Annotated in this window: 39 protein-coding genes, 4 CRISPR repeat arrays and 1 riboswitch (1 of these 44 cut by a window edge); of the genes, 10 read left to right on the forward strand and 29 right to left on the reverse strand. The window is 44.5% G+C overall.

What is annotated here, in order from left to right:
* Window positions 1-2 precede the first annotated feature (2 nt).
* From A7985_RS12310 to A7985_RS12330, 5 genes are all read left to right on the forward strand, one after another.
* Window positions 3-386 carry a hypothetical protein gene (locus tag A7985_RS12310; protein WP_065790758.1) on the forward strand — a complete coding sequence of 128 codons (384 nt, stop codon included), beginning with the start codon at window positions 3-5 and terminating at the stop codon, window positions 384-386.
* 394 nt (window positions 387-780) lie between these two features.
* Window positions 781-1,422 carry a response regulator gene (locus A7985_RS12315; protein ID WP_065790759.1) on the forward strand — a complete coding sequence of 214 codons (642 nt, stop codon included), beginning with the start codon at window positions 781-783 and terminating at the stop codon, window positions 1,420-1,422.
* 209 nt (window positions 1,423-1,631) lie between these two features.
* Entirely contained in the window at window positions 1,632-3,734 is a 2,103-nt protein-coding gene (locus A7985_RS12320) for a dockerin type I domain-containing protein (protein ID WP_065790760.1), read from the forward strand.
* Between the two features lie 68 nt (window positions 3,735-3,802).
* Window positions 3,803-5,929, forward strand: a complete 2,127-nt coding sequence (locus tag A7985_RS12325; protein WP_065790761.1) for a dockerin type I domain-containing protein — start codon at window positions 3,803-3,805, stop codon at window positions 5,927-5,929.
* 67 nt (window positions 5,930-5,996) lie between these two features.
* Complete coding sequence (locus A7985_RS12330) at window positions 5,997-6,644, forward strand: cohesin domain-containing protein (RefSeq protein WP_065790762.1); 648 nt, start codon at window positions 5,997-5,999, stop codon at window positions 6,642-6,644.
* Window positions 6,645-6,681: 37 nt separating this feature from the next.
* Here the strand turns inward: A7985_RS12330 and A7985_RS25785 are convergent, their stop codons facing one another.
* The 7 genes from A7985_RS25785 to A7985_RS12360 form a co-directional block, all read right to left on the reverse strand.
* Window positions 6,682-7,152, reverse strand: coding sequence for an outer membrane protein assembly factor BamB family protein (locus A7985_RS25785; RefSeq protein ID WP_176716737.1), 471 nt, complete (start codon window positions 7,150-7,152; stop codon window positions 6,682-6,684).
* Entirely contained in the window at window positions 7,152-7,835 is a 684-nt protein-coding gene (locus A7985_RS25790; protein WP_081310544.1) for an outer membrane protein assembly factor BamB family protein, read from the reverse strand. Before A7985_RS25790 ends, A7985_RS25785 begins: the two co-directional genes overlap by 1 nt.
* 92 nt (window positions 7,836-7,927) lie before the next feature.
* Complete coding sequence (locus A7985_RS12340) at window positions 7,928-9,304, reverse strand: winged helix family transcriptional regulator (RefSeq protein ID WP_065790763.1); 1,377 nt, start codon at window positions 9,302-9,304, stop codon at window positions 7,928-7,930.
* Window positions 9,305-9,483: 179 nt separating this feature from the next.
* Window positions 9,484-10,230: a hypothetical protein gene (locus A7985_RS12345; protein WP_065790764.1), complete on the reverse strand. Its 747-nt coding sequence runs from the start codon at window positions 10,228-10,230 to the stop codon at window positions 9,484-9,486.
* A 506-nt stretch (window positions 10,231-10,736) separates the two neighbouring features.
* Window positions 10,737-11,342 carry a glutathione S-transferase family protein gene (locus A7985_RS12350; RefSeq protein WP_065790765.1) on the reverse strand — a complete coding sequence of 202 codons (606 nt, stop codon included), beginning with the start codon at window positions 11,340-11,342 and terminating at the stop codon, window positions 10,737-10,739.
* 129 nt (window positions 11,343-11,471) lie between these two features.
* Window positions 11,472-11,885: a VOC family protein gene (locus A7985_RS12355; RefSeq protein WP_065790766.1), complete on the reverse strand. Its 414-nt coding sequence runs from the start codon at window positions 11,883-11,885 to the stop codon at window positions 11,472-11,474.
* 72 nt (window positions 11,886-11,957) lie between these two features.
* Complete coding sequence (locus A7985_RS12360; RefSeq protein WP_065790767.1) at window positions 11,958-12,863, reverse strand: LysR family transcriptional regulator; 906 nt, start codon at window positions 12,861-12,863, stop codon at window positions 11,958-11,960.
* A 122-nt stretch (window positions 12,864-12,985) separates the two neighbouring features.
* Between A7985_RS12360 and A7985_RS12365 the strand changes: the two genes are divergently transcribed.
* A complete protein-coding gene (locus A7985_RS12365) occupies window positions 12,986-13,672 on the forward strand; it encodes a pirin family protein (RefSeq protein ID WP_065790768.1) in 687 nt (228 codons plus the stop codon).
* A gap of 25 nt (window positions 13,673-13,697) precedes the next feature.
* Window positions 13,698-13,910, forward strand: a complete 213-nt coding sequence (locus A7985_RS12370; protein WP_065790769.1) for a hypothetical protein — start codon at window positions 13,698-13,700, stop codon at window positions 13,908-13,910.
* Window positions 13,911-13,972: 62 nt separating this feature from the next.
* Here the strand turns inward: A7985_RS12370 and A7985_RS12375 are convergent, their stop codons facing one another.
* From A7985_RS12375 to A7985_RS12385, 3 genes are all read right to left on the reverse strand, one after another.
* Window positions 13,973-15,523 (reverse strand): hypothetical protein, encoded by a 1,551-nt coding sequence (locus A7985_RS12375; protein WP_065790770.1) that lies wholly within the window; start codon window positions 15,521-15,523, stop codon window positions 13,973-13,975.
* A 271-nt stretch (window positions 15,524-15,794) separates the two neighbouring features.
* A complete protein-coding gene (locus A7985_RS12380; RefSeq protein WP_081310545.1) occupies window positions 15,795-17,735 on the reverse strand; it encodes a M4 family metallopeptidase in 1,941 nt (646 codons plus the stop codon).
* 90 nt (window positions 17,736-17,825) lie between these two features.
* Complete coding sequence (locus A7985_RS12385) at window positions 17,826-19,448, reverse strand: S8 family serine peptidase (RefSeq protein ID WP_065790772.1); 1,623 nt, start codon at window positions 19,446-19,448, stop codon at window positions 17,826-17,828.
* A gap of 100 nt (window positions 19,449-19,548) precedes the next feature.
* Here A7985_RS12385 and A7985_RS12390 point away from each other — a divergent pair, with 100 nt between their 5' ends.
* The gene (locus tag A7985_RS12390; RefSeq protein ID WP_141685350.1) at window positions 19,549-19,770 is read left to right on the forward strand and encodes a hypothetical protein; all 222 of its coding nucleotides are present in this window, start codon (window positions 19,549-19,551) and stop codon (window positions 19,768-19,770) included.
* A 28-nt stretch (window positions 19,771-19,798) separates the two neighbouring features.
* Here A7985_RS12390 and A7985_RS12395 read toward each other — a convergent pair whose 3' ends face one another.
* The 19 genes from A7985_RS12395 to A7985_RS12485 form a co-directional block, all read right to left on the reverse strand.
* On the reverse strand, window positions 19,799-21,889 hold the full coding sequence (locus A7985_RS12395; protein WP_065790774.1) for a S8 family serine peptidase: 2,091 nt from the start codon (window positions 21,887-21,889) through the stop codon (window positions 19,799-19,801).
* A gap of 501 nt (window positions 21,890-22,390) precedes the next feature.
* Window positions 22,391-23,245 carry a cobalamin-binding protein gene (locus A7985_RS12400; protein ID WP_081310546.1) on the reverse strand — a complete coding sequence of 285 codons (855 nt, stop codon included), beginning with the start codon at window positions 23,243-23,245 and terminating at the stop codon, window positions 22,391-22,393.
* Window positions 23,229-24,581 carry a cobyrinate a,c-diamide synthase gene (locus A7985_RS12405; RefSeq protein WP_065790775.1) on the reverse strand — a complete coding sequence of 451 codons (1,353 nt, stop codon included), beginning with the start codon at window positions 24,579-24,581 and terminating at the stop codon, window positions 23,229-23,231. The genes A7985_RS12400 and A7985_RS12405 overlap by 17 nt, the downstream gene beginning before the upstream one ends.
* Complete coding sequence (locus A7985_RS12410) at window positions 24,574-25,200, reverse strand: hypothetical protein (RefSeq protein ID WP_065790776.1); 627 nt, start codon at window positions 25,198-25,200, stop codon at window positions 24,574-24,576. Before A7985_RS12410 ends, A7985_RS12405 begins: the two co-directional genes overlap by 8 nt.
* A gap of 98 nt (window positions 25,201-25,298) precedes the next feature.
* Window positions 25,299-25,482, reverse strand: a riboswitch (cobalamin riboswitch).
* 101 nt (window positions 25,483-25,583) lie between these two features.
* Window positions 25,584-26,600, reverse strand: coding sequence for a serine hydrolase domain-containing protein (locus A7985_RS12415; protein ID WP_065790777.1), 1,017 nt, complete (start codon window positions 26,598-26,600; stop codon window positions 25,584-25,586).
* A gap of 121 nt (window positions 26,601-26,721) precedes the next feature.
* Complete coding sequence (locus A7985_RS12420) at window positions 26,722-27,720, reverse strand: AraC family transcriptional regulator (protein ID WP_065790778.1); 999 nt, start codon at window positions 27,718-27,720, stop codon at window positions 26,722-26,724.
* A 6-nt stretch (window positions 27,721-27,726) separates the two neighbouring features.
* Window positions 27,727-28,500: an SDR family NAD(P)-dependent oxidoreductase gene (locus A7985_RS12425; protein ID WP_065790779.1), complete on the reverse strand. Its 774-nt coding sequence runs from the start codon at window positions 28,498-28,500 to the stop codon at window positions 27,727-27,729.
* A gap of 455 nt (window positions 28,501-28,955) precedes the next feature.
* The gene (locus A7985_RS12430) at window positions 28,956-30,386 is read right to left on the reverse strand and encodes a hypothetical protein (protein WP_065790780.1); all 1,431 of its coding nucleotides are present in this window, start codon (window positions 30,384-30,386) and stop codon (window positions 28,956-28,958) included.
* Between the two features lie 381 nt (window positions 30,387-30,767).
* Window positions 30,768-31,285: direct repeats of the CRISPR family, unit length 29 nt; unit sequence CGGTTTAGCCCCGTGTGTACGGGGAACAC.
* Window positions 31,286-31,366: 81 nt separating this feature from the next.
* A CRISPR array of direct repeats spans window positions 31,367-32,069; the repeat unit is 29 nt; unit sequence CGGTTTAGCCCCGTGTGTACGGGGAACAC.
* 93 nt (window positions 32,070-32,162) lie between these two features.
* A CRISPR array of direct repeats spans window positions 32,163-33,108; the repeat unit is 29 nt; unit sequence CGGTTTAGCCCCGTGTGTACGGGGAACAC.
* A 112-nt stretch (window positions 33,109-33,220) separates the two neighbouring features.
* Window positions 33,221-33,529 carry a type I-E CRISPR-associated endoribonuclease Cas2e gene (gene cas2e / locus A7985_RS12435; protein ID WP_063364440.1) on the reverse strand — a complete coding sequence of 103 codons (309 nt, stop codon included), beginning with the start codon at window positions 33,527-33,529 and terminating at the stop codon, window positions 33,221-33,223.
* Complete coding sequence (cas1e, locus tag A7985_RS12440; RefSeq protein ID WP_065790781.1) at window positions 33,526-34,455, reverse strand: type I-E CRISPR-associated endonuclease Cas1e; 930 nt, start codon at window positions 34,453-34,455, stop codon at window positions 33,526-33,528. Before cas1e ends, cas2e begins: the two co-directional genes overlap by 4 nt.
* Before the next feature lie 44 nt (window positions 34,456-34,499).
* Window positions 34,500-35,180, reverse strand: a complete 681-nt coding sequence (cas6e, locus tag A7985_RS12445; RefSeq protein WP_065790782.1) for a type I-E CRISPR-associated protein Cas6/Cse3/CasE — start codon at window positions 35,178-35,180, stop codon at window positions 34,500-34,502.
* The gene (gene cas5e, locus A7985_RS12450) at window positions 35,173-35,844 is read right to left on the reverse strand and encodes a type I-E CRISPR-associated protein Cas5/CasD (RefSeq protein WP_065790783.1); all 672 of its coding nucleotides are present in this window, start codon (window positions 35,842-35,844) and stop codon (window positions 35,173-35,175) included. Before cas5e ends, cas6e begins: the two co-directional genes overlap by 8 nt.
* Window positions 35,841-36,986 carry a type I-E CRISPR-associated protein Cas7/Cse4/CasC gene (gene cas7e / locus A7985_RS12455; RefSeq protein WP_065790784.1) on the reverse strand — a complete coding sequence of 382 codons (1,146 nt, stop codon included), beginning with the start codon at window positions 36,984-36,986 and terminating at the stop codon, window positions 35,841-35,843. Before cas7e ends, cas5e begins: the two co-directional genes overlap by 4 nt.
* Window positions 36,987-36,999: 13 nt before the next feature.
* Complete coding sequence (gene casA / locus A7985_RS12460) at window positions 37,000-39,078, reverse strand: type I-E CRISPR-associated protein Cse1/CasA (protein ID WP_065790785.1); 2,079 nt, start codon at window positions 39,076-39,078, stop codon at window positions 37,000-37,002.
* Between the two features lie 420 nt (window positions 39,079-39,498).
* Window positions 39,499-42,393 carry a CRISPR-associated helicase/endonuclease Cas3 gene (locus A7985_RS12465; protein WP_065790786.1) on the reverse strand — a complete coding sequence of 965 codons (2,895 nt, stop codon included), beginning with the start codon at window positions 42,391-42,393 and terminating at the stop codon, window positions 39,499-39,501.
* A 102-nt stretch (window positions 42,394-42,495) separates the two neighbouring features.
* A complete protein-coding gene (locus tag A7985_RS12470; RefSeq protein ID WP_065790787.1) occupies window positions 42,496-43,329 on the reverse strand; it encodes a helix-turn-helix transcriptional regulator in 834 nt (277 codons plus the stop codon).
* A gap of 254 nt (window positions 43,330-43,583) precedes the next feature.
* Window positions 43,584-44,894: direct repeats of the CRISPR family, unit length 29 nt; unit sequence CGGTTTAGCCCCGTGCTTACGGGGAACAC.
* Between the two features lie 274 nt (window positions 44,895-45,168).
* Entirely contained in the window at window positions 45,169-46,248 is a 1,080-nt protein-coding gene (locus A7985_RS12475; protein WP_065790788.1) for an amidohydrolase, read from the reverse strand.
* A gap of 160 nt (window positions 46,249-46,408) precedes the next feature.
* Entirely contained in the window at window positions 46,409-48,160 is a 1,752-nt protein-coding gene (locus A7985_RS12480; protein ID WP_065790789.1) for an ABC transporter ATP-binding protein, read from the reverse strand.
* On the reverse strand, window positions 48,161-49,975 hold the full coding sequence (locus A7985_RS12485) for an ABC transporter ATP-binding protein (RefSeq protein ID WP_081310547.1): 1,815 nt from the start codon (window positions 49,973-49,975) through the stop codon (window positions 48,161-48,163).
* Window positions 49,976-50,579: 604 nt separating this feature from the next.
* Between A7985_RS12485 and A7985_RS12490 the strand changes: the two genes are divergently transcribed.
* The gene (locus A7985_RS12490) at window positions 50,580-53,576 is read left to right on the forward strand and encodes a salicylate synthase (RefSeq protein WP_065790790.1); all 2,997 of its coding nucleotides are present in this window, start codon (window positions 50,580-50,582) and stop codon (window positions 53,574-53,576) included.
* A gap of 3 nt (window positions 53,577-53,579) precedes the next feature.
* On the forward strand, window positions 53,580-57,671 hold the 5' end (the start) of the coding sequence (locus A7985_RS12495; RefSeq protein ID WP_065790791.1) for a non-ribosomal peptide synthetase. 5,667 nt of this gene lie beyond the right edge of the window; the window shows 4,092 of its 9,759 coding nt (coding positions 1-4,092); its start codon is at window positions 53,580-53,582; its stop codon lies beyond the right edge, outside the window.

Genomic DNA, 57,671 nt, shown 5'->3' on the forward strand with positions numbered 1-57,671 from the left:
CTATGAAAACTGGCGTATTATTCTCACTGATTGCTACAGCTGCCATTGCGAACGTTTCAGCTCAAGAGCTGCCTTCTCAAGACGGTTACGCAAGTGTTCAAGAAGTGTTGGAATATGGTCGTAAGTATCAAACTATTAGGGCACATTTAAAAGATGCAGGCTATCGATTCCATAGCTGCAACCAGCAAATGATTTATTATTTTGTGACGCCTATGCAAGCTGAATATCTTTATGCGCAAGCTGAATGCACTTACTCAACGCCAAGTGGTGGTAACTTCTCGCTACAAACAGACTATGCAACCGTAAAAATTGACGTAAACTTTAACCAAGAACATGGTGTTTACAGAGAAGGCAATGTGACTGTTAACTACACGACTGTTTACTAAACATTGTACACACAGCAAATATTCACACCGGTTAAGAATATAAAGCTGTGATTAAACTCCCCAAGTAGGAGTATCTTGCGATGCTCCTATTTAGCTAACCTCTCTAATCATATCTATTGTGTATAAAGCACACCAAATTACGCCAACTCACAACCCCTAATATGGAATTAATCATAAAAGCTCAAATTTGTATGGTGAAATAGCTGATAATATTTAACTGTGAATCAATAACATATATGATACACCTCATATTCCAAACTGACATTTAGTCAATTCAAACGTGAAAACATACGGACTTAAAAATCCACATTACATCCGCTTGTCTGAAATAAAACACCAATGTACCGAGTGCTAAGGCAATTTGCATTTACTCAAAAATGCCGAAGGAATGAATATGGATCACAAACAAAATAACGGCCTACATTTATTGATCGCTGATGATCATCAATTAGTCAGGCAAGGGCTGTGTGCATTGATAGTACAAGCCAGCCTTGGCTACACAATCACTGATGTCGCAAACGGTGAACAAGCATTTCACATTATAAAATCTCGCACCCCAGATATCGCAATTCTAGATATTACGATGGGGAAACTGAGTGGATTAGAGGTATGCGAACTAGTTAAGCAACACCAGCTAAAAACACGCATTATTTTTCTCAGCATGCATGACAACATAAAAATAGTAGATAGGGCGCTAAACCTTGGCGCATATGGCTACATACCAAAAAGTGAAGCATTTGGCACCTTGATAAAAGCGATACAAAATGTCTCTACAGGGGAATACTTCATTAGTCCTAGTCTGCAACAACAGTTGCATGATTTTCGAAAGTCCAAACGAGACTTTATGCTTACCACACGAGAACAAGAGATAGTGACCTATATTTCAACGGGACATACTAACCGTGAAATCGCCGATGCTCTCTGTATTTCCATCAAGACCGTCGATAACCACAGGACCAAGGCTATGAAAAAGCTCGGCCTCAATAAAGCAGCAGAATTGGTTAAATTTGCCTTTAACGAAGGCCTCGTCGTTTAACAAAAAACGTTTCAAATTAGGGTGTATACCCTATTTCTATATTGGGAACGTGAGGTTATGCTACGCAAGTTTACGCTAAGCACAATACGCTTAAATTGACTCTGAGTAGCTCTTGGGTTATCAGCCATAGGGTTTTGCATACGTCTCTAATTCGATGGCTGACCAGTTTAAAACGTATGTATTGCTTGGCTCAATTAAAAAGGACATTTATGAGCATTGATAGTAATCGTTTTTTGTCGGCAGCAACTCAGCTGAAAAAAGCACTGGCCTGCATTTTATACACTACATTTTTACTCGGCGGGCTTCAGCCTAGTTTTGCTGCGAGTCCCACTAAAGTCGGAGATAGATTTACACTGCATCCGCAATCTGAGCAATGGCACACCTATTATTCTATGGCGACGCTCAGTAATGGCGACGCGATAATTACAAGAGCTCGTAGCCTGCCGGGTAGCGGCTTTGAAATTCTGGCACAACGATATAGTCAAAATGGGCAACCTGTCGGAGAAGCAATCACAGTCACGCCTTTGAAAGGACCTAATATAGGCGCAATGCAAGTCGCGGGGCTCAAAGATGGTGGGTTTGTCGTTATATGGAGAGATAACAAACCTCACCCTCAATTAGATGGAACTTTTGGCCAAATATTCAATTCTGACGGCTCAAAAAGGGGAGGCATTTTTGATGTTAACGCAGACAAAAAAGTGTTCCATGTTGGAGCCAGCATTCTAGGATTAAGAGATGGTGGGTTTGCTATCGCTTATTACCCTGCAACCCCGCTGCCCGACGGTAAAAAAGGGATCTTTCTTCAACGTTTTAATGCTGACGGTAGCTTAAACGGCGCGGAGCAACAACTAAGCAGTACTACCACAGATACAAGTTATTTGTTCACAACAATGGCATCTCTCAACAATGGCGGTTTCGTTGTTGCTTGGACCCAATCTAAAGCGCAAAACAGTGATATATACGTTCAAAGGTTTGATGAGGCGGGCAACTTTGTTGGCGCTCCTTTTATCGCAGATAACCATGCAAATGGGATTCAAACAAGCCCAAGCCTAGACACCCTCCACGACGGTAGCTTAATTTTGGCTTACACTCACTATGAGGAAGGCATCCCTTATACATACTTCCAAAGATTCAACGCCGATGGCACTTTACTAAATAATGCGAAAAAGGTAAAAAATCTCGCTTTGGGCTCTTCACGTTCCCCATCAGTTTCCGTTATTAGTAATGATGCATTTGTGATCTCTTGGGCTGGTCGTTCGTTACACAATAGTGAAAACGGCATCTTCGCACGTGCTTTTGCTTCAGATGGCACGGAAATTGGGGAGGAGTTTAAAGTAAGTGGCTCTGCTAAAGGCTTTAAACATGGCCCTTTGACAGGTTCGTTGGGTAATAACAATTTTTTGATTATCTGGACTAACTCTGATTCATACAATCACGCTTATAGCATGAATGCGCAACAATACTCGCTCATTTCCCCATCGAAAAATGAACTGGCAGCTTTTTTACCATCTTACCCAGTGTATGAAGGCAATCAAATTTCACTACCATTAACAGTAAAAGGAGAGGATGTTTATGGCATAGACGCGACTATTTCCCTTGATGCTCCTTCAGTCGCAAGCTTCACTGGCGGCAGTTACGGCGAGTTTCTGCCTTCACATGAACGTTTAACAATCCCTTTAGATTATATTGATGACCAATGGCAAAGTGCCGTAAGTATCAAAGCACCTCACAGCGCAAAAAGTGGTGAAGGCAAATACGCAACAGCTGAGTTAATAGCGCATCAACCTGGTACTCTAAATTTGACTGTCAACGCGCAATTTACAGCTCAGAACGGCACATACATATATCAATCTCAAGAAAACTATACATTAACCGTATTAGAGTCGGTTTTCTTGTCGGGCAATGTCGCTGATTTAGCTATCAATGGCGATTACACGCAAATCACACTCTTCATTAATGGTTCGCCTGTGCACATACAAAGTGACGGTACCTTTAAATATCAGTCTGCTCTTGGCCCGGTTACCTTGAGTATTTCGGCACCGGGCTTTCTGACAGGTGAGAAAAAGTTAGCGCTATCTCCAAATCAAGCGGATATAGACTTCGGCGCAATTGCGCTCGTTGCAGGTGATCAAAATGGTGACAACAGCATAGATATTGCTGATTTAACCCAATTAATGAGCGCATACCGTTCAACCAGCCTTGATCCCGAATACCACCCAGCAGCAGACTTGAATCGAGACAACAAAATCAATCTGCAAGATTTAACTTTGTTGGGCAAAAACTTTGGTAAACAAGGACCCTTTTCGCTGTAACCAACACGGAATGAACACAAGAAAATAAAATGGTTTAATTTTTAAAAGTTAAACAGAAAGAGGAACCTATGTGTATAAAAATAAAAAAATTTTTAAGTTCGATAAATCTACCTAATAAAATTAATCGAAATATAGTTGCAGCAGGTGCTATAGCAGCTTCTCTATCAGTAAATGCAGAGATCCTGAACGCTGTTGGAGAGGAATTTCAAGTAAATACGTACTCGCAATTAAGCCAAAACGAATCGAACATGGCACAACTCAACAATGGTGATTTCGTCGTTACTTGGACAAGCCATGAAGAAGTAACTTTTGGTACAGGTATATTTGCAAAACTGTATTCGGCAGCAGGGACACCCATAGGGCAAGAGTTTCTAGTAAACACCTTCACTACGGGTTATCAAAGGTACTCGTCAGTAGCCGCCTTGCATGATGGGGGCTTTGTCGTTGTTTGGGTTAATTTAATGAGTGATCCAGCAAATCCTCAGGGAATTTACGCCCAAAGGTTCCATGCTGATGGCACAAAAAATGGCGAAGAGATTCAAATTGATGCAGGTTCAGATTATAGACAAGAGTATCCAAATGTAAGTACCGTCGATACGGGAGGATACGTCATTACCTGGTACTCTGAACAGAACATTCCAGATGACGAACAACGCATCATATTAACACAGCGCTTTAATGCCGATGGCGGTGCGGCCACGGAAAAAATTAGAGTGAATACGTCCGCAGACGAGGTTTTAAATAAGCCGCAAGTGACAGTTCAAAGAGATGGTTCCATTTTAGTTACTTGGCAATATTCTAAACTTGGTGAATATAGAAGCAATATCGCGATAAAAAAGTTTAATGCTAACGGCACGCCAATCGGTCAAGAGGAATTGGTAAACACAATAAACACACGCCAGACGCGAAGAGCTGACAGCCAAATAGCGAGTTTTGATAACGGTAGTTTTGTTGTCACTTGGGTTGATAATATTGGGTCTGGTAAGCCTTCTGCAATTCATGGTCAAATTTTCGGTCCAAATGGCGTACCAATTGGTACTCACTTTACAGTAGAACACGCTGAGCACATCGAGCAACGACAGCCGAGAGTCCGTATTATTAGCTCTGAGGTATTCCTGATTGCATGGCACGAAGCCGCAACAGATTCACAAACCGGTTCAGATATTTTCGTACAAGCTTTTTATAAAAATGGGTTATCTGTGGGCCCTAAATTAAAAGCTAATATTAGCGCACCTAATGACCAAGTTGAACCCGCGATTATCGGCTTATCAGATAAGCGTTTTATGGTTAGCTGGACAAGTAAAGAGCAAGATGGATCTCTGGATGGCATTTTTGCACAACGATTCGGAATAAACCTACCACCTATCTTTTCTCTTACAGCCTCTACCCCGCTCACACCAATCTATGAAGGCAATCAAATTTCGTTGCCATTAACAGTAAAAGGACAGAGTGTTTATGGCATAGACGCGACTATTTCCCTTGACGCTCCTTCAGTCGCAAGCTTCACTGGCGGCAGTTATGGCGAGTTTCTACCTTCACATGAACGTTTAGCTATCCCTATAGATTATATTGATGACCAATGGCAAAGTGCCGTAAGTATCAAAGCACCGCATAGCGCAAAAAGTGGTGAAGGAAAATACGCAACAGCTGAGTTAATAGCGCATCTACCTGGTACTCTAAATTTGACTGTCAACGCGCAATTTACAGATCAGAACGGCGCATACATATATCAATCTCAAGAAAACTATACATTAACCGTATTAGAGTCGGTTTTCTTGTCGGGTAATGTCGCTGATTTAGCTATCAATGGCGATTACACGCAAATCACACTCTTCATTAATGGTTCGCCTGTGCACATACAAAGTGACGGTACCTTTAAATATCAGTCTGCTCTTGGCTCGGTTACCTTGAGTATTTCGGCACCGGGCTTTCTGACAGGTGAGAAAAAGTTAACGCTATCTCCAAATCAAGCGGATATAGACTTCGGCGCAATTGAGCTCGTTGCAGGTGATCAAAATGGTGACAACAGCATAGATATTGCTGATTTAACCCAATTAATGAGCGCATACCGTTCAACCAGCCTTGATCCCGAATACCACCCAGCAGCAGACTTGAATCGAGACAACAAAATCAACCTGCAAGATTTAACTTTGTTGGGCAAAAACTTTGGTAAACAAGGCCCACAATCTTTTTAACTCAAAGTAGCAGTAGAGCACGTCCCGCGTGAACTACTGCTTGGTTACCAAGATAAAAAGGAACAATATGAGATATCTATTTTTAACCCTATTAGTCATTCTTAATACTGGTGTTTTGGCAAATGAAGGGCAAGTGCACCTGTCTACCCCCGCACAGCAAGCTAAATCAGGCAGTGAATTTTATATTGACGTACGAGCGAGTGAACTTCCAGAAGTCTATGGCATGCACTTAGTCATTAAGTTTGATCCAAACCAACTTAATGTTGTTTACAAAGATGCTGAAAACCCCTCTTTGCCGATAGAACATGGCAACTTTTTTGATAGTGGCAGGCTGTATGTATTAACTAATTCAGCCAATGCGCAAACAGGTATCGTCGAATATATTGTTAGCCAAGTCAAACCCGCTCAAAGCGCTTCAGGTATTGGCCGTTTGGCTAGAATCTTCTTCGAATCAAAAGAAAGTGTCACAGCGGCAACAGTATCAATTGATAAGATAGAATTTGGCACCCAGAATGGCGAGAAATTTAGTTATGAAGCAAGCTCTGAATTGAACTTTGCATTTGATGATAATTATCAAGTGCCAGCGGTTCCCCCAACAGACCACTCATTCACGTCGGTAGTCACTGTATTGGGAGTCATATTAGTCAGTTTAGTGCTGGGTTTATTACTTAAATCTAGAGGAAAAACAAACGCACATACCGCTATTAATGGATAAGGCGCATCATTTGATGCACCTCGAATTCTTACTTAGTTCATTTTTCAAATATATGGATATAACCATCGAGATCTGGCACCAATACCTTAGTGTTGCTCACAGCAGGAGAAGCGTACACCCCCCCATGAACAAATCCCGCGATTTTGTTTGGTTGATATTCCCAAACAATCTCACCTGATTCGACATCAGCAGCTAAGAAACCGCGTTGAGTAATGTACCAACCTGGCTCATCATGGCCAGTGGAGCCAATATAAACATGGTTTTTATGGACCACTGGCTGCCCCCAACTCCAACCTGGTGTTGATGTTTGCCAGACGATTTCACCGCTTTGTGTGGCCATTTTGAATAGTAACTTAGCATCTGAACTGCCAATATAGAAGTAATCGTTATCTTTCCCTGCCACTGCGCTAGACTCAACCCAAGAGCCACCAGGCAAGGCTTTTTTCCATATGATATTTCCGCTTAGCGGCTCAAAGCCATATAAATTGGTGTCTCTTGAACCAACCACTAAAATATCACCAACCATGGTTGACTTGAAGGCACAGCACCTTGCGTCTGATATTGCCATACCACGTTGCCAGTCAATTTATCGAGCGCGTATACAGTCCCTCCCCAAGTAGTGACATATACGAATCCTTGATACAGTGAAGCAGTAGAGCGAATTTTACCGTCCGCTTTAAACTTCCAACGTAATGCGCCTGTGCGTTTCACAAACGCATAGAAATGGCCATCGGCGCTACCTACATAAACGCTTGTTCTATCAGATATTGGGCTCGATTTAGTGTAATCAAATTCCCATGGCGCATGATTTGCTGGCAACACGCGTGCATAGTCAGCATCGTTTAAATTTGCCTGCCAAATCGGCTTTCCCGTCCAACGATTAAGCGCGTACAGGTAACCATCGTCACTGGTAAAGTACACGCGATATTGATCGATTAATGGTTTTGAACGAACTTTGTCTCCACTCGAAAATGACCAACGTAATTTTGCTCTGTCGATATCTAGCGAGTACAGCTTGCCATTGTCGCTGCCAAAGTATGCGAGATGACCCTTAAGCGAAATACTCCCCCAGTTTTCACTACCCGTTTGAAAGCTATATAAATAGTCACCACTTTTGGCATATAACTGACAGGACATGCCCCATAAAAAAGCCATCATTAGAAGTAAATAAAGTGATTTTTGTCGTTGCATTGTGTGCTCCTTATTAGAATTAGAGGCACACTAGCGAGCTGGAAATAATATGTCCTGAATCAACTCTAAAACATTCTTAAGAATTATTAAGCTTATGATTTATCTGATTTTAAAATGTATTTACCGACCATTTTATTAAATGATTCGTCTTTTCTTAGTGATAGGAAATGCGGATCTGCCCCTACCCACATAAAAGCGTATTGGCCTGCAAGTCGAGACTGCTCTAAATAATGCAGTGCTAACTGATTATCACCAATGGCAGCTGCATATCGCGCCAGTGACATTGGGGCAGCATAGTGTCCAACATCGGCTTTACGCGTATCTTGAAATAGCAGCCACTGATAAACCCCCTGCATACCATGACGACTAAACTGATTACGCACAGCTGCGAGCTCCTCGTCACTATACCCTTCATAATTCATGACCCACATGAGCTCATTAAGTGCCAACTCGTACTCACCTAATTGCTCATAAATCGCTCTCAAGCATACATGGTAAAAACGATTACTCTCTGAGTATGGTCTTAATTTTTCGAGTGCGGCATGCGCCTGCTCAAATTCAGAGCTCATCATGTAAACCCACGCTACGCTCTCACTTGAAAAGCCATTTGGGTCAAGTGACTGATATATTTTGATATGTTTCAAAGCCTCTTGAATTTTGCCCTGTGCTAGCAAATACTGACCGTACATATGATGGCCTTCACTACTAGGCAAAGATTTTTGAAAATAAGGCTCTGCATTCGCCACATCCATACCTCCCATAAAGACCAATTTAGCAAACAGTAGGTTTGCGGCTTTATGCGCGGGCTGCGCTTTCAAAATGCGCTGTAAAATCACTTCCAGGTGTAACTTGTCACGATCATAATGACTGGTTTGTGGGTTAAGAAGCATAAAATGCGCTTTAGCCAACCAGTACAAGGGCTCAATTAAATCTGGACTATCTACCGTTATGGCTTGCAGTAAATCTATTGCGGTATCCAATTCCTCTGGGTGATTACCAATAATAAAACGTGCTTGATTGTATGACTCAGCCAAATGCGCTGGGATCTGCTCTGAAACAGGTTCGCGGGGTAGCTGCCAAAATAGTATCAATGCGATGATTAGCAAGCCAAACACCGCTTTCAATAAGTAACTATCGAGTATGGAAGGAAGGGCTTCTGTGATTGGCGGTCCAACCCAACGATAACCGACACCTGAAATGGTTTTAATATATTTGGGAGATTTAGCATCATCACCAAGGAGCTTTCTCAATCCATTCACAGCAACATATATAGCATCTTCGCTAACTACTCGTTGGCCCCATACTTCTGAAAGGATTTGTGTTTTACTCACATCTTGATGCTTAAACTTTAAAAGCAACACCAGCAAGGCGTATTGCTTGGAGTCAAGCTCAACCACTTTAATGCCATTTTCTAGGCTTAGCTGCCGATGATTAATTACCCACTGTCCTTTATTGGCGGTCTTCAGCATAATTCCTACCTGAGAATAAAAATTTATCGTTAATTAATTTAAGAATTTCTAGGATGAGATATCGCCAATAGCATAATGGACTTGAAGTGACTTGTTAAGTTTTTGTTTACATTAATTACAAGTTGAAACATTTAACCATAATGGAAGGTGGCTAAATAACCACCTTGGGAAAGTATACATTAATAGTAAGAAGTACTGACCTGACCCGATTGATTTAATTCTGTCACGCGCCACTCATCTACTAATAAGGTTGTGCCACCCGCATTACTGCATTTAATACCGTAAACTAATGTTGAACTATAAGCGTCATAACCGGTTTTAGCTCGTTGGCTAAAAAAGTTACTGTGAATGTTGTTCACCTGAGCTTCGCCATTAAACAGCTTTGGCCCAGCCGCATTAAATTCAACAATGTTGCAAAGGCCATCTGCAGCATACGTATTGATTGCCAATTGCGGCGATATTGTAACATCTGCAAAATATCCTGGCGTGCGATCGCCCGCCGCGACCCAATTGGCTACATCTAGAGTTCGCTCATAACTGATACTTGGCGCAGCGGGGACTTTATGATGAACAAGATAACTGCCATTGTGGTCATGACATGTCAGTTTTAAAACCTTTGATAGCGCTTCATAACCGGCGTCAATCGCGCCATAGACCGCTTTATTATCAGAAACCTGCAACTGAGAAACTAAGTTGGCTCCCCCTTCATCGTAAATGGCTGCTGAAGTACAAGTGGCCTGATCACGCGTTGTTATGTACGCCGCTAAATAATGTGATGAGCTCGTCTGCACACTTACAGAACTCACAGGGCCATAATTGAATTGAGTTGTTCTACCTGCGTTGCTATCCGCGTCATAAATAGATTCTAACGCATTTGCGTGACCCATGACTAAGACACTTGCTGCCATGATATAGACCAATTTCATTACTATCTCCTTTGAAAATACACGATCTTATAAGTCAATTTGTTTTACTAATTATTAAAAGCGCAGCGATAAACACCAACTACGCTAAGTTGGAGTCCAAGATCTCAAACTACGAGTCAAAACCAACCACTAAAGATATTTCACAGCGTGATTTCGATTGACCAATTTTGCTACTTCACAGCATGGATAAGATGCCATGCTGGTTTGCTGTGCGCTTTTCAATAATGACGACAAAAAACAATAAGTCAAATAATTTTACTTATTATCTTTGGCAATCTTCAATAGGTAATGAATTCACCCATCAAACCTAATACATTGAAATTTATAGTTATATTTAAATATTCTGATCTTTACTTATAAAAAAAGCAAAACTTTGAGTGTTTTAGCGTGATGAAAGCAGATTTAATCTACAAGGTTTTGCAATGGTAAGTTAGCCACACAAGGCCAAAAAAATTGGCAGTTTACTGAGCAGAGTACGGTATCTATACTCTGCAAAAATAATAAAATTACTTTTCTGGCTCAACTACAAAGTGCTTACCCGACTCAATGCGCGCAAACCATGCTGAGATAGATGGAAAGTCGCTCAAGCTAACACCTGCTTTTGCAGCAAGCTTGGGATAAGTGTATAGAGCAATGTCAGCAATTGTCGGTGCGTCTCCGACTACGTAGCGCCTGTCACTCAGCAGGTTATTGAGATACGTAAAAAAGTTAATCGTCCTATCATACGCCAATTCAAGGTCGCCAGGTTTACCAATATGCTTAATTCCGCGATAAAGGTTGGGCCCATTCAATACTTCCCCTGCGGACATGGATAAAAACTTTTGTACTTCAGCTCTTAACTTTGCACCTGCTGGGTACCAACAGCCTGTTTTATCATAGTGTTCTGCGAGGTAAACTAAAATCGCATTTGAGTCACAGATCACTGCATCGTTATCAATAAGTACGGGAACTTGGCCAAGTGGATTAAGCGCCATAAACTCTGCCGATTTATGCTCTTTTTGGTGTGCATCCAGCAGCTTTGACTCATACTCCAAACCTAGAATAGACAAAAAGTGTCTGATTTTATGGCTGTTACCAGAAAGTGTAAAACTATATAGTGTAATGCCTGACATACCAAAAGGATCCTTTTCCTGTTGTTAAACATATATGCTGACTGCACTACACGCACTCAGCAGCGCGGTTAGTTTTTCATACTCCTCAACATGAGTAAATTAAGTATTTTTGAACATTCAAGCGCATGCTTAATCACTATTGCGCTGAGCGGGCAAATCACTCAGATACTCTACAAACTCGACCTCAAAGCCATCAGGGTCTATAAAGTAAACATTTTTTCTGTGCGGGTGTGCTTGGCCGTCTTTATCGACCTTAAAACCCGCCTGAGACAGCCGAGAAATAACACTGTCGATACAATTTACCACAAAAGCGAAATGCGCAAAGCCCACTTGATGGCCTGATAAATCTCTGTTTTCACCTTCACCATGGTCACTAAACGCCAAATAGTGGTAATCGTCGCCAAAATGCAGCCAGTGTCTTGGTTTGCCATACCACTCGCTATGGCCTTCACTTCTTACCTTCCAATGAGGAAATGCTGCGCGATAAAACTTTAAAGACGCTTCGAGATTTTTTACCACTAAATTGACATGTTCTAAATACATAGTCTGCTCCTTCTACAAATTGAGTTGCACTTTAAAAACTCAACTTAACTTGAGGTAAAGCATTTTTTACTATTAAATCATGCCCAATCGTTCGGTAAAAATCGTTTGGATAAAACTGACAAATGCACGTACCTTAGGGATATTCAGTCGGTTTTTAGGGTAAAGCGCGTACACGTCAACCTCAGGTAATTGCCAATCGGCCAGCACGCTAGTTAATGCGCCTTGTTGAAGTGCCTGCTGGCACATGTAGTCTGGTAATATCGCGATGCCAATACCTTCAATGACCATTTGCTTAAGCACTAAGTAATCATCTACACGCATTCTTGGCTGAAAAGCGATTTCACACGCCAAATCACCATTTTTAAGGGTCATAGACTCAGCCTTTTGAATACTGCTCATCAACAGTACATCCAACTGCGAAATGGCCTCAGGCTTTGTAATGGATGGACGCTTTTTTAAGTAGTTGGGACTCGCGTATAAGTGCCTGGTGACCTTACCCAATCGCTTTGCAACGAGTCGAGAGTCTTCAAGCTCACCAATGCGGATCACCAAATCGAAGCCTTCTTCAATGACATCGACACGACGATTGAGTAAATTAAGCGACAAACTGATTTGCGGGTACTCATGCATAAACTCACTGAGCACAGGTTTTAAAATCTCATGGCCCATGCCCACTGACACGCCGACTTTTAGCTCACCAGATACGCTATCCAATGCTTTCGCAACCGCAGCATTGGCGAGCTCCACTTGAGACTTTATCTCTTTGCAATGTGCCAAGTAAGTGTGGCCTGCTTCGGTTAAATGCTGTGAACGCGTTGTCCTCTCAAGTAACGTGATCCCAAGCGATGCCTCCAATTGAGAGATTTTACGACTTAAGTTCGCTTTCGGCATGTTGAGTCGTTCCGCGGCCAAAGTAAAGCTGCCTGCTTCAACCACAGCCAAAAATAACAGCATAGTATTCACATCATGCTTTTGCATAGCGCACCAATTGTTGTTGAAAATGGAAAAGAAATTCTAATTTATAGGTATATATAAAACAACCAGCTTTTCTTAGACTGATTCCATCAAGTAAAACATTGAGCAAATTTGAGGAATTCAACATGAACATACTTTCAAGAAACACACTTAAACTAGGCGGCTTTGCAGGTATTACTGAACATCGGCTCGTCACCGACAGCCGCGTGTTTGCCGGGCGTAAAAAACCTGAGACCTTTGAGGGCATCGGTAACATGGTGTACCTAGCTGACGCGCGCTACTTACCCAAAGGTGAATCGGGTATGCACCCACACAACGAAATCGATGTGATATCCATCGTGCTTGAAGGCAGAGTCAGCCATGAGGGATCTTTGGAGCATGGCAAAGATCTTGTTGCGGGCGATGTACAAGTACAACGTGCAGGCGGGGAAGGTTTTAGCCACAACGAAATTAATCCAGACGACCAGCCAAACCGCATGCTACAAGTTTGGGCATTGCCAGAAGTGGCAGGTGAACCAGCTGGGTATAAGTCATACACACCAAAAACTAAGGGGACAACACGTATTTATGGTGGCAGTCGAACGCAATCAGACACTTTTGCCAGTAAAACGACCATGGATATAGTGCATCTAGATACTGATGAGCATATTGCGCTAGAGCATGAGGCTTTAGTTTATGTCATTGCAGGCGATGCGCAGCTTCATCACAACAGTAATGCAGTGACTATTACTGAGGGCGACTTATTCAGAAATAAGCAGCAAAAAGTGGTCGCCAGCACACATTTACAGTTACTCGTTATCTCTCACGTTTAATACAGTGGTATAGGAGAAAAGTACAATGAACAGATCAGCGCCTAATGCACATATCATGGCAGCCATAAACTACTTTGCTTTACTGCCTCTGGTGTATTTTATACCCGACTTGGTCGCACCTTTTACTGGCTCAAATAAACTGGTACATGTCGCGGTTGTATTGGCGCTGATAGTGCCAGTCATTTCGTATATTGTCATCCCTTTCGCCATCAAAATACTTACGAGAATTACGAAGTGATACAGCAAAATAAACCACCCACATTGCGGGTGGTTTACGCTTACAATAGCAGCATTGTTGCTTTACTTAGCAAGTATGTGCAGTGCTAAATCATCAAGTAATACAGTCAAATCTTGTTGGTTTTGCTGATAAATGAACTTTAGGTTCACCAATTTGATTTTTCTGTTTTCATCTAATGGTAGAAGAACATTAAATGGCGTTACCGCGCTGCCATTGCCAGAAAGTGTCACACGCTCATAGATGTAAGGATAGTTACCATCGTTATGATAAGTGACATGGGCCTCTGCAATAAGAGACTCGGTCTCAAAACCTGCTAGCATTTTTACTAAACCACTAAAGTTCAAGCTTTTTAGCTGCGTGTTTTCAGGGAAAACATAAGTATGGTAGTAAGGGCTATACACGCTAAAGTCAGTAAAATGTACTTGCGCACTTTGCTCACCACTGATCGGGGCTTGGTTAGTTAAGTAAGCAACACCCTCACTGTTTGAAGGGAAAATAAATAAATTTTCATTTTCAAAGTCACCATGCGGGATCAAGTTACCATACCCTTTAGGGACGACATGCAAGGCTAAGTCATCAAGCAACACCGTTAAGTCTTGTTGATTTGGCTGATAAATGAACTTTAGGTTCACCAATTTGATTTTTCTGTTTTCATCTAATGGTAGAAGAACATTAAATGGCGTTACCGCGCTGCCATTGCCAGAGAGCGTCACGCGCTCATAAGTGTAAGGGTAGTTACCATCGTTATGATAAGTCACGTGGGCTTCTGCAATAAGTGACTCGGTCTCAAAACCTGCTAGCATTTTCACTAAGCCACTAAAGTTCAGACTTTTTAGCTGCGTGTTTTCTGGGAAAACATAAGTATGGTAGTAAGGGCTATAAACACTAAAGTCCTTAAAGTGTACCTGCGCACTTTGCTCACCACTGATCGGGGCTTGGTTAGTCAAATAAGCAACACCATCACTATTTGAAGGGAAAATAAATAAATTTTCATTTTCAAAGTCACCATGCGGGATCAAATTACCATACCCTTTAGGGACCGCGTGCAAGGCTAAGTCATCAAGCAACACCGTTAAGTCTTGTTGATTTGGCTGATAAATGAACTTTAAGTTCACCAATTTGATTTTTCTGTTTTCATCTAAGGGTAGATGAACATTAAATGGCGTTACCGCGCTGCCATTGCCAGAAAGTGTCACACGCTCATAGGTGTAAGGATAGTTGCCATCGTTATGATAAGTCACGTGGGCTTCTGCAATAAGAGACTCGGTCTCAAAACCTGCAAGCATTTTCACTAAACCACTAAAGTTCAGGCTTTTTAGCTGCGTGTTTTCTGGGAAAACATAAGTATGGTAGTAAGGGCTATAAACACTAAAGTCCTTAAAATGCACCTGCGCACTTTGCTCACCACTGATCGGGGCTTGATGAGTTAAATAAGCAACACCATCACTATTTGAAGGGAAAACAAATAAATTTTCATTCTCGAAGTCACCATGCGAAATTAGATTCCCCAAGTTTGGAGCACTAAATACTTCGCTCGTATTCTTATTCTCGTTTGCAAACGAAGAAACAACGAAAACAGCACAAATGAATGTTAGCAATCTAACATATATCATTGATAATATTCCTTTTATATTATTATTAATCAAATGTTTTTGATATTTTAAATCCCAATGCAAACACGACGCTCGCTTTGGTTCTCATAAATGAGGTGTACAGAACTCACATCCCGTCATCCCACACAAAGAGAATATCCGACAAGTGTGTATCTGTAATGAAGAAGTAAAAATAAATTAATGTTTATCAGAACCAAGTTTAAGATCACGCACCAACCACTACGCCAATAGCTTTGAGTCACCCATACAGTGGGCGATTCAAAGTCTTACATTATCCCTCACAGGGCTTTACAAAACGCCAAACGCCAAAAGTGCCTGAATTAAGGTCGGGCCTTTCACCTTGGGTCCACCACCGTGCTCTGTAGATTTTATTTTCATAGGCTGAGTATGCGCCGAGTACAAAGACTTTTTCTGCGCCCCATTGTTCATGGCGACAGCCCTGCTCTTTAAGTGATAAATAAGCAACTTTTAAGTGTATTTCGCCGTGTGCATCTTCGACACGTAATGTGACTTTGTGCTGTCCCGGTTTATCAAAAGTATGCGATGGATTGGATTGCGTCGACGTATTTCCATCGCCAAAGTCCCATAAATAAGCAGTAATACCTTGATCATCAACCGACGTATCGCTAAACGAAACGACAAGATCTTGCGCCGTATAGGTAAAGTTAGCTTTAGGTCCAATATTGCCATCAGGTACGCAGCCACTGTCATCTTTTACACCCCCACTAAAAATACCAGCGGCTTCGAGCGCAAAGATCACATCATTGACACAGTATCCAAAATCTTTTGCAGCACGATACATACCTTGCCCAGCACTATCAAAGTCGCTATCAACATGCCAATAAAGTCGGTTTGCCTGCGTCATCACGTCAAATGCCTTTTTGATATTCCATCCGTCAGATGACGCGATACGATAAAATATTAGGCTGAAAATCCCACCATTTGCGTGCTGCCCTGCGCTGTCACTGTATTCATCTATATGCTTGATTTTGGGGTTTTTCATATCGCGCGTAAAACCGCCATTTTTACTGAGCTGGTCGCCAATTTTCCAGTTAAACTCACCATTGAGAAAATCATGCATGGCCGCAGCGGTCATATCGGAATAGGCTTCGTCCAATGCGCCTGAAATGCCAAAATATCCAAGCCCAGCGTTTGCATTGGTGAAGCCATGGGCAAGCTCATGGGCGACCACATCGAGTGTCGTGAACGGATAATAATCTTGATTGCCATCGCCAAAAGAAGCGCGATTGTAATTCCAAAATCCCCCTACCAAGTTCACTTCTCTATGAACTTGTATTTGGATTTTTTCAGGATACAGATCCGTGCTAAACCGCTCTTTATACAAGCGAATGGTTTGCTGTGTAAAACCGTGGGCGTCATTGAGGGGTGAATACGCCCCATTTTTTGCACGCTGGTCATTTTCGTAACAGCCAAAGCGATGGATCTGGGGTTCGCCTTGACTATTTTTTAAATCCCAAGTGGCAAATTGTGCAGTCTCCAATCGACATACTCCGTTTTCTTCTGTCACATCCAAAGCTGGGTAGCGCGCTTGTGGACCAAATCGATAGAGGCCTGTCACCTCATTTCCACCTGGCCCCGTCGCTTTTGCAGTGACTGCTGATTGAAAGCGACGCAGATCATCCCAACTTTTCAGTACCTTACCGCTATGAGCATGCACAATAAAATGGGGGCTGGCAGGCAGCTTATCTTGCCATTCAAAAAACCCAATTCGCCAAACTAGGTGTGCTCGGTTATCACTATCGAGCCAGACATATAGGGTTCCGTGTGTATTTTCAAGCGCATTTTTGTCTAAATGACGGCCAACAGACTTGACGGCAATCTGTAGTGCCGTGTCGTAACTCACACTCGGCTCAACACTGGCTAAGTCGTCATCAATCTTGGCGACAAATTGGCCAACAAAATCATACCGTTGCCCTTGCTCGTCCGTGCTCGCCACTACCGTTGCGCCATGGACGGGCACGCCTTGAAAATATTGCTGATACTTGGCGCGTTTATGGCCTGTTTTAACCAATGACAAGGCCTTTTCTTGATAAGTATTTGCACGATTTTGTCGTGCAGTACCCTGATTAAATAACTGCTGTGACAGTTGATGATGCGTACTGAGCTCAATTTTTTCTGCCGCATTGAGCTGTGCAGTCATCGCTGCGCATATTACACACAATGTCCATAGAACAGGTTTCGTTGTTCGCATGAGATGGTCCTTATTTTAATTTGTGACTTGGGTGTTTGTCGGCACGCTCAACAATCTTTGCGAAACGCACCTGTGCGAATGAATCCGTGTTTATGAGGCGTAACAACGCCCCAACTTCAGCCATAAATGGGGGTAGAGATCAGGCCGAATACCTGCGCCCCAATGCAGTGCTCGATATTTGAAGTTTTGATAAAATACCACGTCCCCGATTTGATAACTTATGTGAGATAACCACGGTTCATGACCTTCACATTGCGGTGGCAACCCACTTTCAATGGCTATATTTGTGACCTTAATACGGGTTTGATTATCTGAGTCTGTAACCATGAGGCTTACACGATACTCACCATCATTGCGATATTCATGTATCGGATTGGGTTGTGTCGATTGTTGTCCATCTCCAAAATCCCAAAGGAAGGCCGTCACTTGCTTGTCATCGTCACTTTGTTCTATGAAAGAGACACTGCGTAATGAAATGGCATAGTCAAATGCAGCAATAGGCAGTGACGCATCCGCGTGACCACAACCCATTTTCTGCAAATAGAGGTCGGCATCATAGGCTTGAACCACACCAAAACCATACTCACGGTCCCGCCCGCCTTCGCCTTTGTCTGCTGCACTAAACTGCATTGCGTCACGTACTTGGGCATTGTTGCATTCAGGGTGTTTGTTCCATAAGAGTGTCGCGATCCCCGCTACATGGGGACTGGCCATGGAGGTACCACTCATCAATTTGTAGCTTAAATCATTGCTGGTTGACTTAACTTGTACACCGGGTGCTGCGAGCTCTACGGCGTCGTTGAACTGTGAAAATCTAGCTTTATTACCTGCACTATCCACGGCAGCCACCGACACAACATGAGGGTATGACGCCGGATAGCTTTTGATGCTAGTACCATTGTTACCCGCCGCGGCAACATGGAGCATGCCTTGTTGATAGGTTCTTTCAAACGCAAGGTGCTCTGTTTGTGAATAATGAGGTCCGCCTAAACTCATGTTGGTAACACGACCGCCTTGGGCTAAGCAATCCTCTATTGCGGCAATAATGTCTGAGCCATAGGCACCATGCCCTGCATCATTAAATACCTTGGCAATATGCAGCTTCAGCGGTGCATTACTATGAATGCCAACAACGCCAATGCCGTTGTTGCCAAGCGCAGCAATAGTGCCCGCAACATGCGTACCATGACCCAGCCCATCTTTGCGCCAATCACCGGTTTCCAACGTGCCAAAATTACTTGCACCAGTTACATTCTGGGTCGGTAAATCCGGGTGTTGATAACTATATCCGCTGTCGAGTACACAGATTTTTTGGGTGCTAGTTTGCGGTGGACTTACAAGGTTTGCTTGGGTCATCACAATGCCATATGGCAGCTCTTCAGCAAACGCGGTTCGGATAGGATCGGGTTCAATGAATTCGATGCTTGGATGACTTGCAAGCTCATTGAGCTGCTGCTCTGTCAACTTAACGCTCATAGCACTAACTAGGGTTAGCTTTTTTTGAATGTGTAAGTTGGTGTCTGCTGCGACATGCTCTAATCGCTCAGATGTAAAGGCCGCAACACGCGCAGGGTCAAAAGGCGCGTACGCTGCTGTCGACCAAGATCCGTCTTTAACTTTCACGATATATTGTTGAGGCTCAGCGTGAGCCAAGCTAATTAAGCTGGGCAGCATAAAAGCTGCGATCAGTGGGGAATATTTAAATGTGGTCATGCGTTGTTCCCTTTTCACGACAATAAACAGCTTGTCCGATAGTGTGACGTCTGCGCCCCAGTCTTATCCTTGGCGCACTCGCCCAGCCAAAGTGAGCAATTTGCTGTTTATCATTAACATTAATGAATACCTAGGCCTCACCATGTGTGACCTAGGTATTTGGAATAAAAAGGTGGGCGAACCCACCCTAGGTTGGTTAGCTAATACCAAACGGCAAGCACAGTTACACAAAGTTGAAAGCGACATCATGCCAATCATTGGAGAGACAACTATCTCGACCTATTTAAGACAACGTGTCACGTCCGATTTTGTGCGCCTGTAAATGCTGATTGATAAGTAATGAAACTGCTTTAATCGCACAAACCATTGTTGATCCATACGTCCCAACGACCTGAGTTTTGCGCTGGATTTTTACGTGTGGACCACTTCGCCGTGTACTTGATGTTATTGAGATGCACCTGATCGTCCTTCACATAGGTTTTATCAGCTTGCCACGCAGGCAACCCGCCACATGTTTGTACATCCTGATCAACAGTCACCGTGACCTCTTTGGTGCTTGAAAGCTGAGCCTGATCTTTTACGGTTAGCGTGATGGTGTATTCGCCTTTGTGAGCATAAGTATGACTTGGTGACGCCGCAGATGAAGTGTGACCATCACCAAAGTCCCATTGATGGCTCTCGATGCCATTGTCATCCCATGAATTATTAATAAAAGTCACACTTAAGCCATTTGCCTGTGCGCTAAAATCAGCCGTAGGTGCAACATTCTCAGCATAGCAGCGCCCCTGCTTACGCCAAATATCAGGATAGCGTGTCGGGTAAGTCGCAAAGGTTTCCTGCTTAGCAATGTACTTATAGTTTTGGAAAAATACTCGGTCACCTGCGTTATACGACTGGTGCACTGAAAAAGCAGGTAACCCTTCACACTCATCGGGTAAACCACTGTCTACAATCACTTCTTGCTGGCTAATACTGGCTTTACCTTGGGCATCTGTTGCAAGCAAAGTGACGAGGTAGCGCCCATCATTTACATAGGTATACGTTGGGTTTTGCTCGGTTGAGGTATCATTTTTGGGGTTATTAATATCATTAAACTGCCACAAATGGCTTATTACAGCGCTGTCATCTGAGGACTGATCAAAAAACGATACGGTTTGTGCTTGCGCTGAATGACTAAAGCTGGCAACGGGCTGTTGATTTAACTGGCCTTCACATCCATGGGCGGTTAGATAATCACTGGCGGCTTTCGCTTGCACAATACCATAGCCATAATACTGATCTCTCCCCTGCGTGCCTCTATCCTGTGCACTTAACACTAGCGCGTTGCGAATATGTTCATTTGAGCAACCTCGATGATTACTCCAGACCAATGCTACCACACCTGTCACATGGGGCGTCGCCATTGACGTGCCACTCCAAGCCGCATAGCGATTATCTGGTAATGTTGAATTCACATCAACACCGGGTGCCGCCAGCTCGACCTGTCCATGGTACTGAGAAAAGCTCGCTCTATTACTCTCTTTGTCCACCGCCGCGACCGAAATCACGTTGTCGTAGGATGCTGGAAAGTGCTCCATCGATGAACCGTTATTACCGGCCGCTGCCACATGCAAAATCCCTTCGGCGTAAGTTTCATTAAACACATCATTTTCCACCGCAGAAAAAGAGGTACCACCTAGACTCATATTAATAATGTCCGCGCCAGCATCAGCGCATTGCGCTACGGCATAGGCAATTTCCGAACCATAAGTCCACTCGCCCTTGTCATCAAATACTTTAACAATATGCAACCCCAGCGTACCGGATGGGTTAACACCCACAACGCCGAGTCCATTGCCCCCTAACGCCGCAATCGTACCTGCAACGTGGGTGCCGTGCCCGTGGCCATCATGAAACCAGTCGCCGGTGTCATACTCTCCATGACCATCGTCCCCTGTTACACCATTTTGAGGTAGATCAGGGTGCTCAGGCGTGTACCCTGTGTCCATAACACACACTTTGACATTACTCGCTTGGGCATCTGACAGCAGCTTTGCTTGCACCATATCAATGCCATAAGGTGTTGTTTCACCAGCGAGATATCGCTTAGGATCAACCTCTATATAAGCCGTGTTCGGGCTTTTAAGTAATGCGTGATACTGGCTAGCTGATAAATTAGCAGCAAACGCATTTTGTTTGGGTAACGCTCGTATCACTTGGCTATTTAGGTCACTGGCGATGTGCTCCATCAATTGACTTTTAGCCTGCTCAGCGTCCTTACCTTTTAGCCCTTGAAGGGCGATAGATTGCGAAAGAACGGCATCATTCAATTTTACAATATAGCGCTGTGTACTCTCGCCTGCGAATGCTTGACTAGATACCAAAGCACTCAATAACCCCAGCTTGATCAGCGATAATTTACCGCTTTCATGGTCTTTTTTACCAACATACTCTTTGTTCATGATGACTGTCCTTTATGCTCATAATTATGTGGTTTGCATGCACTTGTGCTGCATGTGCTACAAAACACACCTCAATTGAACTCAATGTTGAGCGCGGCAATTTTGCTCGTTAGCACCTGCAACTTGCCACAAGCTTCGGCGTTAAAATTTACCCAATCAGCTTTTGCGCATAACGAAGTTCAAAAAATCGTCTTAATATCTGATTAATACGTCTTTAGAAATCACAAGCTGAATACAATGTATACAATAAACAATTTATTGTATACATATTTTTAACCTAGAGTTTACACATCAATGTGGTTACATCGGTTTGGTAGACACTTACGAGGGTGCAGTAAATGGGGCTGAGAATGGATTTACGCGGTGTTTTAACCAGACGTACCATGGACTAAGCGTGGCTATAAAACTTCCAAGACAAAATACGTGCTGGCAATTTAAACCACGCATGAGTCACCATTTATGTGGGTGGTTACGCTCATTAATGCAACGACTTTAGACTCGCTAAGCTTGTTTTTGAGCCCAGTTTGCAATGATTTCATGAATGGCCTTCACCCCATCGGTGAGTGCCGCGGGCCCGGGCTGAAGAATATCGGTAGAGTTAATCTCATATACATCATCAGTTATGATTGCCGGAATTTTATCCCAGCCAGCGCGGTTTACTAGCTTATCCTTGTTGAAACGCCGGCCACACCAAGAAGCAATAATGATATCTGGCTGCTTGTCTATCACCTCATCGGTGTTCGCGATGATACGGTTTTTAGCCAACGATTCACAGGCAAACTCTTTATAACAGTCTATGCCGCCTGCAAGTTCAACTAGCTCACTCACCCATGTGATCCCAGTAATTAAAGGGTCAAACCACTCTTCAAAGTAAACCCGAGGTTTTACCTTTAGCTGAGCGGCACTGCTATGAATGTGCGTCAAGGAGTCATTTAATTGGGCTACGAGTTTTTCGCCTTTTTGCGGCTCACCTATCAGTGCAGAGAGGGTGCGGATCATTTGCATGATCCCCGCGATACTGCGGTGATTGAAACAGTGCACATCGACACCTTGTTTTACCAAATCACGGACAATATCTCCTTGAATGTCGGAAAATGCCAATACCAGATCGGGGTCTAAATCGAGGATTTTTTCAATACGTGCGTCAACAAATGCCGACACCTTAGGCTTTTCTTTTTTAACCCTCTCAGGTCGCATTGCGTAAGCCGACACCCCAACGATACGCGCATCCTCCCCCATTAAATACAATGCCTCGGTGGTTTCTTCGGTGAGGCAAATAATACGCGTTGGCCATTTGGGCTGCGAAAAGTCATTTGGCTGATCTGTGTGAGCATGTGGGTTAATTGGCTTGGTCATGGTGTTCCAACTGTAAGGTTTGATTGAAAAAGTGAATAAAGAATGCAGGGCAACTATCAAAATACCAGTGCATGTATGAAGCCAAAACGGAGCCGCCGTGATAAATATACTCGCCTTCGCGCAAGCTTGGGTGGTATAAACTCCGCGCGATGGGTTCCAGGGCAATATTAGCACTCGAATAGTGAAAGCTATGACCGCGCAGAGCAAAATGCGCCTTGTTTGCTGCAATGGTTACACCTTGCTGACCCACCGCACTGAGGCGTGTATGCATCTTTGCTGTGCCAGTGAGTACACCACACATACTAAAGTGAGTGCTTTCAGCCTCAAGGTCGTCCAACAAATACAGCATGCCGCCGCATTCCGCTAACACAGGTTTGCCCGAGTCAGCGAACCGTTTAACAGACGCAATATAGTGTTTGTTTTGACTTAGTCGCTCAGCATACACCTCAGGGTAGCCACCCGGTAAGTACAACGCATCCCCGTCTGGCAATGCCTTATCACACAGCGGTGAGGTATAAATCACGATTGCGCCAGCACGGATGAGCATATTGACGTTAGCGTGGTACAAAAAGCCAAAAGCCGCATCTTTGGCGATGATGATTCGCTTGTTAAGCAGCGCATTTGCAGTTTCATCCCTTTCAGAAGCGGCCCATTTGGGCGCATGAAACTTCACAGCAGGTGGCAAGGCTGCAAATTCACTCTGTGCCACTTGGTTTGCAGCGAGATCCAACCGCTCGGTGATATCTGTCAGCTCGCTAGGTTGCATCAACCCAAGGTGTCGCTCAGGCAGGCTTTGCGCCATATCTCTACTGAAAAAGTGGTTTTTTAATGCGCACTCTTGGATGCTGTCGAGCACTAACTTGGCGTGATATTCTCCCGCTATTTTGTTCGCGATTACCCCATAAAATGACAATTCAGGGCTGTAGTTCACCATGCCGTGAACCAACGCACCAAAAGTTTGCGCCATGGCGCTACCGTCAATCACGGCGAGAATGGGGATGCCAAACTCTTTACTTAAGTCCGCACTGTTGGGGCTACCATCAAACAACCCCATTACCCCTTCAATTAAAATCAAATCGGCGGCACTCGCAGCATCAAACAGCATTTTTTGACACTGTTTTTTGCCCACCATCCATAAATCTAACTGGTATACAGGCTGCCCAGACGCAACCTCTAAAATCATCGGGTCAATGAAATCAGGCCCAACTTTAAACACCTGAACCACTTTGCCTTGGCGAACAAAATGACGAGCAAGCGCAGCCGTCACTGTGGTTTTACCCGAGCCAGAACTGGGGGCTGTCACCATCAATGCTGGGCAACTGTTAGCACTACTCATCGCTTTGCGCTCGGCGTTGCCATGTAGGCAATAAATAATGGCAACCTGATGCGATCAGCATGGCTAAAATCACATAAGCAAACGGGCTTTGTACATACGGCATGTAGTACTGGGCAACCCTATCGACATACTGCCCCAAAGATAACTCAGCAAACTTACCCGATAGCCAATAATAACTGCCATTAGAAGTTAAAAATGCAACCGAAGACGCGCTCCACAGCATAAACAATGAAAATGCATATTGGCGTGTCCAGTCGGTTATTGTCATCGCTTGAGTAACATGAAAACACCTCAAGCCAGCCCACCACATAGCGTAATAGCCGACTACCAAAAATGGGTAAGAGGGCGTAATGCAATCCCCAAACGCGCCTCTGGCGTAACTACTCGCTAAATCAATCAGGACACTCAAAACAAAAAAGGCCGCAAACATACGGTGGGAGCTACGCAGTAAACCACATATGAAGAACACCGCTAGGCTAGCGCTGGGCAGGTTGAGTGCCGAAGCAAAGTGATAGGGGCGTGTTGCAATCATTAACAGTGCGAGTAATGCGAACACCCCAACAGTCAGTGGGCGAGAGCCCGCCAACCGAGAAGTTGGTATTGATATAATTTTCGACATGATTTTATCCGTGAATCAGTTTCAACGGATGGGGGACCCCAAGCGCCATAACGCCACAGCATGCAGGCATGAACATCTCGGAACTCACCGCCCACCGCAGTATTCGAGTTATTCAGGCCGGTCTCCGGGCTCCTGATCATCGCTTTGGCATAGCCTTCCCGTTTTCACAGTGGATATACCGCTCACAGTTACCGTTGCGGGGGCAGCACCAGATTTACACTGGTTTCCCGTTTAAATTGCACCGCTTTACAACGTGCAATCACCTAAACAAAGGTCTAAACCGCTAATTTAAATGAAAATAGGGGCCTAGTACAAGCCTGACCTGTTGATTGAATAGTCTGATAAGCACACATCAATTGGCAGGGGGTAAATCAAACGACTCACTAAAACCCTTTAAGTGAGCGCATCAGCTCAAAGCCTAATTTTGTCACTTTTTGGCCTTTAAGTTTATGTAATCCAGAAATGTTAGATAAAATGATATACCCCGATTGCGAGTCCATATCCAGTAACATGACTGAGCTGTAGCCACCTGTGCCACCATCGTGAAAATACAAGAGATCGCCCTGTTCTTTGCTGCCTAACACAAACCAGCCCAACGCCACTTTTTCTAACCTCTTTTCAACCAAGATCTGTTGTTGCAACGTAACCCAAGGTTCAGCTTGCGCAAACTGCACTTTTGCATACTGCGCAAGATCTTTAACACATGACAGCACCGCCCCTGCACCTTGCAAAACGCCTAAATCCCAATTGTTCGTTGGTTCGCCATTTTTGCCAATTCCAATGACGAGCTCACCCGCAACATCTCGCCAGTTTGTAAATGAATGACGCATATTGAGCGGTTTAAAAAGGCGGTTTTGTAGCAGCTGCGCATAATTGCGCCCCTCTAATTCTGAAAGCACATACCCCAGTAAACCAGCGCCAAGATTGGAGTAATTCACTTTATTTTGCGATCCAAGCGTGATCGTATGGGCTAAATGATGTAATAAATCATCACGTAGATAAGCTTCATAGGGGTTATGCTTACGTTTAAACAGCGCTTGCCATAACAAACCAGGGGGTAAGCGAGGTAAACCGGAGGTATGGGTTGCCAACGCCCCATAGGAAATAGATCGGTTGTCACGAATTGGAATATCTAACTGACTGTTAATGGCCTCATCCAATGTAAGTTTACCCTCACTAACCATTTGCGCGAGGACGGAGCTGGTCATGAGCTTAGTCAACGAGCCAATTTCAAATACTGAACAGTGATTTTCAACAGGTTCAGCACCTCGCACCCCACACCGTGTACCATAATACTGACACTCACCTTCCACAAATTTGGCCACAGCCAACTCTGTGTTGGGTGCAAAACTGGTGACAACCTTATTAATGGCGTTGATTTCTTGGTCCGTGAACTGCATAGCTTCCCCTGTCGCTTGGATTCAAAACCATTGCAGCACACTCTGATATAAACAACAAAATGTATAACGTAACCAAATGTTTAGAATGAAATCATTCATTCAACTAAGGCATGGCTTGTCTTCAACTTGCTAACTGCTCTCGGTAGCTGCCGGGTGATACCCCATGCCACCCTGTAAAAGCTCTAATAAACGAGTTAGATTCTTGATAACCCAACAAAAAGGCGATTTCGCCTAACGTAACATGGGATTTAGACAAATAGTGCTCAGCCAGTTGAGAGCGGACTTGTTGTAGTACTTCATGATAACTGGTTTGTTCATCGGATAATTTACGTTGCAACGTGCGTTTGCTCATAGAGAGCTTGGAGGCAACCACATCAATCGCACTTTCACCCGCAGGCAGAGACTCAACCAACACCGCGCGTACGCGCTCCACCGTGGTGGCGCTACCTGAGAGATCAGCCAATTTCTTTTTAAGCCCTTCTTCAAAGTAGCTCCACATGCTTGAATTGGCGGTTAAAAATGGTCTCTGAACATCTTCATTTTTAAAAGTAATAGACAACTCATTGCCTAAAACAGGTTTGCAGCCAAAAAATGCTTCATAGGCTGCCATATTGTTAGGTAGCTCTGGCAAAGTAACCTTAACTGGCACCACGTGGTGGCGTGTTGCCATTCTGGCTAGTTTGGTAAAAAACACCATTTCAGACAGTGCCAACACATTTGGCACAAACCCATCAAAACCATAACAGTACAGTGACATTTTGGTGGTTTTGTCGTCACTGTCTAAATCCATTTTCATGGGGCCTCTCAGAGGCTTATACAATTGAATGCGCTTAAGTGCGGTAAGCAAATGCGGACTACACATTGCCGCAAAGAGCGGGGCATCAAATACCTCGACAGACAAATGCTCAGCAACCAACAGCGGCACATCGCGCCCTTCGGCCACTTGCTCTATGGCGGCCCACCACGCAAAGTATTCTTGTGGGGTCAAATAGGCTATTTCACGATTTAAGATGTCCGCCGGTAATTTGGAATATGCCACAACCGCTTGTACATCAATATCCATATCTTTGAGTAAGATTTTACAATTGGCATAAATACTAAATTTGCTGGATATTTTCATATCTTGTTACTTTTCCATTGATTGGCGAGACAATTTAAGCACCATTTTTCTTGGCAGCAGTGGCGTTATCCAGTTCAATAAAAACTGCAATTTGCGCTCGTTAAAGGCAACGAGTTTGCCTTGTTGCATAGCTTTGTAGCCACATTCAGCCACAGAGCGCGCTGATCGCGCATTTCTCCACACATCTACACCATCTAGATTACCTGCCGCCACAAAACCGGTATCCACAGCACCCGGACAAAGTGCTGTTGCCGTCACACCCGTCCCCGAAAGCTCCTCGGCAATCGCTTGAGTATATGAAGTGACAAAGGCCTTTGTGGCATAGTATACCGCTTGAAGCGGGCCCGGTAAAAAAGAAGCAGTTGACGATACATTTAGAATACGCCCCGAATTACGCGCCACCATACCTTTGACAAACAAATGCGTTAAATCAGTCAAAGTAGTGATATTCACTTGAATCATTTGCTGATCTGCCACGCGTTCGCGCTCATAGAATATGCCATGGCCGCCAAAACCTGCATTATTGATGAGCACATCGACTTGCAAATTTAACGCCTCTGTTTTGTCAAAAATACGCTGTGCTGAAAGCGGGTCCGACAGATCTTCGCTGATCACTGTCGCCGACACGTTATATTTGACCTCAATCTCACTCGCCAACGCCTTAAGCTTGTCTTCAGAGCGCGCCACCAACACCACATCGCCACCCTGCTGCGCGTGCAGATGTGCCAACTCTAAACCGATGCCGCCCGATGCGCCCGTTATGAGTGCTGTATTTGCCATGTGTTTTACCTTCTTTAATAAACCTCGTTGACTGATGACACACAGTATATGCAATCAAAGCGCGCCACACACTGACAGATCACGACACAAAATATGCAAAAGGTGACACGAGAATTTGGTCGATGACGAGACCCCCCGCAGTATGGCTTCATGTAAGGTGAAATAGTGACTGTGTATGCATGACAAAATATTAGGCGTTTAAGCTGCACTTAAAGCTAAGATAAACTTATGAGGATATCTTGTTAGGTTCGAAAATAGGCACATCAAAACGTAGCTGTAATGCTTAGCCAAATAGATCCATCTGTTTTTTAAGCTTCACTCGTTTTAACTCGGCGACGTGAATATATCTGTGTTGCTTGCTTTCGTACCACGTTGCGTTTTGCGCTATCAAATTGCAGGACGTAAATTAGGGGGCAAAGCCCCCAAATCTTCATCAGCACTTAGCGGTTTTAGAGCTAATTAGTACTCGGAACCACATCAATTAACGCTGTTATAACCTGTTTAAAGTTATTGAGATTTTTAGCGTCAAAATCACTCGCCTGTATTATTAGTAGCTCTGTATCTACTTTAGTACCAAATAGCTCGAGTTTTTGTAGTAAGACTTTGAGCTTTAGCTTGGACAGTTCAACTTCTTTCTCACTTTTGCTGTCATCAAAATAAATAATATCTTGCAGCTTATTAAACTCACTCTTTTCTGCCGCTTTATATTTCTTAAACTTTTGATCCAACTGATCCAGTAAGTTATTACCATTGCTATCTTGAATGGCTTGAATTTTAGTTATCTCCGCCGCAGTTATTTTGCCACTTGCAACTAACTTATCCAGCGCTTTATTAAAGTCATCTTTAACATTAGTGAGGTCTTGTGAAAATGCATTCATAAGCCTATCGCCCAATGACAATTGCTGAGTTTTTTCAACTTGCTCTTCAGCCAATTCGGCATATTTAAAGTCAGTGGGTGATACTCCCGCCATTACCTCTTCTAGATGCTTGCTACGATATAAGTTTTGTGCGAGCACTTCATAACCTGGGTCTTGTAAATTATCTATCGCTTTACCCGCGACCTCTAGTCCAGTCAGAATATTGCATGCGCCATGAAAACTGATTGCATCACCTATGGCGTTAAATAACGAGTAACTTTTGAGTGAATCGTTTTTTCTTTTCTGCATTTCAGACTTTAGTTCATTCCTTTTTAAATCAATCCCTTTAGCGATCAGTTCAGTTGCTTGATTAGCTAAATAAGCCTGATTAAACTCCGCACGTACACCACTTGTAATGCCAGCTAGTCCCGATAAAATTCTGGTCGCGCTTTCATTTGTAAAAATAGCCCCAGCCCCTCCAAACAAGGTCGTAACCGAGCCTAGCCAGAAGTTATTGCGCGATTCAACTCGCTTTATATACATTTTGTACAAGTTGCACCGCTGAGTAGACGCTGAAATTATTCGATCTTGAACAGTATTTCGGATCCGTTGCCTTTTGTTTTTGTATTCATCCGAATAAAATAAAGTAACCGCAAAATTTAGCTCTTCTCGCGCCAAAATACAGGCCTTGTCATCAATGCTGCTGTCGTTGGCACACACATCATAATCGCTTAGTTGATTTAATAAGCTATCAGGTATAGAAGTATCATTACTCGGAGCCGTTATTGTCTTTTTCGCACCATACGACAATTCATACATTTCATGACCCAGTTGACTTCTCGTCATATCTGCAATGAGGGGCGCTAAATCAATCGTCACAAAACTATGTTGTGATAATAGTTGTGCAGCTCCCGCCATATTGACTCTGTCATCTCCACTATATGAGCCTTCGGGATTTTGATTTAAACTACAAGCACCGAGAAAAAGCGTACCAAGTACTGAAAGGAGTAATTTTTTATTGTTTATCATGCTAGGTTGGCCAATTATTTTCCTTATAAATTAATTACAAAATACCAACAAAGAATAACAAATCAACCATAAACCTAATAAAAAATCATTCCTTAAGTTAGGCTCATTCATTGCGTAGATAACAAAATTGACTTATGAAACAGTTCCATAAGTGCCTAAACCCCGCACCTCAGCCCTTAGAAAAGATATCAGCTTGTTAGACTCATTTTCTTGTATAAAGCTTACTCAACCCATTTTAACGTGACCATAAACTCGTCTCTTTAAGTAGTCCCGTGCTTACGGGGAACACAGCCGATTGAATATCATAAGAACTGCGAATAACGGTTTAGCCCAATCGTACGGGGAACACGCTCATAATTGCGCGGTACTAATACCGCCCTCCAGTTTAGCCCCGTGCATACGGGGAACACGAAGTGTGTGAAGTAGAGAAATACAGTCAATTCGGTTTAGCCCCGTGCATACGGGGAACACAGGATCTAAATCGAATACTGCAACTTTTAATCCGGTTTAGCCCCGTGCATATGGGGAACACTCGTTCAACTTTTTATAGTGCAATTTTTACTCCGGTTTAGACCCGTGTGTACGGGGAACACGCAGAAATTGAAGTAAAGCAGATGTGTGAATTCGGTTTAGCCCCGTGTGTACGGGGAACACAGTGTATGAGCAAAATAGTGTTACGCTCGACGCGGTTTAGCCCCGTGTGTACGGGGAACACGACCAGCGAGCTTTACGCAAGTCAGTTAAATCCGGTTTAGCCCCGTGTGTACGGGGAACACACCCGAAGTTAATTCGAGAATATCCGCAATCGCGGTTTAGCCCCGTGTGTACGGGGAACACTCAGCGGGTGTTTTTAAGTCCATTACATATTCCGGTTTAGCCCCGTGTGTACGGGGAACACTCGGATGAAGCGCCAAGGCCAACAAGTCTATGCGGTTTAGCGGGGAACACCTTTCTAACCCCTCTTACAAGCTCAGAGATAGCGGTTTAGCCCCGTGTGTACGGGGAACACAAGTATTTGAACATAGAGCCGATAACGATATACGGTTTAGCCCCGTGTGTACGGGGAACACGACAATGTTTTTGGATATATTATATTGCCTCGCGGTTTAGCCCCGTGTGTACGGGGAACACTCATTCTACATACTGAACGAAATAATCCTGGTCGGTTTAGCCCCGTGTGTACGGGGAACACTTTGATTGATTCAGTAAGGGCAAACTCGATAGCGGTTTAGCCCCGTGTGTACGGGGAACACGTTAGCAAAGAGCGACATTTTATCCTAACAACACGGTTTAGCCCCGTGTGTACGGGGAACACGATGAACGGCTGAACAGAACCAATCTGATACACGGTTTAGCCCCGTGTGTACGGGGAACACATAAACAATAAAGCCACCTCCTCAACTACGACCGGTTTAGCCCCGTGTGTACGGGGAACACGCGGTCAAAAGTGGCAAAGCAAATCGTGATCCCCGGTTTAGCCCCGTGTGTACGGGGAACACGTTATTAATTGTAGAAAATAACAAGTTCACTACGGTTTAGCCCCGTGTGTACGGGGAACACAAAGCGGTGAGTGTTGATGTGTTCATTGCAAACGGTTTAGCCCCGTGTGTACGGGGAACACTTGCAACAAGCCCGGGAGCGGGGAAAGCAAGCCGGTTTAGCCCCGTGTGTACGGGGAACACATTCAGAAGAGCTGATTCATTCAGTCCTGGTTCGGTTTAGCCCCGTGGTGTACGGGGAACACCCATCCCTATCCATTTTTAAATCTAATTTGCACGGTTTAGCCCCGTGTGTACGGGGAACACGGTTGGTCACTTCTATGAATTCATCACTTAGTCGGTTTAGCCCCGTGTGTACGGGGAACACGGTCAAGTATCATCCATCAATTACTCATTACTCGGTTTAGCCCCGTGTGTACGGGGAACACATATCGCTGCAATGCAAAGTCCAAGTCGCTGCGCGGTTTAGCCCCGTGTGTACGGGGAACACCGCTCTTAAATATTACGCAAACTCCTATATTGGCGGTTTAGCCCCGTGTGTACGGGGAACACGCCAGAGGACGAGAGTATCGGTGACGCAGTTGCGGTTTAGCCCCGTGTGTACGGGGAACACTATACGACACAATTACAGGCCGTGTTCTCAAACGGTTTAGCCCCGTGTGTACGGGGAACACTTGAAATGACCTCCATCATAATACGGAGCCGCCGGTTTAGCCCCGTGTGTACGGGGAACACGAGTTCAAACCGCAAACCCTACAAAGTTAAAGCGGTTTAGCCCCGTGTGTACGGGGAACACTGGCCGAGAGAAAATCTCACGATACTGGCAACCGGTTTAGCCCCGTGTGTACGGGGAACACTTGTAATTTATGATTGCATGTACTGGCTTAACCGGTTTAGCCCCGTGTGTACGGGGAACACTTTCGCAAACAAATCCCCCGTAGTAACTACATCGGTTTAGCCCCGTGTGTACGGGGAACACTGCAAAGTAAATCGGCCCATTGGCACGCAGTTCGGTTTAGCCCCGTGTGTACGGGGAACACACCTTTATATTCCAACTTAGCCCCCCTTAGTTCGGTTTAGCCCCGTGTGTACGGGGAACACCAGGGCGATTAAAGTTACACCAAACTAACGTGCGGTTTAGCCCCGTGTGTACGGGGAACACAAAACCGATTTAGAAAACATCATCGATGAAAGCGGTTTAGCCCCGTGTGTACGGGGAACACTCTAAATTTATACCATTGATTTGTATAAGTAAATTTAACGAATAAAAATCTACCAAAAATTTTAGGTACAATACGAGGGTTTAAATAGCCATATTTTTAAAGAGCAAAACAATTATTCATCATCAATAGAAGAGCTTTCTTGCGGTGTATATTTCACTAACCTCAATCCGTCAAAATCAATTGGCATTCGGGCGTTTTTTCCGTAAGTGACAAAGTCAAAACCGGACTCAGTATTAGTTGCCCATGCCATCACTACATTACCATTTTCGGCTAACTCGCCGACTTGAAACCACACCATTTCTCTAACACGGCGGCTAATGTCGCCCACATATACGCCCGCTCTGATTTCAAGCAGCCATACAGCAAGCCTTCCTCTCAATCTAGGCGGTACAGCTTCTGTTACAACAACACACATACTCATAACGGACCACCGCTGCGATGGCCATCATCACCAATAGATTCTGGTTCAGGAATTGCCGGAGGCTGTGCATCCTCATACGGCTCTGGTGGATTAATCTCTCCAGCAGCTAATACATCTTCAATTAAAGGAATTAAGCGTTGCAGTACTTTGTCTTTGCGAAAAGCCTCTCTACATGCAAGCCTGACTTGACGATCTGGCGAGTGTGGACGCTTTTTAGCTGCTTTAAATGCTACGGGTACAACTGTGTCAAACTTGATGATATCCGCGATATCATAAACAAAAGATAACGGTTTCCCGGTATGTAAAAAGCCAATAGCCGGCGCATACCCAGCGGCTAAGATCGCCGCTTCGGTTACGCCATACAAACACGATGTAGCGGCGCTAATGCACTGGTTAATAAGATCTCCTTTTGCCCAATCTTTAGGGTCATAACGACGACCTTGCCAATTAACTTGATGCTGTTTTGCAAGTAGCTCATAAGTTTTTCGAACTCGAGCACCTTCGATGCCACGGAGCTGATCCACACTTCGGCGCTCTGGTGCTGGCTCACCAAATCTTAACTCAAACATTTTTCGCACGACCTTCAGGCGTAAGCCCTCATCCAGTGCTAACTTTGCTTGATATAGCAACTTATCTGAACGGGCACCGCCGGGTTGACCTGCGGAGTATAAACGCACACCTGCTTCACCAACCCAGATCAGCAAAGTACCCGTGGTTGCTGCTAATTTTACTGCAGCATGGCTCACTCGCGTGCCGGGCTCCAACATAATACACACCACAGACCCCACGGGAACTAACATGCGCTCGCCGTTCACTTCATCAATCACAGCGAAAGCGCCATCACGCACATCAATCCGGCCCATGCCGATAAATATCATGGAGCTTCTGTCTTTAATAGGTATTGGTTTTAAGGGAAGAAATGCCATTCCTTGCACTCCAAAAGATCAGGCGAGCAAGCTCGCCTTTGTAATTATGACAAAGGTTTTATCAGTAAAAGTCCACAGCCAAACGCTTTTGAGCGGCCGATGCCTGACAACAGCACCTGCTCTAGCTTTTGCACATCCGTCACTTTTGCGACACCAAAATAGTCTAAAGTGCTTAAATGAATGGCTTTTAAGCTATTCTTCTTCACGATTTTATGCTGCTTATAATTGTTAAACTCAATGCATTGACTCAACAACTCCAGGCCACCTTGTTTTAGCTTTTTTTCTAGCCAAGTTGTGGCTGCAGTATCGACAGCTTTACTCACATCCACGTTAGTTTTTTGAGCTTGCTTTTTAGCATGCATCAACACATCATGGCGACGAGTTTTGTCCCCTTTCAGGGTGATATCCACGGTAGGGTTAGCGCGTAATGAAAACTGCACCAAACCTTCACCTATATAGTGCTTAATATCTTCACTCATCAGGACCTTCCAACCTTGGATCGCTTTTTTTAACTGCCGCTTCGAACGAATAAAAACTGTAGGCACTGGTAGCGTCATGTCCACACGAAACATAAAGTCAGCTTGAGTCAGATCGCTTTGCTCAAAACAGCGCCAAACCCACTGATGCTGTTGATACAAATCCTCTGGATGCAAAAAGCCTAAATCTTCGCCTTGCTGCTCAGTGTCAAAATACAAGCGCGTTTCATACCAAACTTCTTCAGACATAAAGCACTTCCTCTGTATCAACTCGTCCCCAGCTGCTTTTCACACATCGAAATGTGAAAGCCCGATGATTTAGCTCAAAACTCAACGGCACATCATGCCGCTGCTCTGTCCCAGCTTTGTGCTCACTGTCGTAGACATACTTTACGGGGACATCGGCAAGCGTTTCATGCTCGGCTATCATTCTGGGGGCTTGCTGCAGGGCTACCTCTAAAGACACATCAACAAGCGCATTACGTGGATCAACCAGAGGTACCCCCGGTAAATAGGATTTTCGACCCAAAAACTGCGGCCATACTGGATTAAGTAACGCATCGTATAATTGTTCAAGCAGCGGTTTATCACCTTCAAAACCAACCCAAAAAGCAGCATCAGCAAGATAAGCACGATGCGACAACTGGGTATCTGGTTTTCCACCATCCGCTTTCGCCACATTAAGTGCGGTTTGATAGTCAAATGCTAAATCGCCCGGTTTATCTATTCGAACGCCCATACGCAGCGAGGTCAAATCTTCCAATGACTCGTTGCGTTCTCGGCCAAGTGACGCACACAAGAGACCAATAACCCCACTTTTAGTCGGATCAAGCTGGGTGTTACGCAACTCAAAGGCACTCTTCAAACCCCAAGATTGCATCGGACCCGCGAGCCGGATCAATAATGTGCTCATTTACACTCCAAAGCACCTTGCAGTGCATCGAGCATATGCGCTTCAAGTTGAGAGATTGTGCCGCAGTCTTTATCTTGATACTCCTCAAGGTTATCAATATAGGTACTGCGCCCTTCAAAGATAAAGCCGCTCTCGCCATACATAGACGATAACTTTTTAGCGAACATTTCTAATTTTTGTGCCGATTGCTGCTCTAGTTCTACTTCATCAGGTTTATCAATCACTACTGCTTGCGTAAATGCATTACTTAAAGACCAAGGCGCACCATCTTTTCGTACGTTCACCTTGACATAACTCGGGGGGTTTTGTGCCGCAAAACTATTTTGTTTACCAGACGGAACAGCTTGTACGAGCGCACGGAAAAACCCTTGAACGGCGCCAAACACTTGCTCGTTGTCATGCCCGAGGTTTGCAGCCAATTTATCAATATTAATTTGCGCATATCGGTAATAGCACGCACTGTTGAAGTACACACCGCCCATCATCCCAGAGCCTTGCTCACCCGCTTGCAGCTCATCGTCTACCGCGGTGAAAAAGTCCATGGCAGGGGTGACAATATTAGTCGAAATTGCATGTGCGACCTGACACGCTGCGTCAACATTGATGTTATTATTATCAGCGACCATACGACCAAATAGCGCAATATCTGCTGCGAAAGATTTACCGTCTTTAATAAACACATCATTCACTGCTTTGGTGATGGATTTATCTAATTTTTCTTGTTGAAGTTCGTCAAAGTGCTCTTCAGCAATCGCCTTCAACGCCGCTATTTCATTTAACCCTAAAAACAATAAATACTCGGTTTTAAATGGGTGCTTTTTCTCTTTACTTAAACTCAATTTAACCTGTGCTAACAAATTTTGTGCAACGGCCTCGCTTTGCGTTTCTGACTTGCCTAAAGCCACAAAATGGTCGCGAATATCAATGGCTAATTTACGTGTACGTACGGCACGGTCTCCCTGATGCGCAACAACGGCATCATTAAATGCTCCATGAGTACGAATTGCACGTTTTTGACATTGACTAGAGATACGTGCTCGCTGTGAACCACCAAAAACACACGATTTTGGTGTATTTGTGTCATCACGGTTTAAGTTGCTTGGCGCAAAGTTTTGTAATAAGTGAAATTCAATAAATGACATAAGAAACTCCTTTTTAATGTGTTGTATCTGCTGAGCTTTCAAGCTCTTCCGATTGAATTGGTTTAGCCCAGTAATCTCTGGCCCATTTTAATTGAATGCGTTTGTCGTCGCAGTCCCAATGGTAAAGGTCTTCCATCAAGGTACGGTAATCAATCGCGATGTCTTTGCTTTTGAGAATTTGTACCATTTGGCGCAGTATTTGTTTTAACTGATCGCCATTGGACTCTAGGAGGCATTCAAAGCGAAAACTCATACCTGGGCGTTGGCTTTCATCCGCATGACGCCACAATGTGCCTAGGCTTTTGTGACTCGATTCTTCATAGATTTTATAATGGCTGGCAAATAACCCCGCTACATAAGCTTGCATCTCTGCACGCTCACCCTGTTCAGACAGTAAGGAGCCTAAGTACGGGACACTGGCAAGCTGTGCGCTTCTTTGAAGGTCAAGAGATTTACGCAGTGCTGCCAAAATATCTCTCCTCGGAGTATCTGGGTTTCCCCATCGATATAATTCTTTTACGATTTCTTGTGTATCTTGGCTCCAATAGACATGTCGCTGCCAAGATCTGCCATATAATGTTTCTTCCAATTGCTGTTTAGCGAGACTCAGACCTTTTTGTGCTTTAACGCCACCATAACACCAACTTTGTGTTGCGCCTTCAAATGCTGCCATCGCGATATTTTGACATGCCTTTCTCCAATGAGATTTCGCGTCTACGCTATTGCTGTTGAGCGCCCAAATAAACTGTTCGAATGATTCATTTAACTTGGGCCAATAAAAGCGGCTGGGGTTGATTGATTCCACCTTAGTCGTCACATCCTGTACTCTCGCGCCTTCAGGGAGTAAATGTGAAGCAAAAGTACGTACTGCACTGAGCAACTGAGCATGAATTGCTTCAGCAGTTTCTAACCCTTTAAGTAAATGAGTACTAAATTGATTGTGTGACGCGCGATCTTTTTCAATCAAGTTAAGTGATAACGGTAGCCGCTCCTCAAACCAACACAGCGGGTTCGCTTTATTATTATCTAAACCAACCAATAAACAGTTCAGTTTAAGTGCATCTATTAACTCGTTATCTTCCGCAGCCAATAATTGAATGCCTGCAGATCTTAAATCTTCAGGGTCTATGCCTGTTTTCTTAGAACGTGCATATTGCAGTAAGTTTGCAGTGTCTCGCCAACACGCTCGCTCAAAGCTTAATCTTATTGGTAGTTTTTTATCGTCTTTATTCAAGCGATAAGCAAAGTAGGGCTCTTGTTCCATTTCTTTTGGATTGGGCAACCCCTGAGCAAAAAACATCCTAGCTACCCGCCCATCACTGTCTGGGATTAGACGCACATGACGAGCTCGCCAAGTTAGATAGTCGGTCAGCCCCTTCATTGGGCGAGTTTGGGGCTTTTCAGGCTCAGTTTGCTCCCAAATAGGCAAGTCGATTGTATGTTCTAGCCACTGTTCATTTTTCGGCATCTGTAAATTGAGCATCAAGGTTTGGAAAAGGTTTTCGCCCTCAACCAATACAACTGCCCCGCCAACCAATGGCGCATTGGTTAGATTAGGGTGTTTACCAAATTGTACAGAGCTGCCACTCACACCACCTCCTAGGCTAAAGTACTGACAAACAAGTAGCTGAAGCGCAGCCTCTTTAGGTGACAGTGAAAAATTATGAGTATCTGAAATGTGATTAAACAAAGTTTTATTGTTGCCGCTGGCCAAATCTGGAGAGAGCTTTTTAACTGACGTTGTCACCCCTTTGTCTTTCGTGAAATTCGCAGTTTGAAAAAATGGATAACGCTCTGAAAACAAATCAAAGCGCGCATCACAACGCGGCGATGACAGGTAATTGGTGGCTTGACTGCCAAACTCAGCGGATTCGAAAATCTCATCCCACTCGTCCATATCGAGATAGCCATAACTGCGATATAAAATAGCGAGCAACAAACGCTGTACTGAGGCCACAACTAGTGGCTTGTCGTGAACTATCCGCTGCAACCTTGGTGCAGCTTCCAGTATAGAGATAATTGAATAATCACAAGTGTGACCATCTTTATCCAAAGCTGGAATCCAGCTTTCTTTTAGTAAATCGTATTTCATAGACCTCAATTCTCCATAAACAGTCTAAATAAATAGCGCGAGAATATCCTTGACTACCCAAGTAAATGCTGTAAAAACAGCAAAAAACACAAGGAAATAAGTTCGCTTGTCCATACTTTTTAATGCTTCAATTACGCTAACGACTAAGTCTTTCCACTCCATGATCAATTGCCTAATTCTTACGGTTACAGCTCACATTAAGTGAAGTACAATTTATAGTCAATTAAATTTTCAAGTAGGTAATGCAAGATTTTTACAAAAACAGTAGCATTAATTTTATTGAACTTGCATTTTCTCTATCCACATGTGATTCTTCACAGGTTCCCTGGTTTGGCAGGGATGAACCGTAGGTTATGCAAGATATAACCATGTTCCCCGTATTCACGGGGCTAGCCGGTAGCATTAACACTACCGGCAAAATTACTCCATCCAATGTTGCCTCCCTTTACTCACAATAAGACCCAGCTTCGGGTCTAATTTAAGCTCACCTAACCCTTCTACTTGGTAGACAAGGCTCTTATTCAAGATCACGGGGATACAATTAAATAAACTGGGGGCGCGCTGCCATACGCTTTTAGCTACAAATGAATAGGGCCATTGCGCTTCTAGCTCTTTAAAATGGGCGACCCATTTACTATGGGATATAGAGATCATGGATTGTTTTAAGCGAGCAATATCTCTTTTTTGCAAACATTGCTTACCTTGCCAGTCAATCTCATATTCTAGTTCTTGTTTGAATTCTGATAATGGAAACTCTGGTCCCTGCACACCTTGCTTATAAGTCAAAAACTCGGTTACTGGAATCACCTTGCCTTCTTCAACAACGAGAAAAACCAATTGCACACTGATGCTGGTTAAACGCGTACTAAGCACAACTTCATCATGGTCAATTTCACTATTGTTATACTTTAATAAGTCCCTAACGCTTTTTTTATCCGCATCAAACATCATATTCTTAGCAAGCGTAAACTGCGTACGTTTATCTAACCTGTACTCAAACGCTTTATCATACTCCTGCTCAAGCCACGTTACTTGCTGCTCAACATCAGCGTAAACACGGTTGATCCAATTATCCATATCTCGATTAATATCAATCTCAAATGCATTCTCTTCGACATTGGCACTTTCCCATAACAAACGCGTCGTAACAGCCAATATGTGTGAAGGATAAATAAGTACCTCACCATGACCAAACCAGTCTCCATAGTCATTCGGGATTTTATCCATTGAAGGTAAGTAAACATTTAATCTAGGTACTTGAGTGAACTCCGACCGTACTGGGTTATTGACCTGATGACGCCAAACCCGACCAACTCGCTGTAGCAGCAAATCAATTGGGGCTATTTGGGTGAACATTTCGCATGCATCATAATCCAAGCTTTGCTCTAACACTTGGCTTCCTATCAGAATTAAGCATTTGTCTTTCACAGGTCGATTTGGGTTAATTGAGTTGTGTTCCTCTGGGTGTTTACCAACTAAATGTTCAATCATTTTTTCTATCGATAAACGTGTAGCTAGCGGGTATTTTGCATGAAAAGTTAACAGCTCGATGCCACTGTGAGGGACTTCACTGCAATGACGTGCAATTAATTTCGTCAGCTCTTGAACTTTAGAAACAGTATTTAAAATACAGACAAATACACCTGTGCCCGCTTTCTTTGCTGTCGTTAAAACATCACCTGCCATTGTGCTCACACATTGAGTTGGCGACGTAGCATGCAACTTTATCTCGTACTGACTAGGAGGTCGGCTCACACTTTCTTTTTTATAGGTTTCTTTATCATCATTAATTGTGTGGGAGTGTGCTAACGCCCCAGAACTATATGTTGTGACTCTTGGGTATGGCTTATTTTCAACTTCAATCTCTTTTGTCACTGTTTGCCCATATGCTTTAACTAACCCAACTAACATAGTCCGAGGTAAAGTAGCCGACAGTATGATGACCCTGACTTTTAACTTAGCCATCCAATGCAAAGTGTTTTTCAGCAGATCTAGTTGAAAGCTCTGTAAAGAATGGACCTCGTCCAGTATTAAAACTTTGTTTGCAAGGCCAAATAGCCTGACAAAATTATGCTTATACAACATTGCTGCCATCAGTAGCTGATCAATAGTGCCGACACAAACACCCGCCAACAAGCCATGCTTTTTTGACGTAAACCATTGGTTTGCTCTAATAGAAAGTGCGCTACTTTTCTCATTTGAAGAGTCGATACTGCTCAACCTTAATGCTTCATAGTTTGGCTCAAAATCAGCATTACTGTGCTTTAGATGCGTTTCAACATTTTGATATCCCAACGCCTCATTTTGAAGGAATTTTAGCATGCGCTTATATAGCTGATTCGCCGTTGCCTGTGATGGCATAGCGACATAAAGGCCAGAATGCCCAGCTTGGCGTATAAAATGATCTGCAAGTATCTGCGCGGCTTCTGTTTTGCCACTGCCCATACCACTTTCGATGATAGTTATCCAAGGCAGCGCTTTACTCTCAATAATGTTAAGTACCTTTTGCTGTAAAGCGTTTGGTTTAAAAGCAAACACACCTGTAAACCTAAAGGGATTATGTGCAGCGAGGATACGTTTAATGTTTAATTCATCAGCAAGCGCATTTGCTTTACGCTGCCTTTGTTCACTGACATATTCCCGCGCCTCACAATAGCAAAAATGAGACTTATCTGAGCCAATCCAATCAGCAACGGAACATAAACCCGCGGTATACGAAAACCAAGCAGGCGTCAAAGCTTTAGTGTGCAAACCATTTATTAAATGAAGATCTACGGAAAAATGACTTACAAGCCATTCAATGGCAGTCACCTGCACTTGTTCCCAATTATTATTACCACATGGGCCACTTTGAGTTTTATTTGCTACAAATACACCATGATGACTGGCCACAGCAGAAATCATCACTCTGGCGGTGTTTTTATTGACAGCATACTTGTCACATAGATAGTCGTGTAGAATTACAAAACCAGCAGTTCCATGTTTTGTTTCTGCGCCTTCACAGTTGCTAAAATGATTTATATTAAACAACTTATCGATTCGCTCAACAGGTAGCTTATATTGAAAACCCGGCGTGATTTTACCGATATCATGCAATGCGATAAGCAATACGACGATTGAAGTGGCAGCTTCTTCATCGACGCCTTCAATAGATAAAAAAGGGCCAATTAAGATTGAACGCTCTTGCTCTGCAAGCTGATTGATAATTGCTCTCGCAACAAAAGCGACATCCAGCATATGACATACCGCAGGCAACGTATTATGTTCATCTGCTTTACCCCAAAACTGAAAAATATCATTGTTAAAATCACTCACACTGCACATTCCTTGACTTCGACGTGATTAGATTATTCCTGAAGTATTTGCTCTGCAATTCTGCTCATTTAACCAGTAAAAAACTTACTAGGTTGTTGATTACTAGCTATTCCAAAGCAGTTTATTGTTCCTTAATTCGCGAAAACATTCAGGGTCCATTACAATTTGCTGGGCTTCTGGGCTTGGGTGCTGCACATCTAAACGTAAAATGCTGATTAAATAATTAAGCAGTGCCACGTTAGTTTTGAGCTGTTTTCTATTACCGCTCATATCGAAGTCATGGGCAATGACTTGCTGGGCATAGTCACTTAATCGCGGATCTGGCATGATGCTTAGCGTTACTTCCTGCTGCCATGCTTCATCATCCTGTTTGTACTTTTGTGCCTTACATTTAAATTCAGGGCAGGCAGATAAGATGCGAGATAATGAAAAGTCTCTAAACCCTTTTGCCTTTTCACAGTATGCTCTTAAGTGATAACGAAGGCCCGAGTTCACCAGTGTGTGAGGGCGAATAACTCGCTCAGTTTCTCCACCATCTTTTATCGACTGATAACGAATATCAAGCACACTTTGCCGACGGCAAGCGTTTAATATAGGCCGTAAAATTGTAGGGTTTAATTTTCTATGGGGTAAAGGCAGCGTTGCGATGGTCGAAGTACTTAAATTATGTACGTACTGCTCACCAATTAAATTGGCATACTCGGTAAAGTCTTGGGAAATATAATTCGGTGTAAAGGGGGTTGCCAATACATAAGCTTTTTCAGACTCGTTGTAATGTGCGTCAATGTGATAGCGTGCGATAAAGTCTGTTAAATAGCGTCTTGCGACGGGTCTTGATAGTTTGAACTTATCTTGAAAAGTGCCTGTTTGGATTTCTCCGTGCCAGAATAACACCGCCTCAATGTATCGAAAATATTGCTGTTCCTTAGCCTGCATAAATCACTTTTGGTAATATAAAAGTAAATAAAATGTATCAAAACAAGGCGGTGAAGTCATTGACCTGCGACAAAATTTAAGCACTGCTCATATTGTGCTTGTGTTCAATTGCTCATACATTCTGTTAAAGACTAGCCTCAAGTGTTCTCGCTTTTGATCAACATAATGGTTTTTTAGACAAGCTCAGACTGACGCGATTTATATTGTTAGTGTTATTCAAAAAGATACAAATTCTTGCAGCTCTAGTTATCTCTGGGTTTAGCCCCGTGCTTACGGGGAACACTTTAATATAACGCGCATCGCAGAGGCTTTTGACGGTTTAGCCCCGTGCTTACGGGGAACACAATTTCTGCAAACACAATATAGAAAAAAGAGACGGTTTAGCCCCGTGCTTACGGGGAACACTAGGAAGGTAAACTATGAACCCGAATGAAATACGGTTTAGCCCCGTGCTTACGGGGAACACCTCTTCGCATTGCACAAAGCGTGGGGGCAATTCGGTTTAGCCCCGTGCTTACGGGGAACACCATGGTGATGTCTGTATTAGCTGCAGGGTTAGCGGTTTAGCCCCGTGCTTACGGGGAACACATTTTATCTCTCAGGAGACCAGCATCGATGTCCGGTTTAGCCCGTGCTTACGGGGAACACGACCTGCCATTACAGCACCTCACTGATATATGCGATTTAGCCCCGTGCTTACGGGGAACACCATTTTGCCGCAGAGCAAATTGAAACAAGTCACGGTTTAGCCCCGTGCTTACGGGGAACACCACTCGGGTATCAGAACTATCATGCGCATATGCGGTTTAGCCCCGTGCTTACGGGGAACACGCCAGCAATACGAGTGCGTTCTGCTGTGGCATCGGTTTAGCCCCGTGCTTACGGGGAACACATTACCAGGTGCAGATGAAGAAGACACAGAAACGGTTTAGCCCCGTGCTTACGGGGAACACGATTTTCGCCATATTGAACACGCGCTCTTTGCCGGTTTAGCCCCGTGCTTACGGGGAACACGTATAACTCAACCACACCACAGGCGTTTGCTACTGGTTTAGCCCCGTGCTTACGGGGAACACATAAATCAGCGTCAGCAGTCTGGTTTGAGTTACGGTTTAGCCCCGTGCTTACGGGGAACACGCTAGAGAATCGTACATGATGTCCAAAATGGGCGGTTTAGCCCCGTGCTTACGGGGAACACTTCATAACCCCTCCTATTGGGTGCAGGATAGGCGGTTTAGCCCCGTGCTTACGGGGAACACCCCTGCCGCGTTGCGCGCCCTGCTTTTAAAGCCGGTTTAGCCCCGTGCTTACGGGGAACACATTTCTCTCGGTCTAGTCTCTTTTTCCAAGCGCGGTTTAGCCCCGTGCTTACGGGGAACACCAACAAGCATCGAAGAACAAATACAAAAAGAGCGGTTTAGCCCCGTGCTTACGGGGAACACTGCATATAGCGAGTTTTCAAACGGAATAGAGTGCGGTTTAGCCCCGTGCTTACGGGGAACACTTCAAAGCTATGCCATTGGGCCAGCGCCCTAGCGGTTTAGCCCCGTGCTTACGGGGAACACTCTAAATTTATATCATTGATTTATTTAGGTAAAATTAGTTATTAAAAATCTACCAAAAATTATGGGTACTAAATTTGGGTCAAGGAACACTGAAGTTTACAAAAACCCTCCCCTTTATTTCCCAAATTTTTAAAGAACAAATCAGTTTTACTCTAAATAAGTAAAAGCTCTCCAAGCACTTACAACCTTATCTTTTTGATGAAAAAAGATACAGACTTAAATGACTCGCGCGTTTTTAATTATGCGTTTTGCTTTTCATTAAACGTATACCCCCTCACTCCTCACAAATCACGGGGGCTTCGAAGTCCAAATTCATCAGGTCAAAGTAGTTTTGGCCAAGGGCGATATTGCGAAATGCGTTATCGTCTAAAAATTGGTTGATGTAACTCGTCAGCTCAACTTCTTTGGCATAGTGTTTAAAGCGTTTGGTGTCGGTTGCTACAAAGTCGGAACCGGGCAAAATTCGGGTGGAGTATTGATTTAAAAAGGCCACATAGTGGTCACGTATTACTTCGTGTTTAAAATATTCGTCGTATAAAACACGCCATGAAATATCCAGCATCAGTTTAGGGTATTGATCAAGTAGTCGAGATAAAATCTCGGTATGGCGCTTGGGGTCTAGGTTGGTAAGCTCTCTGGATAGCCCCATGTGCACCCAAACGATGGGGTTATCGGGGTATTGCTTTAGTACTTCTTCCATTAAGTACAGGAACTTTTCAGGTTCTTTGTTGGAACCGATATCAGCATGAATGGAAATAGGAATTGGCGAACTGTCGGGTCCGCGGGGGCTTCGTAGCTTAGCCATAAACTCATCCCACTTGGCGATGTTTTCGATGGCGGTCGTGCGATGACGATTAATAAAGAGCGCCTGTTTAACTAAATTGACCTCTCCCATCCAAGTAAAAGTATTTGGGTATTCCTGCTCCAATAGATCCATTTTAAAGGCAATATCTTGCGGTGCATTTAGGTCTGGAAAGCTCATTGACAGGGTTAAATGGGTGCCTTGCGGTGCATACTCGTAATAATTTGCGGCATTGCTAAAGTCATTTTTAATACTGGGTTTTACCTGTGCGGTTGGGCAGTTATAAAAATAGTCGCAGTCCAAAGGCACCATCTGGCCAATACCAAAGACATTTACAAACAAAATACCTAAGCGCTCAAAATAAGTGTTTAGCTCGTTGATTGGTAGGGCCTTCCCCCCAAACGGGCGAAAGTGATTGTGTGCATCCACCACAAAGGTATGGGGCATCGTAGCGCGATTGTAGCACTGGGTATTGCCTTTTTTAAACATCTCAATGTTGCGGGTATTTTGAGTTTGCGCACAGCCACTCAACAACATTATTACCGAGCTCATGACTCCCAATTGCTTTATCACCGCTACCTCGCTTACTTCCTTGGGATTTAAATCTGATTAAATAATGACACGGTAAAAATAAATCGAAAGGGAAACACGATAACTTGCACATGAATTGAAATAGCGCCCTTTTGAAAAAAGGCGCAGCTGTCAATCCCCTTTACGCAGCTTGAACTTCCTGCGCTTTCCAGAGGCGAGTATAATGCCCTCCGAGCGACAACAAACAGCGGTGACCACCCGACTCCACGACTCTGCCTTGCTCTAGAACAATGATGTTATCGGCGTTCACAATACTCGAAAGACGATGAGCAATCGTGATCACGGTGCGATTTTCTAGCAAATTACTCATGGCGCTGACGACTTCAGCTTGCGTGATAGGGTCAAGCGATGAGGTTGCCTCGTCTAAGAGCACAATGGGCGCATCCTTTAACAATGCTCTGGCAATAGCAATACGCTGTCGTTGGCCGCCTGACAACAATAAACCGCCGTCACCAACACGGGTGTTCACCCCCTCTGGCAACTTGTTGATAAACTCTAAACAGTTAGACAAGCGGCACGCCTCCATTACTTCTTCATCGCTGGCATCAGGTCGACCAATACGAATGTTTTCAACTATGCTGGCATCCACCAGCTGAATATCCTGAAATACCATACTAACCACTTGATGTATGCCTTTAGAGCCAATGTCTCTGAGATCTGATGCACCAATTCTCACACAACCCGAATTGGGGTCGAAAAAGCGGGCACACAAGTTTAACAGCGTCGATTTGCCACTGCCTGACTCACCAACAATTGCGGTAGTTGTCCCTTGTTTCACTCGAAAGCTCACTCCATCAATGACCTTTTTATCACCATATTTAAATGACACGCGATCAAGCTCAATATCAAAATACTCAGGGTGTTGTGGGTTCTCAGGTTCTGCCAGCACAGGCTCGTTTAAAATGGACTCAATTTTGTGCTCAGACTGCACAGCGATGCGTAATACCGTTAAGTATTCACCCACTTCATAGAGCGGTTCGAGTAGCTTCACCAGTAATAAGGCAAATAGTACAGTGGTAAAATCTATGCCAGTAAAACGATGCTCGGGTAAAGTCATCGCCAGCATAATGACAAACACACTGAGCGCCATATTGAGCACCACTCGATAGGTTAAAACTGGCCCAGCTCCCCACATCTCAACTTGCAAGCTATGCTGTTTAGTACGCTCCAACTGTTTAGCGACCCGCGTCAGCCAAGTCTCTGTTTGACCATACAATTTGAGGGTTTTTAATGCCTCAACGTAGTCTGTGATCATACTGCCACTTTGACGGTATGACTGCTGCTTAGCTTTGGCCACGCGTGCAAACTTTTGCTTTGATACCTGCATCACCCAAAAGGCCACTGGCAGTAATATCAATGCACCAAGTGCATAGAGTGGATTAATAAAAAGGAGTATCACCATACCAATCACAGGCGCTACCAAAGCCGAAATCAAATCAGGGGCAATATGAGAGAATATACTTTCAATTTTTTTAATATCTTCTGTGAGCAACTCTAAAAATTCACTGCTGTGAGTACGGCGCATGCGCCCAAGGGGCAGCTGCCTCACGTGGTTAATCAGCTTTATTCTATAAGCATGTACAACACGATAACTGCCCACAAAGCTCTGATATTGACCGATATAGGCACATACCAATTGCAGTAAAAAGAAGCCACCCAAAACCATCAAATAGTCCATTGGCGTTGACAGCCACGGTGCACTTTGTGCCGTGGCCGAAAACTGCTGTTGCAACCAATAAAAACACAATAACAACGGCGCTATCGCAACACAGCGCTCCATTACACGAAAAGCGACACCAGTATAAAAACTCCATTTTCCAGCGCCGGCATGGCCGATTACTCGACCAATACTCAATGATGCTTGTTTATCCATTTAAATCTCATAGCTTATCTGTTGGAAGTCTAACGGATGCCCTTTGGTACTCGGTGTATCATGGTCTCGCTCTTGTAATTGCCAACTTTCACGGTAATAGTCACAGCGCGCCAGCAATGCCTCATGAGTGCCTTGAGAGGTAATTTGACCGTCTTTTAAAACAAAGATTTGCCCGGTATTTTCTAGCCCCAAGTACTTATGAGTAATTACCAAAAAAGTGGTATGCGGATAGTGACCTTGAATGGCCTGATAGAACTTAGATTGCGTGATGTTGTCCATTGCCGCCGCAGCTTCGTCCAAAATGACTAAGGGTGTATTACTTATCAACGCGCGGGCAATTGCAATACGCTGTTTTTCGCCCCCCGATAAGTTTTGTCCACGCACTTGCACCGGTGTTTCTAGGCCATTGGGCAACTGGTTGATCCACGGTTTGAGCTGGGCAGCGACGATGGCGCGTTCGAGTTCATCCGAGCTAATACCACTGCGACCAAATAAGATATTGTCGCGCAATGTGCCCTCAAACAAATAGCACTCCTGCGTGACCACACTCATAAATTGCGCACGCGCACCATCGGTTAACAGAGACACATCTTGCCCATACAATTGCACTCTGCCCGATGAGGGAGAATGTAGCCCACATGCCAACATTGCAAGCGTCGATTTACCATTGCCAGAGGCACCCACAATGACATTCAATGTATTGGGCATCAGTTTAAAATGCACGCCGTTTAAAACCTTATGAGCTTGATAGGCAAAGTCCACACTGTAAAACTGCATCAGAGGGTGTTTTTTATCTGTTTGAATCTGCGTGTTATTGAGTTTAGGCGTGGGGGCTAAGTAGATTGGTGTAACGCGCTTAACGCCTGCCAATAGCTCATTGGCTTCCATAAAAAATCGACTGACTTTGATGATAGGGTTAAGCATGCCTACCGCTAGCAACATACTTAAAATAACCTGCTCAGTGCTGACAGACTGCGTACTGTGCAACCCTATTGCAGCGGGCAGCAGGCAGACAAATGACGCGCCTAGTAAGGCAGTATAAAGTGTCCAGCCCGGGACAGTTTGGCCCGTCAACTCCAAAACCAGCTTGTGGTAGCTATCTAATTTGCGGTTTAAAACTGCAAAGCGCTTGCTATCCAAGTTGTATAGCTTCATCAGTGGAATGTTTTTAACGTAATCGCTCAAAGTCGCGGTTAAATCCTCCGATACACCACTAAATTGCTCATATTGTGCCGCCGTCTTGTGCATAAATAAGCCACTCGCTAAAAAAGCCAATGGCACAACAGCAACGGCACTGAGCGCAAGCCGCCAGTCGATAAAAGCAATCACGGTAAAAACCACTAAGGGCGTTAGCAGCGCATTGAATAGCTCTACACTTTGGTGGGCTATAAAGTTTTCAATATGCTCAACATCTTGAAGAATGTTCTGTTTGAGCACTGCGGGGTTTTGCGCGCTGAGCCAAGTGAGTGGCAGGTTTGCCAGCTGAGTCGCCAGTTTCATTCTAACTTCAGTCAGGGCGTTAAAGGCAACTTGGTGACTAAAGAAATAAGCCCCCATAGAACACCCTGATTTGAGTACGATTGCACCACAAATACCCGCGGCTATCCACAATAACTGCTCAGCAGATGCGGTCAAAGGGGTGAGCAATTCTTGTATTGCAAGAAATAATAAATACACCGGTAAAAGCTCAAAGACAGTCACACATGCCATTAAGCTCAAAGCCATAAACATCTTGCCTTTGTAAGGTGCACAGATCGCAAATATGATTGACCAAGGGCTTTGAATTCCCTCAGTTTCATGCGACTCAACACGCATATACCTACTCCTTTAAATGCGGTTAAAAATCGGCTAATTAAACCAACTCAGATAGTTATTGAAATCGCCCTACAAAGCAATTATGACGCCACTGGTAACGCTGTTTGTTGATATATCATTGTTTTATATCAAACAAACGTTCCAATTTTACCAACAAAATCAATCATTAAGGACTAGTGTAGACTACAATTTTATTCATTTTTATCAATGTAAAATTGTTTATTTTCACACCAAGTCTAAAACTTCATGCTGTTGCCAGCGACCATCAAGCCCGTATATCAGGATAATTTCCGACCTTCACCACATAGTGATTTGTCTAATCGCAATAAAAAATAGCCGCAAGACTACTGGAGTAAACCCGTTTGCTCTCCCCGCATCCGTGAACTAACCCCCAGATCGGAAATAAGTGTGAAACGCCCGTAAATGTACGCCAATTCCCCCGAAAAAATTACCGATAGGGGCATACAACAACTTTTAGGGGTGGGAACAAATTGTTCCAGCACCTATTTTTTGAGGCCGTGAAAACTTCATAAAAAAATAACACTCGCAGTTGTCGCTAACCAGAACACAAACCGCGATCGTGCCTCATAATCGGAGAACTATTGTGAAAACAACACCAGATACCCCAGTCCGGCCAAAGGCTGAGCAAGACCTCTATATTGAAAAAAATATATGGCAGCAACAAAGCCTTGGCGCCCTCGTCACCGAGTGGCGTTCTCAATTTTCAGATAACGTCGCCTTGATTGAGGATGAAACAGCGCTCACTTACACGCAGTTTGAGCAGCATGTATTAGCGCGCAGTGCCGGATTTTACAATTTAGGATTAAAAGCAGGTGACCATGTGATGGTACAACTGCCAAATAGCTTAGATTTTGTGATTAGTTGTTTTGCTATGTTCCGGTTGGGCATCATTCCGATTTTAGCGATGCCTGCACAGCGAGAGTCCGATATTGCGGCGCTTTGTGAGTTAAGCAACCCCGTGGCATACATCGTACCCAATAGCTATTTAGGTCACGATTACATTGCCATGGCCGAGCGTATTGTATCTGCATGTCCAACCATTCAACATGTTTTGGTATCTGGTAACGCTCCAAAAGAAGCCGTTTTTACTTCTCTGTCTCAATTAGACAGCACTGACGCAATAACGGCTGCACACATAGATCCTGCCTCTACGGCATTAATGCTACTTTCTGGTGGCACCACAGGCACGCCGAAGCTCATCCCGCGCAGCCATAACGACTATCACTACAATGCCACAGCCTCTGCCGAGTTATGTCAACTTGGCCAACAGACCACGTATCTGGCGGTTTTACCCATCGCACACAATTTTCCGCTGGCTTGCCCGGGGATTATCGGCACGCTGTCACAAGGCGGCAAAGTGGTGCTTTGTCCAGCACCGGGGCCAGACGAAGCTTTTCCATTGATTGAGCAACACCAAGTAACGCATACGGCACTCGTACCTGCATTAACTAAACTTTGGCTTGAGGCAAAACAATGGGATGACACCGACATCAGCAGTTTGCAGCTGCTACAAGTTGGCGGCGCAAAATTCGCTTCTGAGCACGCTTTGCAAGTACCCGAAGTGCTAGGTTGTCAACTACAGCAAGTGTTTGGGATGGCTGAGGGGTTGTTGTGTTTTACTCGTCTAGATGATCCACAAAATGAAGTGACACATACCCAAGGTCGTCCGCTTTGCAGCCTAGACCAAATTCGTATTGTTGACGAGCATGACAACCCTGTGGCGCAAGGTGAGATTGGTGAGCTACAAACCAAAGGCCCCTACACCATTGCGGGTTACTACAAAGCACAAGCACATAACCAAACAGCCTTTACCGCTGATGGATTTTATCGCACCGGTGACTTGGTACGTATGAACCAAACTGGCAATTTGATTGTTGAAGGACGAATAAAAGAGCAAATTAATCGAGCTGGTGAGAAAATCGCAGTGGCCGAAATAGAACAGCGCTTACTCTCACACCCGCATATTGACGAAGCCATATTAGTACCTGTACCAGATGCGCATCTCGGCGAGCGCAGCTGCGCATGCATTATTTCTAGCCAACCTGTTTCACTCAGTGATATTCACCAACTGTTGAAAGAACAGCAAGTTGCACGCTTTAAGTATCCGGACCAAATCATTTCTCTTAGCTTTTGGCCACTTACCGCAGTAGGAAAAATCAATAAGACAGCACTGGCAAAACGTGCTGAGGAAGAATATGTAGAGACCACCATGAATCACGCACAATCAACACCCTATTTTGAAAAAGTCATTTCAGTTCAGTCCGTGCCCGCGCAATTAGCCCCGAGTATTTCTGAGTTAAGCACAAACCCGTTCAAGGCCGTATATGAGAGCAAATCAGCGTGGTCAGTCGGTATTGGTAAAGTGGCAGAGTTATACTCCAATGGCAGTGAAATTACCTTACAGCAAGGTGAAAGAATCACGCAGTTTAGCGGCGAATCATTCCCCGAGTTGATGGCACAAGCTCTGCAAAGTATCGAGTTCGAAAACTGGCGGTTATATGGCGTGGCTAAATTTGAATTGGCCAGCGTATTTCATGGGATCCAAGCGCGTACCGAGCATGATAAGTCTCTACAATTGTTTGTGCCAGCACAAGAGGTGCGACTTGAAGCAAACCAAGCTACATTGCGTGCTTTAAATGAAGCCGACCTCAATGTCCTTGAAAACTTGGTTTTAAAAGCAGATGCAGCATCTGTCCACGCTGAAAGTATCGCTGATCTTGAGCCTCTGCAAACGCCCCAGATCAATACCCAATATAAAGACGAATACAAAACATCTGTCGCCAAAGCCATCGAAGAGATCTGCAACAAGCAATATCAAAAGGTGATCTTGTCACGTCGAATTCATGTGCCCGACAGCGTGTGCTTAAACAAAAGCTTCCGCTTTGGCCGCTTAAACAATTCGCCCGCACGTTCATTCTTATACCAATTAAACGACTTTTCAGTCGCAGGTTTCAGCCCAGAAACCTTACTCGAAGCCAGCAGTTCAGGTTATATCAGCACGCAACCACTGGCAGGCACCCGCGCTTTAGGTAGCTCACCTCAAGAAGAGCAACAACTGCGTGAAGAATTGCTTAACGACACCAAAGAAATCGCAGAGCACGCGGTCTCGGTAAAACTGGCGCAAGAAGAGCTAGAACAGATTTGTGATCCCAGCTCGATTTCAGTCAGTGAATTTATGGCTGTGCGCCGCCGCGGTAGTGTGCAGCACCTTGCATCACGCGTTTGTGGCCAACTGAGTGAAAACAAAAACCCTTGGCACGCTTTTCAAGCGTTATTCCCTGCGGTCACCGCATCAGGGATCCCAAAACGTGAGGCCATTGAAGCCATATTACGCTTAGAACCAAACCGCAGAGATTGGTACAGCGGTTGTGTCATGATTGTGGATAGCGACGGGTTTATGGACTCTGCCTTGGTACTGCGCTCAATTTATCGCGCGAACAATCGCACCTGGTTACAAGCAGGTGCAGGGGTGATTGACCAATCAAAACCTGAGCGCGAGCTCACTGAAACCATCGAAAAACTCAGCTGTATTGCCAACTACCTAATTGAAGAAACAACATTAGAAGAGGCGGAGCGCTAACCCATGGCACAAACAAAAAACACTCAGCTAAATAAAGAACAGCTGTTAGAGCATGTTCAAGCGTTTGTGCAAACACCGCTTAAAGATAAGTTAGATGCCAACCTCATCGAACTTGGTTTGGATTCAATGCACATGATGCGCTTGGTCAATCAGTGGCGAAAACAAGGCGCAAAAGTGACCTTTTCCAAACTCATTGAGCAACCCGTACTCAGCCATTGGATGACTCTTTTATGCACAAAAACAGACTCTGCTCCAGAGGTAATTCAAGCACCTGAACTACCTGATATCGATCCCTATGCCGAGTTTGAACTCACCGACGTGCAATACGCCTATTGGATTGGTCGTCAGGACGACCAAGAACTCGGTGGCGTCGGGTGTCATGCCTACCTAGAAGTAGACAATCAAGACATCGATCCGCTCAAACTTGAGCAAGCTTGGCATACCCTTTATCAGTATCATCCGATGCTACGTGCGCAGTTTACTGAATCTGGTACCCAGCAAGTGCACTCGCCACTGCCGGCACCTGGGCTGGCAGTCAATGACTTTAGGTCGCTAACGCTTGATGAGTCCACGCAAGCGGTAGAACAAGTTCGTCACCGCTTGTCACATCGTAAATTGGGCATTGAGCATGGCCAAACTATGGGGTTGGAACTGAGCTTGTTGCCAGAGGGAAAATGTCGAATTCACTTTGACGTAGATCTTCTAATAGCCGATGTACAGAGCTTAAACATCTTACTTAAAGATTTGGCCGTGCTTTATCATGGCGGTACACTTGAGACCGACCCAAATTGGAGCTTTGCCAAATACTTAGCCTATGAAAAAGCACAAAATAAAACCAAGCTCGAAGAAGACAAAGCTTATTGGCAAACCCGTTTAGCCACGCTGCCTTCCGGTCCACAGCTACCACTATGTTGCGACCCACAAACCGTGACAAAACCGACGTTTGCGCGTCGCTTACATACCTTGACGCAAACCCAGTGGCAAACGCTTAAAAACACCGCGCAACAGCACCAAGTCACGCCAGCTATGTTGCTTGTCACAAGTTATGCATATGTGCTTGCAAAATACAGTGCTGAGCAAAAATTTACGCTGAACTTACCGCTGTTTGATCGCAAAACCCAGCACCCGGGCATTGAAAATGTGGTTGCGGATTTCACCAACTTATTGCTATTGGATTGCGATTTTAGTGACACAAAAGGCTTCATTGACCATGCAAAAGCAATACAAAACCAATTTCACCAAAATGTTGCCCACAGTGATTACTCTGCCGTGCAGATCCAGCGCGATCTTGTCAAACAGGGGTTTGCACAGGGGGTGAGCGCACCGGTGGTCTTTGCGTGTAATTTAGGTACTCCACTGTTATCGCAACAAGACACCGTACTGGGTCAATTTAACTATATGATCTCACAAACCCCACAGGTTTGGTTAGATCATCAAGTCTATGAAGTCGATGAAGGGTTAATGTTGGCATGGGATGCGGTAGACGAGATCTTCCCTGAGGCGTTGATTGATACCATGTTTGCAAGCTATGTCGCATTGCTTGAAAAACTGGCGGCACACAACGATGCATGGCACGCGCAGCACCTTGTTGAATTGCCTCACCATCAACAAACACAGCGAGCAGCCGTGAATGACACCGCAGCACCGTACACACCTCATACACTGCATGAAGCGTTCTTTAAAGCTGCGCAAACACACCCAGACAAAACCGCTTTAGTATTCAACAACCAGTCGTTGAGCTATCGCTCCGTTGCCGACAAAGCCTTGCGCGTGGCAGCCTATTTGCAACATCGAGGATTACGTGAGTCAGAACCCGTCGCCGTGACACTGCCCAGAAGCACTGAGCAAATCGTTGCGGTACTCGGGGTATTGGCAGCGGGAGGCTGTTATGTCCCCATTGGCACCCACCAGCCTCAATCGAGGCGCACGAAGATCCATCGCACTGCCGAGATCACACTGGTAATCGCTGCGCATGACGACTCTGAACATGACCCTGCGGCTACATGCATTGATATTCAACAAGCACTACAAGCCGAGCCACTGGCATCCGCTGCCATCGCCAACCCAGCGAGTCCGGCATACATCATTTTTACCTCAGGTTCGACTGGCGAGCCCAAAGGGGTTGAAATGAGTCATCAGGCTACCGCCAATACGATTTATCAGCTCAATAAAGACTATCAAATCGGCCAGAACAGTTGCGCTCTTGCAGTATCCGCATTGGATTTTGACTTATCTGTCTATGATATTTTTGGCTCGCTGGGTGCTGGCGGGAAATTGGTGCTTGTTGATGAGCAACAGCGCCGTGACGCGCAGGCGTGGCTAGAGCTGGTGCATCAACATAGTGTCACTGTATGGAATACCGTACCGGTATTGCTGGATATGCTTTTGACCGCCGCAGAGCAAGACAGTCGCCAGTTGAACTTTGAACAGGTCATGTTATCTGGCGATTGGATAGGCCTAGATCTGCCACCTCGACTCCAGCATATCAGTGCTACCAACCCCCCTATCATTGCGATGGGTGGCGCAACCGAGGCCGCCATTTGGTCAAACTATTGTGAAGTGCGGGCACCATTGCCACTACATTGGCATTCTATTCCTTACGGTAAACCACTGCCAAATCAAAAATACCGAGTTGTTGATAATCATGGCCGTGACTGTCCAGATTGGGTGCCGGGAGAACTGTGGATTGGTGGCATAGGTTTGGCGACTTGCTATCGCGGTGACCCAGCACAAACCACTGCGCGTTTTGTTGAGCAAGGTGGCGAGCGCTGGTACCGCACTGGCGACCAAGGTCGTTACTGGCCTGACGGCAATCTGGAGTTTTTAGGGCGCATCGATCATCAAGTGAAGGTACGCGGGCATCGTATCGAACTGGGTGAAATTGATACCGCACTGGCTAACATCGAAGGTGTTCAGCGCGCGGTAACCGTCACCATAGGCGAACCCAAAAGTCTCGCGAGTGTCGTGGTTTTAGCGCCTCAAAGTACGTTAGACAGCATGGCAATTCAACGTCAATTGCACACTCTACTGCCAGATTATATGGTGCCAAGCCATATTGAGTTTGCACAACAGATACCACTTAGTGCCAATGGTAAAGTAGACCGAAAAGCACTGACCAATCAGTTAGCTGCCACACAGCAACAATCAGCTGAGCGCTTAACTGCCCCGCAAACAGACAACGAAAAACGCCTTGCTAAAATCTGGCAATCATTACTGGGAATTGAGCAAATTGGTCAGCAAAGCCACTTCTTTGAGCTAGGTGGAGACAGCTTGATCGCCACTCAGCTCATTGCAAAGCTCAAGCAGCAGGGTTTGGCCTCTCCCAAACCACTGCGCGACCTATTCTCAGCTCCGCAATTAAGTGCTTATGCCGCGCGCTTAGACAGCATCGTGTCGACCCCCAAACTTGAAGTTGTGCCAGATCTAGATAATCGTTTTGCACCTTTCCCACTCACCGAAGTGCAGCGCGCGTATTGGATGGGCCAAACACCGGGATTGCCGCTTAACTGTAGCACCTTGTATTTACTTGAGTTGGAAGGTGAAAACGTCGATCTACAACGCATGGCGAAAGCTTGGGATCAACTCGTTGAGCATCACGAGATGCTGCGCGCCGTGATCACCCCAGACGGTCAACAACAACTGCTCTCACATTTGCCTGCGATGTCTATTGCACAAGTAAGTTTGAATTCAGAAACAAACAATCATAGTGATGCGGCACGAGATCATCTCCATCAATTTTGGCGTAAGATCTGCCAACAGGCACAGCAAAGTCACGACCAAAGTGAGTCGGTGACGTTACCTAATCATCGTATTTGTGCGGTGCATTATGGGGAGAATAAGACCCGTTTAGGGATCATTTTTGACTATCTAACACTGGATGGATTTAGTATTAAATTGCTGTTAGATCAGCTTGCAAGCCTGTATAACGATCCCGCTTATCACCTACCTGAGGTTAATGTTTCGTTTAGAGACTACGTGCTCCAAGTGCAACACGATGATGCCGAGTATGCAGCCGCACAGGCATACTGGCGTGAACAGATAAAAACCCTCCCCCCTGCGCCACAATTGCCATTGGCACAAGACCCGCAAAGTATT

This window comes from Pseudoalteromonas luteoviolacea, assembly GCF_001696455.1.
Taxonomy (GTDB): domain Bacteria; phylum Pseudomonadota; class Gammaproteobacteria; order Enterobacterales; family Alteromonadaceae; genus Pseudoalteromonas; species Pseudoalteromonas luteoviolacea_C.

Excerpts from the sequence above, each read along its gene's own strand:
- A7985_RS12310 (WP_065790758.1), top strand. The coding sequence starts at position 3 with ATGAAAACTGGCGTATTATTCTCACTGATTGCTACAGCTGCCATTGCG.
- A7985_RS12315 (WP_065790759.1), top strand. The coding sequence starts at position 781 with ATGGATCACAAACAAAATAACGGCCTACATTTATTGATCGCTGATGAT.
- A7985_RS12320 (WP_065790760.1), top strand. The coding sequence starts at position 1,632 with ATGAGCATTGATAGTAATCGTTTTTTGTCGGCAGCAACTCAGCTGAAA.
- A7985_RS12325 (WP_065790761.1), top strand. The coding sequence starts at position 3,803 with ATGTGTATAAAAATAAAAAAATTTTTAAGTTCGATAAATCTACCTAAT.
- A7985_RS12330 (WP_065790762.1), top strand. The coding sequence starts at position 5,997 with ATGAGATATCTATTTTTAACCCTATTAGTCATTCTTAATACTGGTGTT.
- A7985_RS25790 (WP_081310544.1), bottom strand. The coding sequence starts at position 7,835 with ATGCAACGACAAAAATCACTTTATTTACTTCTAATGATGGCTTTTTTA.
- A7985_RS12340 (WP_065790763.1), bottom strand. The coding sequence starts at position 9,304 with ATGCTGAAGACCGCCAATAAAGGACAGTGGGTAATTAATCATCGGCAG.
- A7985_RS12345 (WP_065790764.1), bottom strand. The coding sequence starts at position 10,230 with ATGAAATTGGTCTATATCATGGCAGCAAGTGTCTTAGTCATGGGTCAC.
- A7985_RS12350 (WP_065790765.1), bottom strand. The coding sequence starts at position 11,342 with ATGTCAGGCATTACACTATATAGTTTTACACTTTCTGGTAACAGCCAT.
- A7985_RS12355 (WP_065790766.1), bottom strand. The coding sequence starts at position 11,885 with ATGTATTTAGAACATGTCAATTTAGTGGTAAAAAATCTCGAAGCGTCT.
- A7985_RS12360 (WP_065790767.1), bottom strand. The coding sequence starts at position 12,863 with ATGCAAAAGCATGATGTGAATACTATGCTGTTATTTTTGGCTGTGGTT.
- A7985_RS12365 (WP_065790768.1), top strand. The coding sequence starts at position 12,986 with ATGAACATACTTTCAAGAAACACACTTAAACTAGGCGGCTTTGCAGGT.
- A7985_RS12370 (WP_065790769.1), top strand. The coding sequence starts at position 13,698 with ATGAACAGATCAGCGCCTAATGCACATATCATGGCAGCCATAAACTAC.
- A7985_RS12375 (WP_065790770.1), bottom strand. The coding sequence starts at position 15,523 with ATGATATATGTTAGATTGCTAACATTCATTTGTGCTGTTTTCGTTGTT.
- A7985_RS12380 (WP_081310545.1), bottom strand. The coding sequence starts at position 17,735 with ATGCGAACAACGAAACCTGTTCTATGGACATTGTGTGTAATATGCGCA.
- A7985_RS12385 (WP_065790772.1), bottom strand. The coding sequence starts at position 19,448 with ATGACCACATTTAAATATTCCCCACTGATCGCAGCTTTTATGCTGCCC.
- A7985_RS12395 (WP_065790774.1), bottom strand. The coding sequence starts at position 21,889 with ATGAACAAAGAGTATGTTGGTAAAAAAGACCATGAAAGCGGTAAATTA.
- A7985_RS12400 (WP_081310546.1), bottom strand. The coding sequence starts at position 23,245 with ATGACCAAGCCAATTAACCCACATGCTCACACAGATCAGCCAAATGAC.
- A7985_RS12405 (WP_065790775.1), bottom strand. The coding sequence starts at position 24,581 with ATGAGTAGTGCTAACAGTTGCCCAGCATTGATGGTGACAGCCCCCAGT.
- A7985_RS12410 (WP_065790776.1), bottom strand. The coding sequence starts at position 25,200 with ATGTCGAAAATTATATCAATACCAACTTCTCGGTTGGCGGGCTCTCGC.
- A7985_RS12415 (WP_065790777.1), bottom strand. The coding sequence starts at position 26,600 with ATGCAGTTCACGGACCAAGAAATCAACGCCATTAATAAGGTTGTCACC.
- A7985_RS12420 (WP_065790778.1), bottom strand. The coding sequence starts at position 27,720 with ATGAAAATATCCAGCAAATTTAGTATTTATGCCAATTGTAAAATCTTA.
- A7985_RS12425 (WP_065790779.1), bottom strand. The coding sequence starts at position 28,500 with ATGGCAAATACAGCACTCATAACGGGCGCATCGGGCGGCATCGGTTTA.
- A7985_RS12430 (WP_065790780.1), bottom strand. The coding sequence starts at position 30,386 with ATGATAAACAATAAAAAATTACTCCTTTCAGTACTTGGTACGCTTTTT.
- cas2e (WP_063364440.1), bottom strand. The coding sequence starts at position 33,529 with ATGAGTATGTGTGTTGTTGTAACAGAAGCTGTACCGCCTAGATTGAGA.
- cas1e (WP_065790781.1), bottom strand. The coding sequence starts at position 34,455 with ATGGCATTTCTTCCCTTAAAACCAATACCTATTAAAGACAGAAGCTCC.
- cas6e (WP_065790782.1), bottom strand. The coding sequence starts at position 35,180 with ATGTCTGAAGAAGTTTGGTATGAAACGCGCTTGTATTTTGACACTGAG.
- cas5e (WP_065790783.1), bottom strand. The coding sequence starts at position 35,844 with ATGAGCACATTATTGATCCGGCTCGCGGGTCCGATGCAATCTTGGGGT.
- cas7e (WP_065790784.1), bottom strand. The coding sequence starts at position 36,986 with ATGTCATTTATTGAATTTCACTTATTACAAAACTTTGCGCCAAGCAAC.
- casA (WP_065790785.1), bottom strand. The coding sequence starts at position 39,078 with ATGAAATACGATTTACTAAAAGAAAGCTGGATTCCAGCTTTGGATAAA.
- A7985_RS12470 (WP_065790787.1), bottom strand. The coding sequence starts at position 43,329 with ATGCAGGCTAAGGAACAGCAATATTTTCGATACATTGAGGCGGTGTTA.
- A7985_RS12475 (WP_065790788.1), bottom strand. The coding sequence starts at position 46,248 with ATGAGCTCGGTAATAATGTTGTTGAGTGGCTGTGCGCAAACTCAAAAT.
- A7985_RS12480 (WP_065790789.1), bottom strand. The coding sequence starts at position 48,160 with ATGGATAAACAAGCATCATTGAGTATTGGTCGAGTAATCGGCCATGCC.
- A7985_RS12485 (WP_081310547.1), bottom strand. The coding sequence starts at position 49,975 with ATGCGTGTTGAGTCGCATGAAACTGAGGGAATTCAAAGCCCTTGGTCA.